The sequence below is a fragment of the Paenibacillus sp. FSL M7-0802 genome, from assembly GCF_038004945.1.
GTDB lineage: Bacteria > Bacillota > Bacilli > Paenibacillales > Paenibacillaceae > Paenibacillus > Paenibacillus polymyxa_B.
In genome coordinates this window covers 403,701-461,371 of sequence record NZ_JBBOSD010000001.1, presented here as the reverse complement: position 1 = coordinate 461,371, position 57,671 = coordinate 403,701, and the positions used below count along the sequence as shown (strand labels likewise).

The following is a 57,671-nucleotide window of genomic DNA, read 5'->3' as shown; positions in this document are numbered from 1 at the left end:
AAAGGTGACGTACAAGGTTCCGTCGAAGCGTTGAAAGGTTCCTTGAACAAGATTGAAGTCGAAGGTGTGCGCGTTAAAATTCTTCACAGTGGTGCAGGAGCAATCACCGAATCCGATATTATTTTGGCAGCAGCTTCCAATGCTATTGTCATTGGTTTTAATGTTCGTCCGGATAACCAGGCGAAATCTACAGCGGAAGCTGAAAAAGTGGATATTCGTCTACACCGTGTCATTTACAATGTCATTGAAGAAATAGAGCAAGCCATGAAGGGCATGCTGGATCCTGAATATAAAGAAAATGTGATTGGGCATGCTGAAGTACGTAACGTATTCAAAGTTACTAAAGTCGGTACGATCGCTGGTTGTATGGTGACATCCGGTAAAATTACCCGTTCAGCAGAAGCACGCCTGATTCGTGATGGCATCGTCATTTTTGAAGGTAAAATCGACTCACTGAAACGCTTTAAGGACGACGCAAAAGAAGTTGCCCAAGGTTACGAATGCGGTATTACCCTTGATGGCTATAATGATGTTAAGGAACTCGACATTATTGAAGCGTTCGTCATGGAAACAGTGGAGCGCTAACGGCAGAGAGGTGAGCATCCATGGCTAAAATACGTACAGGTCGGGTTGGCGAGCAGATCAAGAAGGAGCTAAGCCAACTCATACAAACTGAATTAAAAGACCCCCGCATCGGTTTTATCACGGTAACGGGTGTCGATCTTACAAATGATTTGTCCCAAGCGAAAATATACTTGAGCGTGCTCGGGGATGAAGAACAAAAAAATTCTTCCCTGAAGGCATTGGACAAAGCGAACGGTTATCTTCGTTCTGAACTCGGCAAACGGATACGGCTGCGCCATATTCCTGAGTTGATTTTCAAAATTGACGAATCTATTGCTTACGGTAGTCGAATTGAAAAACTGCTGAGTGATATCGACAAGGATGAAAAATAAAACTTTTAGTTTGTCTGAAGGAACCATGAACTGAATGTAAAGGAGAAGGCAATGCATACCTATGAACAGGCGCTTCAACAAGCGAAGGAATTTATTCTGGAGCATGATGATTTCCTGATCGTATCGCATGTACAGCCGGACGGAGACGCAGTCAGCTCCACCGTAACGGTGGGCTGGCTTCTCTCATGTCTGGGGAAGAAATTTACCATGCTAAATGAGGGACCTATTCCCAAGCGTATGGATTTTTTATGGCATGCCGATGAGATTATGGATATGAGCCAGCAACCGCCAGAACGGAAATACAACCGGATCATTTGTGTAGATTGTGCGGATTACCGTCGTGTTGGTTTGACAGAGCAGTTTTTTACGGAAGATGCCATTATCCTGAATATTGATCATCATCCAACGAATGATGCGTATGGTACAGTTAATGTGATTAAGTCGGATGCTGCGGCAACAGCAGAAATTCTTTTTGACCTACTGAAAAAGTTTGCAGTAACCTGGGATGTCGAAATAGCTACGGCTTTATATACAGGGTTGCTAACGGATACAGGAGGTTTCCGTTACTCCAACACTTCACCGAAAGTGATGTCTACTGTGTCACAGCTACTTGCTTACGGTGTAGATGGTCCATCTTTATCCGAGAAATTGCTCGAGGAAATGACTTTTCCACAAATGAAGGTGCTGACAAAAGCATTGCAAACGCTCACGATGTCGGAGGATGGAAAAGTTGCTTGGGTCGTAGTATCACCTGACGACATGACGGAATGTGGCGCTGTAAATGAGGACTTGGAAGGCATTGTGAATTATCCAAGAAATATTCGTGGAGTTGAGGTAGGCATTTTCTTTAAGGTTATTAATGATCAAGCGGTCAAGGCCAGCTTGAGGTCGGCAGGGAATGTTGATGTAGCTGCGCTGGCTCAATCATTTGGAGGCGGTGGACATGTACGTGCAGCTGGCTGCCGGCTAGAGGGTAAGCTGGGAGATATCATTGAGACAGTTGTAGGGCGGGTGAAGTCTGAGCTATGAACCCGATAAAGAAGGAACAGGCAACTTGGGAAGGCGTTCTACCTGTCTATAAACCTGCTGGATTTACCTCTCATGATGTGGTGGCCAAGGCTCGCCGTTTATTAGGTATGAAGCGAATCGGACACACTGGAACGCTTGATCCGCAAGTAACTGGTGTTTTGCCTTTGTGTCTGGGACGTGCCACCCGTGTGGTGGAATACATGCAAGAGCGGCCCAAAGAATATCGGGCTACACTGCGATTAGGAATTGCCACGGATACCGAAGACCTAACTGGGAAAATCACGGAAGAGAGTGAACGTCCAGTAGAGGTGACGGAAGTGGAAGTCAAAGCGGTTTTGAAACGTTTTGTTGGTACGATTTCCCAAGTGCCTCCAATGTTCTCCGCGCTAAAAGTGGATGGCAAACGTCTATATGAACTGGCTCGAGAAGGCAAAACCGTGGAACGCAAAAGTCGTGAAGTGAGCATTTACGAGTTGGAAATGACGGGATTCGCGGAGACGGGGGCGTATGTGGATATTTCTTTTCGTGCCTTATGCTCCAAAGGTACTTATATCCGTACACTATGTGTTGATATTGGCCGTGAATTAGGATATCCTTCAACGATGGTTAAGCTGGAGCGAACCATGTCTGCGGGAATTCCTGCGGAACGTTGTCTGACTTTCGAAGAGATAGAGCGTTTCGTAGCGGATGGTAGTCTTGGAGAGCGACTTATTACAACGGATCAGGCGATTGACTATATGCCTGAGCATATAGTGGCTGAAGCCAAGGTAACTGCGGCTCTGCAAGGCCAACGTCTGTCGCTGAATATGATTTCACCACCTGTGACGGACAACCAGCCCTTCCGTTTGTATAAAGAGGATAAAACGTTTTTAGGCATATATGGTCGGGATGAATCAGACGCGATCGCTCCCATTAAAGTTTTTTTACCTTGAATTGTGCTATAATTTTGACGAAGTTAGTCAAATGATGTGAAATGCAGGTGAATTAATAATGATTACCGTATCGTTATCTTATCCATTGAGTGATGAGCTTTTGCAGCAATGGGGACGTCCACAGGTCACGGCGATCGGTCAGTTTGATGGTCTTCATCTGGGACACGCAAGCGTGATACGTAAGGCCGTTGCGCTGGCTCGTGAACAGCAAGTGCCGGTATCTGTCATGACATTTCATCCTCACCCAAAGGAAGTCATGAAAAAAGGCGATTATGAAGGTTATTTAACACCGCTTGCGGACAAGCAGACTATTCTGGCTGATATGGGTGTGGACGTACTTTATATTTTGAGTTTTAACGAAGAATTTTCTAAGGTCAGCCCTGAGGCGTTTATAAGCGATGTGCTGCTTCCGTTGCAAATTCGAACAGCGGTAGTAGGCTTTGATTTTCGGTTTGGCCACCGGGGAGCCGGGCATGAGGATACCCTCCGTAAGCTGGGAGGAGAGCTAATGTCTGTACACACCGTATCACCGTTCGAACTGGATGGGGACAAGGTGAGCAGTTCTGGCATTCGCCGTGCTTTACAGAACGGGGATCTAGCACATGCCTCTCGCTGGTTGGGACGTCCTTATCGTATCCAAGGTACTGTAATGGATGGAGAGAAGCGCGGACGTACGATCGGTTTTCCGACTGCTAATCTCAAACTGGATGATACCTACGTGATTCCGATCAAGGGTGTATACGCTGTACGGGCGCTTGTAGGCGATCGTTGGATAAATGGTGTAATGAATGTAGGGGTTAAGCCTACTTTTCATGAAGGTGTGCTGAATCCGTCGTTTGAGGTACACCTATTTGATTTTAATCAGCAAATTTATGGGAATTCTGTGCTTGTGGAGCTTCACCATTACATCCGCCCTGAACGCAAATTCTCTTCGGTGGATGAGCTGATCAGCCAAATTGGCAATGACGCACAAACGGCTAAAAAGCTGTTAGGCTAATTTATTTACATAAGACAGGCGCTGTGTTATACTGACTTATGTTGTGTAAACAACGATGAACCTTAGCTTGGTTGTCCGCTTTCACCGGCGGCTACGAGGCTAATGGCGATTATAATGAAGGAGGTGAACAGGATGGCATTGACTCAAGAGCGTAAACAGCAATTGATCGAGGAGTACAAAACTCATGAATCCGATACAGGATCACCAGAGGTACAAATCGCTATCCTTACTGAAAACATCGTCAACTTGCAAAGTCACTTTCGTTCGCACAAGAAAGACCATCACTCCCGCCGCGGGTTGTTGAAAATGGTCGGTCAGCGTCGTAAACTTTTGGCTTACCTGAAGAAGACTGATGTTAAACGTTACAGTGCGTTGATCGAGCGTCTCGGACTGCGTCGTTAATTTTCAGACATGTAATGAGAAAAGAAGCCTGGTTGTTCACCGCTTGTCCCTGCTAAGGCGACGGCGGACAGCAGCCGGGTTCTTTTTTGAAATGAGGAATCTTTTTTTGAATTACATATCCTGATTTGTCTGCTAGCTTCTTATGAATAAGCCCTGCGCAGGAAATACTGGATATGTATAGAACTTTTACAATGAAATGAAATGGAGGGATACCATGGAGCAACGCGTAGAAATGCAGCTCGGCGGAAGAAAGCTGGTGCTGGAAACAGGACGTCTTGCGAAACAAGCCAATGCGGCAGTTAAAGTGAGCTACGGAGAAACAGTTGTGCTTTGTACCGTGACCGCTTCCCGTGAACCGAAAGATTTGGACTTTTTTCCCCTGACCGTAAACTATGAGGAAAGATTGTATGCTGTAGGGAAAATTCCTGGCGGATTTATTAAACGTGAAGGACGTCCGAGTCAAAAAGCAATTTTGTCCAGCCGTTTGACAGACCGTCCAATTCGCCCATTGTTCCCGGAAGGTTTCCGGAATGATGTACAGGTGTTGAACCTGGTTATGAGTGTCGATCAGGATTGCGAACCTGAAATTGCAGCAATGATCGGAACCTCGGCAGCACTTAGCATTTCGGATGTACCTTTTAATGGGCCAATCGGTGGAGTCGCTGTAGGACGTGTAGACGGGCAATTTGTGATTAACCCGGATATTGCACAGCAGAATGCAAGCGATCTGTACCTGGTTGTAGCCGGAACGAAAGATGCCATCATGATGGTAGAAGCCGAGGGCAATGAGATTCCAGAGGAAGTTATGCTGGAAGCTATTATGTTCGGTCATGATGAGATTAAGAACATTGTGGCAGTCATTGAACAATTGGTGCAAGTAGCAGGTAAAGAAAAAATGCAGGTTAAACTGCATGCTGTTGATGAAAAAGTGAACAGTGAAGTACGTGCTTATGCAGCTGAACGTTTAATGGAAGCTGTTAAAATTGCAGAAAAACACGCCCGTCAAGAGGCGATTGATGCAGTCAACGAAGAGACAGTTGCCCATTTTGAATCACAATACATAGAGACACCTGAGCTTTTGAGCGACGTGAGCGAAGTTCTCTATGATATCGTCAAGGAAGAAGTACGTCGTCTGATCACGCATGATAAAGTGCGTCCTGATGGTCGTAAGCTTGACGAAATTCGTCCGATTGAAAGCGACACTAGCATTTTGCCGCGTACTCATGGTTCGGGCTTATTTACACGCGGTCAAACGCAAGCACTTAGCATTTGTACACTTGGTGCATTGGGTGATGTACAAATTTTGGACGGTATTGATCTGGAAGAAACAAAACGCTTCATGCATCATTACAATTTCCCGCCATTCAGCGTAGGTGAGGCTCGTCCTTTGCGTGCGCCAGGCCGTCGTGAAATCGGACATGGTGCTCTTGGTGAACGTGCACTTTCCAAAGTAATTCCTTCCGAAACTGAATTTCCATACACCATCCGTTTGGTTTCCGAGGTACTGGAATCAAATGGTTCGACTTCACAAGCTAGTATTTGTGCAAGTACACTGGCTATGATGGATGCAGGTGTACCGATTAAAGCTCCGGTTGCAGGTGTAGCGATGGGATTAATCAAGGATGGAGACCATGTTTCCGTATTGACTGATATCCAAGGGATGGAAGACCACCTGGGCGATATGGACTTTAAAGTTGCTGGTACCGCGGAAGGCGTAACTGCCATTCAAATGGATATTAAAATTAACGGTATTGACCGCCAGATTTTACAGGATGCGCTCAAGCAAGCTAAAGAAGGACGCTTATTCATTCTTAGCAAAATGATGGAAGCGATCCAGAAGCCACGTGAGCAGTTGTCTCAGTATGCTCCAAAAATTATGACGATGCACATTAACCCGGACAAAATCCGTGATGTTATTGGAGCTGGTGGTAAAATCATCAACAAAATCATCGAAGAAACCGGCGTGAAAATCGATATTGAACAAGATGGTCGTGTGTTCATCGCTTCCACAAATCAAGAGATGAATGAAAAAGCACGTTCCATTATTGAGGGTATCGTAAAGGAAGTCGTGGTCGGTGAGATTTACATCGGTACAGTAAAACGGATTGAGAAATTCGGTGCATTTGTTGAAATTTTACCGGGCAAAGATGGTCTGGTTCATATTTCTCAACTGTCTACTGAACGTGTAGCCAAGGTTGAAGATGTAATTGCTATTGGGGATACAATTACGGTGAAAGTAACCGAAATTGATCAACAAGGTCGTGTCAATCTGTCCCGTAAGGCTGTTCTGACTGCAGAAGCACCTGCAAAATCCTAGGTACCTGCATGTTGCAGACTAGAAAGGCAGGAGTAGCTTTTCGTATTAACAGTACAAGGGATTTGAATAGCATTGTTTAAGCTTTTGGAAAGAGGCAGAGCTACGTTTCTGGCTCTTTTTTCATACATATGCACAAGCTGCGCCAAAGTAGGCTTCTAGAGGCTACTGCGTCATAGTTCTTGTCCTCCCCGCATACAATGTGGACAAACGGGCGGGAGGATGAAGGAATCATGAGTAGGGCAAAAAGAGCAGTGTGGGTGGTAGCCAGTTTAGCCATCACACTGGTAATCGGACAGTTTAGCGGGGTTCGTGACTTCGCTAATCAATTACGCAATGGAGACGCTACAGGAGTTGGGGAGCCTAAAGCTGAAACAACGATGGCGATGGCGGCTTTACCCGATAATGCGCTTATGCAGCGACTAAGAACAGAAGCAGCCCGTCAGCGGCGGGAACCAGTTGATGCCAAGATCGACAGGGTATGGAAGGCTATTCCAGGCTATAACGGACTGGAGGTGGATTTGGATGCTACCTATCGCAAAGCGATTGCATCTCCGGATCGACCCATTCAATATGTATATCGGCAATTGGCACCTAAAATACATTTAAATCAGCTTGGTAATGTTCCAATTTACAAGGGGAATCCCGAAAAGCCAATGGTATCCTTCATGATCAATGTAGCATGGGGGAATGAATTTATCCTGCCAATACTGAACACGCTGGATCAGGAAAAGGTCAAGGCTACATTTTTTCTTGATGGAAGTTGGCTGAAAAAAAATCCTGAACTCGCCAAGGAGATTCAAAAAAGAGGACATGAGCTTTCGAATCATGCTTACTCTCATCCGAATATGAGCCGTCTGAGTCGGGCCAGAGCCACACAAGAAATTGAAAAGACACAAGAGCTTCTTCAAGAAACTTTGGGCGTCAAAAATAACTGGTTTGCCCCTCCATCGGGCGATTTTAATCAGCAAACGGTGGATATAGCAGCAGAACGTGGGCTCAAAACAGTGTTGTGGACATTGGACACTGTAGATTGGAAACATCCGTCACCGGAATCGGTGATTAACAAAATCAGTAGTAAGGTTGAATCAGGCACACTGATATTAATGCACCCAACAGATTCCTCAGCGGCTGCTCTCAAAGGCATGATCCATGCCATTCGTAGTAAGGGACTTGTGCTCGGAACTGTCAGTCAGACACTTTCCCCTGATCGACAGCTACCTGCTCTGGTTGAGTGAACGTCTTTTTTCTGTTAGGATTGAACATTATGGCTAAGTATGCAATTCAGTTTAGGAGGGCCAATCGTGGAAAGAATTCAACTCAAAAACGGCCTAAGAGTGGTCATTGAAAAAATTCCAACCGTGCGTTCTGTTTCTTTCGGTATCTGGGTTAAAACCGGCTCCCGAAATGAAACGCCGGACAATAGCGGTATTTCTCATTTTATCGAACACATGCTTTTCAAAGGAACAGAGCGTTTTAACGCTAAGGAAATCGCTGAGCAATTCGATGCCATCGGAGGAAATGTTAATGCTTTCACTTCGAAGGAATATACATGCTATTATGCCAAGGTGTTGGATGAGCATCTACCGATCGCAGTTGATGTGCTGTCTGATATGTTTTTTAATTCCAAACTAGATCAGGAAGAATTGGCAAAAGAGAAGAATGTGATTTTGGAGGAAATCTCCATGTACGAGGATACACCGGATGATATGGTGCATGATCTTGTATCTCGCGCGGCCTATGGTGAACATCCACTGGCTTATCCGATTCTCGGAACCGAAGATCACCTGCTTGCTATGGATAGCTCACATCTCAGCCATTATATGAGGGAGCATTATACAATCGACAATACAGTTATCAGTGTGGCTGGTAATGTTGATGATCGCTTGGTAGAATTGTTGGAGCGACATTTTGGACATTTTGATAATCATGGAACCGTTTCGCCGCTGACAGTACCTGCGTTTAACGGTGAGCTGTTGTATCATGAGAAAGCAACGGAGCAAAATCATATTTGTTTATCCCTGCCTGGATTTGCAACGGGTGACGAACTCCAGTATGCTATGGTTTTGCTGAATAACGCGATCGGCGGCGGCATGAGTTCACGTTTGTTTCAAGAAATTCGGGAAAAGCGTGGACTGGCTTATTCGGTCTATTCCTATCATAGCTCCCATGCGGACAGTGGTATGTTCACGATCTATGCAGGTACGGCTCCTAAGCAAACAAAGGACGTGCTGGATTTGACGCTGGAGCTTTTACGAGATGTGGCTGTCAACGGTTTGGACGCTAATGAGCTTCGTAAAGGTAAGGAGCAATTAAAAGGAAGTTTGATTTTAAGCCTTGAAAGTACAGGTAGCCGGATGAATCGGCTTGGAAAAAATGAATTGATGCTTGGTCAGCATTATACGCTGGATCAAATGATCGAGCATATCGAGCAAGTGACGGCAAATGATGTGAATAAAGTGCTGGATCGGATGTTCTCGGAGCCGTTTGCCCTGTCGATGGTGGGAGCGAGTGATTCAGCGGTAAAGGATATGAGGAGGGACTATTTTGTTAACTTACGTGGAAATTAACAGACTCGCGGGCAATGAAGATATTGAGCTGCCCCGCAAAATGTCAGAGCTTGCATCAGGGTTTGACTTGTATGCAGCAGTACAGGAAAATCTGGTACTGGAACCCGGCAAACGTTGCCTCGTTCCAACTGGATTTGCAATAGCTATGCCAGCGGGATTGGAGGCACAGATCCGTCCGCGAAGTGGACTGGCTCTTAAGCATGGTATTACTTGTCTCAATACACCGGGAACGATTGATGCGGATTATCGTGGGGAGATTAAGGTACTTCTTATTAATTTGGGCGAGGAATCGTTCACGATTACGCGCAATGAGCGAATTGCACAAATGGTATTTCAGGTTGTACCTGAGGTAGAGCTGAAACAAGTAGACCATTTATCTGAAACAGTGCGTGGTGCTGGAGGCTTTGGCCATACAGGACGCTGAGGTTATGGTTGGTTTGCGATATACGAATGTCTATTTTGTAAAATCTTCAAATTTCTTGCTTAAGAGTAAGCATGCAAATAAAGGTCGCCTCATAAAGGGGCGGCTTTTTTTTGTGTTTTTTCACCCCTCTCCGGGCACTCGCATAGACTAAAAGCATATCGTGTCTCGGAAAGGAGTGATCCGGATGCTAACAGGAATACGCGTCGTTGTTTTGGGTGGCGATGCGAGGCAGCTTGAGGTAATCCGCAAATGTGTGGACATGGATGCTACCGTCAGTGTGGTCGGTTTTGACAAGCTTGAAGTACCACTCAAAGGAGTGACACTAGAACCAATGTCTGTCAAGCTGCTGGAATCGTCAGACGCACTGATTTTGCCGGTGGTGGGATGCGATGAGGAAGGCAACGTAAATGCACTTTTTGGAGCACAGAAGCTCCAGTTTCTGAATGAGCATGCTGCTGCTCTTCCACCGCATTGTGTTGTATATACAGGGATGGCGCGGACGTACTTAAAAGAAATTTGTACCAGACATGAGTTAAAGCTGGTAGAGCTGCTGGAGAGAGATGATGTGGCCATATACAACTCTATACCTACGGCCGAAGGCGCACTGATGATGGCCATTCAGCATACCGATTTTACGATTCACGGTGCAGATTGTATGGTTCTAGGCATGGGACGGACTGGATTTACCATGGCAAGGGCACTACAGGGGTTGGGAGCCAGAGTGAAGGTTGGAGTACGGCGGGCAGAGGATGCAGCGAGAGCCGTGGAAATGGGTTGGAAGCCTTTTATGACAAGGGATTTAGCGCAAGAGACAAAGGGAGTTGACTTGATTTTTAATACGATACCCTCTATGATTATCACAGCGCAAATCCTGTCTAAATTGCCATTGAGCACCGTGATTATAGATCTTGCTTCCGCCCCGGGCGGATGTGATTTCCGTTATGCGGAAAAGCGTGGAATCAAGGCTATGCTTGCCCCTGGTCTTCCCGGTATTGTTGCTCCCAAAACTGCTGGTGCCATTATAGCGAATACGCTGGTGCAGTTGTTAATGGAAGATAATCCTGATCGGGGGGATGCACAATGAGTTGGCAAGGGAAAACAGTAGGTTATGCAATTACAGGCTCACATTGCACATTTGAAGAGGTAATGCCTGTTATACAGCGCTTTGTTGATGAGGGTGCGAAGGTCATTCCTATTATATCCAATACAGTACTAACAACGGATACTCGCTTTGGTACTTCGCAAAGTTGGCAAAAACAGTTGAAAGATATAACAGGGAATGATATCATTTCTACAATTGTGGAGGCTGAGCCACTGGGTCCCTCCCAAATACTCGATGTGCTGGTGATTGCACCTTTGACGGGGAATTCAATGAGTAAGTTAGCGAATGCGATGACAGACAGTCCGGTTTTGATGGCTGCCAAGGCGCAATTGCGCAACGGTCGTCCACTTCTTTTAGCCATATCTACTAATGATGGACTGGGTCTAAATGCTGCCAATATCGCCAAATTACTCGTAGCCAAAAATATCTTTTTTGTGCCGTTCGGACAGGACAATCCAGTTAAAAAGCCGAACTCGCTTGTAGCTAACATGGAGTTGATTCCCGAGGCTGCTTATGAAGCATTGCAAGGTAAACAGCTTCAGCCGATGATTGTGGAACGCAAGACCCCATGAAGTACTATAGTTAACTGCTGAGCATCCCTCGCCTAGAAGATGATTCGATATTGTATCGAGTCTAATTTCTTGTTGGCGGTGGATGCTTTCAGAATAAAAAATGGTTTTTTAGTCGAGAAGGGGAGATACACCAGATGAGCAATAGAAAGTTTAATGTAGCTGTCGTTGGAGCAACAGGCGCTGTAGGAGAACAGATCGTAAATCTGCTGGAAAAACGGGATTTTCCTGTGGACAAAATCAAATTTCTTTCTTCGCCTCGTTCTGCCGGCACGTTAATTAGCTTTAAAGGTCAGCAAATTCCAGTAGAGATTGCTACCCCCGACAGCTTTGAAGGAATCGACATTGCTTTGTTTAGTGCAGGTGGAGACGTAAGTAAGGAATTGGCGCCGCATGCTGTTCGTCATGGGGCGGTTTGCATTGACAACACCAATGCATTCCGAATGGATCCGACAGCTCCTCTTGTAGTGCCTGAGGTGAATAGCGACAAAATTGCCGAGCATCAAGGAATTATTGCGAACCCGAACTGCTCCACCATTCAGATGGTAGCTGCTTTGAAACCATTATATGATCAGTATGGCATTTCTCGTATCATAGTATCCACATACCAGGCCGTTTCCGGGGCTGGAAGCCGAGCTATTGATGAATTGAATCGTCAAAGCGCAGCGATTCTTAACGGTGATGAAGTTCAGCCTGATCTGTTGCCAGTAGGCTCGTTGCCAGTAAAGCATCAGATTGCTTTCAATGCTATCCCGCAAATCGATAAATTCCAGGACAATGGTTATACACTGGAAGAAATGAAAATGGTACGTGAAACGAAAAAAATACTGGGTGACGAATCTGTGGACGTAACAGCAACGTGTGTACGTATTCCTGTTGTATACGGTCACTCGGAATCTGTATATGTAGAACTTAAAAAAGATTATGATTTAGAAGAAATCCGCAATCTGCTGGCTTCGGCACCGGGAGTAACGCTAGTGGACGATCCTGCTGCTCAGCTTTATCCACTGGCATCCGAAGCTGCTGGAAAACCTGACGTATTTGTGGGGCGTGTACGCCGTGATTTGGGCAATAGCCGTGGATTGAATTTGTGGGTTGTATCCGATAATCTGCTCAAAGGAGCGGCATGGAACGCGGTGCAAATCGCGGAAATTATTGCTGCAAACGCGGAGTAACGTTCCGATATGGGGGAAGAATAATGGGTATTTTGGTGCAAAAATTTGGGGGAACCTCGCTGTCCACACCTGAAGCACGTCAACTTGTGCTGGCACATGTGAAGCGGGAGCTGGAGCAAAATCTTCAATTGGTTGTTGTTGTGTCGGCCATGGGGAGAAAAGGAGAGCCTTATGCCACCGACACGCTGCTGGATTGGGCGGCGTCTAACGGCGACAGTCTTCCGAAGCGCGAGCGGGATTTACTGCTGTGCTGTGGTGAAATTATTTCTGCTGCTACATTATGCAGCCTGATGGAGAAGGAAGGTATTCCTGCTACGGTGCTAACTGGGGCACAGGCGGGCTTTATTACGGATGATCAATACGGCAATGCTCGTATTTTGGATATAAAGCCAGACCGTGTTGTTGAAGAGTTGAACCAAGGCAGAGTTGTCATTGTGACAGGTTTTCAGGGACAAACAGCAGACGGTGATATGACCACCTTGGGTCGGGGCGGCAGCGATACGTCAGCTACTGCTCTGGGTGCTGCTCTACATGCGGATATGGTCGATATTTATACGGATGTGAATGGTATATTAACCGCCGATCCGCGCATTGTGGAAAATGCAAAGCCACTTACACATGTTAGCTATACGGAGATTTGCAATATGGCTCATCAGGGAGCAAAGGTTATCCATCCTCGTGCTGTTGAAATCGCCATGCAGGCTAATATCCCGGTCCGTGTTCGCTCTACCTTCTCTGAAGGAGAAGGTACGTTAGTTACCCACCCGGAAGGCTTTAAAGACGTGCAGGCAGACATCGTAGACCGTTTCGTGACCGGTATTGCGTATGTCGGCAATGTCACTCAGATTAATGTTGAATTAAAGCCGGGTTTGGAGCACTTGCAATTACAAGTATTCAAATCTATGGCTGAACATGGAATCAGCGTTGACTTTATTAACGTAACTCCATCGGGGGCAGTTTATACTGTGTTCGATCATGATGGAAGCAAAGCGGTTGAAGTATTGAACGGTTTGGGTCTAGAACCTAAGATACTGGCCGGGTGTGCTAAAGTTTCTGTCATAGGCGGTGGTATCAACGGGGTACCGGGCATTATGGCGACGATTGTGGAGGCATTGGCAGAATCAGACGTACAGATCCTTCAATCCGCAGATTCCAACACGACGATCTGGGTACTTGTTAAAAAAGAAGATATGGTGCAGGCTGTACGCGCATTGCATAATAAATTTGAACTCCATCAATAGGTGCATTGTCCGTGCTCGGACTTGCAAAAAGGAGGCAGCATGGTGAACTTCGGCAGATTGATTACCGCAATGGTGACACCTTTTGATCAGCAAGGAGAGATTGACTGGACTGCATTGTCCTCGTTGATTGATTACTTAATAGAAGAACAGCACTCAGAGTCACTTGTTGTATCTGGAACAACAGGGGAGTCTCCTACCCTGAGCGATGATGAAAAAATCAAGTTGTTTGCATTTGTTGTAGAAAAAGCAGCTGGACGATGTAAAATTATTGCCGGGACTGGAAGCAACAATACGCGTCACTCTATTCATCTAACCCGTGCCGCGGAGCAGGCAGGAGCAGATGGTGTTCTACTGGTAGTACCATATTATAATAAACCGAATCAGGAAGGGATGTATCAGCATTTCGAAAGTATTGCAAACTCCACATCCCTTCCAGCTATACTGTATAATGTTCCAAGCCGTACTGGAGCGAGTCTAACAGCTGAAACAACGCTGCGTCTTGCACAAATTCCGAACATTGTGGGAACCAAAGAATGTGCATCACTTGCGCAGGTCACACAGATTGCAGCGTCAGCGCCAGAAGGTTTTCTGGTTTATTCCGGGGATGATGCTTCTGGGTTGCCTGCTATGGCTGTAGGTGCTTATGGTATTATCAGCGTAGCGAGTCATGTGGTAGGTGCTGAAATGAAGCAGATGATCGATTCACTTGTAGGAGGACACTCGCAGGAGGCAGCCAAGTTGCATCAGCAGTTGTTCCCGATTTTCAAGGGTTTGTTTGGCTGTCCTCATCCTCTGCCTAATCCGGTGGCAGTAAAATATGCATTGGAATTACGGGGGATTAAGGTAGGTTCGGTTCGGTTGCCACTCATTCCTCCAACTGAGGATGAAGCGGAATTTATTAAGAAATTATTTACCCGCTAAAGAGAAATAGGAATGTAAGCTGTTAATTAATACTAAGGAGTATCCTTGTTAAGGGCAGTCGGTAGGTACAAAACCGATAGAGTTTATTGTCTGACAAGGTTCTCCAGCGTGAAGGGCGTTCTTATAGGACGTCCTTTTTGCTGTGCTTTCAACCATGTATGTAGATAAAATGACAGATACTAATGGTTTCAGACGGCAATGGGAAACCTAGCGTAACGAACAGGATGACTTGTTTTTTCTTATTTTAATCATGTATAATGGGGTCAAGTGACTGGGTGCGGTATTTTTTTGAAAATTAAATAAACAAATCAAGGTACGACGTCCAACTACCATAGGAGGTTTAGATTCATTTGTCTAAAAAAACAAACAACGATAAATTGATGATTTTCGCTTTGGGCGGCGTCGGTGAAATCGGGAAAAATATGTATGTCGTTCAATACGGCAATGACATTGTCGTGGTGGATTCCGGTCTGAAATTCCCGGAAGAGGACATGCTGGGCATTGATATCGTTATTCCTGATATTTCCTACCTTACAGAGAACCGCGACAAAGTAAGAGGCATTGTGCTGACTCATGGTCACGAGGACCATATCGGCGGTTTGCCTTACGTGTTGAAACATTTGAATGTACCAGTATATGGTACCAAATTGACGCTGGGATTGGTGGAAAACAAGCTGAAGGAAGCGAATCTGCTTGGTGAAACCAAACGTATTTTGATCAATGCTGATTCCGAAATCAAGCTGGGTTCCACACTAAAAGCAACTTTCTTCAGAACCAACCATAGTATTCCGGATTCTGTAGGTGTATGTATTGATACTCCTGAAGGCGCTGTTGTTCATACAGGTGACTTCAAATTTGACCATACTCCGGTGAACGGACAATATGCAGATTTGCAGCGTATGGCTGAAATTGGCACACGTGGTGTACTGGCTCTTTTGTCAGACAGTACAAATGCCGAGAAACCGGGCTTTACACCTTCGGAAAAGAGCGTTGGTATTGTCCTGGAAGACATTTTCCGCAAGTCGAGACAGCGTGTGGTCGTAGCCACTTTTGCTTCTAACGTACATCGTATTCAGCAGGTAATTAATGCTGCTGAAGCTACGGGACGTAAAGTAACAGTTATTGGTCGAAGCATGGTTAATGTCGTAGGTATTGCTTCGGACTTGGGCTATTTGGAAATTCCAGATGGAATGCTGATTGAGCCTGAAGAAGTTGGCAAAATGTCAGCGGATCGTGTAGTTATTCTCTGCACAGGCAGTCAGGGTGAACCGATGTCCGCTTTGACAAGAATGGCTCGTTCCACACATCGAAAGGTTGACATTCTTCCAGGGGATTCAGTCATCATCGCAGCTACTCCGGTACCGGGTAATGAAAAATACGTTGGACGCACAATTGATGAACTGTTCCGTCTGGGTGCCAATGTATATTACAGCGCAGCTAATCCAGGTATCCACGTTTCTGGACACGGAAGCCAGGAAGAACTCAAGCTGATGCTGAATCTGATGAAACCAAAGTTCTTCTTGCCAATTCATGGTGAGTTTAGAATGCAACGTCGTCACGCTCTTCTTGCTGAAGGCGTAGGTATAGAGCCTGAAAATATCTTCATCACGGATATCGGTGAAGTCATTGAAATTCAGAATGGCGGAGCACGCAGAGCTGGTAAAGTTACAGCAGGCAACGTACTGATCGATGGACTAGGCGTAGGGGATGTAGGAAATATCGTATTGCGCGACCGCAAATTGCTGTCACAGGACGGTATTTTGGTGGTGGTTGTCACGCTGAGCAAGCAAGACGGAACGATTAAATCAGGCCCAGATATCATTTCCCGCGGTTTCGTATATGTCCGTGAATCGGAAGGTCTACTGGATGAAGCAAATCGTATTGTCTCAAGTACACTGCATAAGCTCATGAGTGAAAATGTAAATGAATGGGCTTCCCTCAAGACAAATGTCAAGGATGCACTAGGTCGCTTCTTGTATGAGCAAACTCGTCGCAGACCGATGATCCTGCCAATTATAATGGAAGTGTGATTCAATTGAAATTTGTTCAAAAACCTGAATTAAAAACTTAAGTCACAGGCACACAGTCGCCTCTCTTCCCGCAGGAAATATTGGACGGTTTCCGCGGGAGGAGAGGCTTTTTTGATTTTGCGGGACAAGGAAAAGCATGGGGTCGGGTATAAAATATTCCATTTCCATCCCATACTATAGGGTGAATACGGGTCATATAGATGCGTAAAGCGAAAGGAAGATCACCCATATGGAACAATACAGCAATCTAACATCTGGCAACGAGGAAACGGAAGCTCCAGATCAACCAGAAATTGGGCAAAGACCCGCTTTACCTGCTATGGAGGCTTTGCAGCAGCTGGGTCAAACTTCCATGCCTGGAGGCGAGTCCAATATTTTTTGCATGACGATTATCGGTCAGATTGAAGGGCATCTCATTTTACCGCCTCAAAACAAAACGACAAAATATGAGCACATTATTCCCCAGTTGGTAGCGGCAGAACAAAATCCTCGTATCGAAGGATTAATGATTTTGCTGAATACAGTTGGTGGTGATGTAGAGGCAGGACTGGCTATTGCTGAAATGATCGCATCGATGAGTAAACCAACGGTGACTATTGTCATAGGTGGGGGGCATAGCATCGGTGTGCCGATTGCTGTGTCTTCCACTTATTCCTACATTGCGGAGAGTGCGACGATGACCATTCATCCCATTCGGATGAACGGTCTGGTCATTGGAGTACCACAAACTTTTGAATACATGGAAAAAATGCAGGAACGTGTTGTACGCTTCGTCGTTTCTCATTCTCGTATTACAGAAGAGCAGTTTAAGGAACTGATGTTTAAAACCGGTGAGTTAAACCGCGATATTGGTACAGCGGTTGGGGGAGCGGATGCAGTGAAGTATGGATTGATGGACGCGGTTGGAGGCATCGGAGAGGCTTTAAAACAGCTGAACACCATTATTGAAACGCGGCGTCAGCAAAACGGGATCGCTGGGATTCAACAGCAGGCTCCGTATGCTCCTTTTTCTCCCAGTCCCACAGGAACTCCTACAGAGACACTGTCAGGGGAGCAAAGCAGGGAGCTACCTCAATGACACTATATACTGTGATGCCAATGGAAATGGTATGGCAAGGGATGTGGAAAGAGGCTGAGGAGCTTGCAGAGGTTCGGGTAGACGGTCTACTTATGCAGGTACAGCCGCTTGAAAGTCGTCGGGGGATCATTGTACGGTTGTTGGACTGTCCGCTGGAAGCCTACCTGAATCCGCGTTATGGACCAGGTCAAGTTATCGAGTGGTCGTAGAAGGTGTCGAATAGTATAGAAATAGGTCATTTACTGCTGAAAAAGAACATATGTGCGGATACCGGGTGACGTGGTATAATATTCTTCTGGGGGGTGACCTTGTATGTCCAGAAGAAGAAAAAGAAAAAAGAAAGCCGCATTTGGCGGAGTTCTAAAATTTGAAATTTACGGCATTGTGCTGATTACATTAGCGGTCATTGCGTTGTCGGGTGAAGCGGCAGTTGGTCGGTCGCTATCCAAGATGTTTGGGCTCGTACTGGGGAAATTCTATTTTGTTATCCCTCTCATTGGCATTTATTATGGTCTGATGGTGATGATTCACCGCAAGTGGCCGAACCAGTGGAACTCGCGTAAAACGGGTTTGCTCCTGTTGGTATTTGCCTTTACACTTATGAGTTCTATTTCATCTATGGAGCAGCGTTTGGGGCCGATCAACGCGCTTCAGCCGGGCGGAGTGATGACCCAGATACATATAGATATGCGTGAGCAGTTGCTGTCGCCTGACCAGCAGGGCCATACCTCAATGCTGAACAAGGATATCAGCGGGGGGTACGTAGGCGCATTGCAGCTTACTGTTCTGTTGTGGCTGTTTGGTCTCACAGGAGCTAAACTGATCATGATTGTTATGTTCGTCATTTGTTTCATGCTGATGACCCAACTGTCCTATGTGGATTTGGTACGGATTGTAAAGACCAAGCTGCTGACAGTCGGGGGAAGCGTGCGTAAAAAATGGACTGGTAAAGCTACTCCGCTTTCGGCATCTAGCAAAGGTAGTGGAAATAGAAAAATCAAGTCTGAGCCGATTCCTGCCTATGAGGAAGACATGGATGATGACTTTGACGAAATGCAGCCTCCTGCACGCAAACAACCGATTTTCTTTCAGTTGTTTGGTCTCAAAAATTCAGATAAAGCGGACAAGGAGAAGCATTCCGTCGATACGGATGAGGATGATCATGATCTTCCATATGAAGCTGAGGACGCGCAGGCCCAGTGGAGAAACGATAACCAGAGTGAAGAGCTGTCTGACGTAGTCGAACACGCTGAGGAGGAAGCTGCAACTCCGGTAAAAAGGTCGCCGATTATTAGGGATTTCTTCGAACAAGTAAAGCATGAGGAAAGAAGACCGGAAGCTGAATTTGGAGAGTCCCTGACAGGGGCAGAGCAGACAACTTCCATTATTGATGAATCCCTGGATGATGACTTTGTGGATGCCCATGCGAATACGGATATGGATGATTCGACAACGATCCAGGGGACATTAGAAGGTGCTCAGGGACAAGCTCAGACGATTGCAACTGGGGTTGCAGGCGAAGAGGCTGAAGGTACCCATACAGCTATTCCGGCTCCGCCGCCGCCTAAACCTTACAAGCTCCCATCGTTTCGTTTGCTTGCTAAACCACAAAACGTAGGCAAAGGTATGGGACAAAAGGATTACATGCAAACGGCACGCAAGCTGGAAGCAACGCTGGAAAGCTTTGGTGTGCGGGCGAAGGTGCTGGAGGTTGTCCGTGGCCCTGCCGTAACGCGTTATGAAATTCAGCCGGACATTGGAGTAAAGGTCAGCCGCATTGTGAGTCTGACGGATGATATTGCGCTTGCGCTTGCTGCCAAAGATATCCGTATGGAGGCTCCGATTCCTGGCAAATCTGCTATCGGAATTGAGGTTCCGAATAATGAAGTTTCCATTGTCACGATGCGTGAGGTAATGGAGACAACCGTTTTCCAGGAGTCAACTTCCAATTTATCCATTGCATTCGGACGTGATATTGCAGGACAGACGATTGTTGGTAATTTGGCCAAGATGCCCCATCTGCTTGTAGCTGGGGCAACAGGTTCGGGTAAATCAGTGTGTATCAATGGGATCATCACGAGTATTTTGTACAAAGCAAAGCCGGATGAGGTCAAATTTTTGATGGTCGATCCTAAAATGGTGGAGTTGAACGTGTACAACGGAATCCCGCATTTGTTGGCTCCGGTCGTGACTGATCCAAAGCGTGCCTCACTTGCATTGAAGAAAATTGTAGTTGAAATGGAAAAAAGATATGAGTTATTTTCCAAATCAGGAACCCGTAATATTGAGGGCTATAATAATCTGATGAAAGATAACCCGGATGCATTTCTGCCTTACATCGTCGTTATTGTGGACGAGTTGGCAGATTTAATGATGGTAGCTGCGGGAGATGTGGAGGATGCGATTGCACGACTTGCCCAAATGGCACGTGCAGCAGGCATCCACCTTATCATTGCAACCCAGAGACCTTCGGTTGACGTAATTACCGGGGTGATTAAAGCCAATATTCCTTCACGTATTGCCTTCGGCGTTTCCTCGCAGGTAGACTCCCGTACCATATTGGACATGGGCGGAGCCGAGAAGCTACTCGGACGTGGTGATATGCTGTTCATGCCAATGGGGGCTTCTAAACCTGTCCGCGTTCAGGGAGCGTTCATGAGCGATCAAGAAGTCGAAAATATTGTTAACTATGTACGTGAACAGGGTGAAGCGCAGTATGATGAAACGCTTGTGCCGGAGGTGGAAGAGGTATCGGCTGATGCAGATGAAATGCTGGATGAGCTGTACGATCAGGCTGTCAACATCATTTTAGAGGCTAAACAAGCTTCCGTTTCGCTTCTTCAGCGCCGTATGCGGATCGGTTATACACGTGCTGCTCGATTGATTGACTCCATGGAAGCTCGCGGAGTCATCGGCCCTTACGAGGGCAGCAAGCCCCGTGAGGTCCTTATCTCAATGGAGCAATATCAGCAAAATAAAGTTAGTTCCTAAGCATTATCTCTATCCAGCACTACATTAAAACGCTGTTTGTTCGCATGGTGGTTGTTCTAATATGACAACTCCAAGTGAACAAACAGCGTTTTTTGTGATGTTTTTTTGAGGTGTGGCGACTACCTGCTGAAAGAAGATTAAAAGGGTGAATAGCTTTAAGCGGAGCTTGTCATAATAAACGTAGCCATCCTGTTAATCCCACAAAAGAAAGGTAGAGCGCAGCATATGAAAAAGACAATGGTCTGGATTTGCACGGGTATCCTCGCAGCCTCGGCTATTACGTACACAGGACTTTTTAAAAATGACTCTGCACAGCAGCAAGCAGAGCCGCTGAGCACACAGCAGAAAGTACAAGCAGCGCAACCTTCCCAGCCGACATTCAGCTCGGGAGCGGTTGATTTTGGATCTTACGGTCAGGATGTATATGAGTTGCAATCACGTTTGAAGTTGCTGGGCTTTTTTGGCGGGAAAGTGGACAGCCATTTTGGCAGCAGTACACTAAAAGCTGTCAAGGGTTTTCAAAAGGAATTTGGCATCCGTCCCGATGGAGTGGTCGGAGCAAAGACGAAATTAAAGCTGGTGAATGCTACTCCTAACTGGAAGCCAACGGAAACTCCTATGCATCGTAACAATCAAGGTTCCGCTCAGGGACAGACAGCGGACAATAACGATAAAGCGGATCAAAATGATGAAACGATGGGATCGGCCAACACCATGGGACTATCTGAAAATGATCTCAAAATTATGGCCAACGCGGTCTACGGTGAATCCCGCGGCGAGCCATTTGAAGGACAAGTTGCCGTCGCGGCTGTTATTTTGAACAGGGTTAAGTCACCGAGCTTTCCCAACTCACCATCTGGAGTGATCTTTCAGCCAGGAGCTTTCACAGCTGTAGCAGACGGCCAAATCTGGCTCACACCGAATGAGACTGCACAAAAGGCGGTACGCCAAGCACTGAACGGCTGGGACCCAAGTGGAGGATGTCTTTATTATTTTAACCCAAAAACAGCCACCTCCAAATGGATTTGGTCCCGTCCGCAGGTGAAAACCATTGGGGAGCATATTTTCTGCATGTAAAACGCCGAAGCAGCCGGGAGCTTGTCTCCGGTTGCTTCTTGGCTTTTGCATGGTTAGAATAAAGATTGGTACACTTTACCTCTTTACAGGAGGATGATTTACAGCAGCTAATGCTAATCAAAGGCTAGACGCAAATTGACGTCACAAAGGAGTTTTGGACTTGAACAAAACAGGTTTCGAGCGTGGCACACGCAGACAACTGAGGATTCATGTACTGCCGACCAAGCGCTTTAAGACGTTTGCCATATCGTTGTATGTAGGTACTCCGCTACGTGAGGAAACCGTTACCCGAGTGGGGCTGGTACCTTTCGTTCTGCGACGGGGTACAGAATCGTATCCGCAGACTACACAATTCAGAGAACAGTTAGAACAATTGTATGGCGCGGGTTTCGGATTCGATGTATACAAACGTGGAGATTATCAGATCGTGCAATTTCGCATGGATACGATTAATGACAGCTTTGTAAACAGTCCGGATAGTTTGCTGGATCGTTCGTTTGCTTTTCTCGGAGAAGTGCTGACGAAGCCTGCATTGGAAAATGGTGCATTTCAAACGGGATACGTCCAGCAGGAACGAGAAAATGTGCGTAAAAAGCTGGAATCTATAGTTAACGATAAAATACGTTATGCTGGTGAGCGCTGTATGGAGGAAATGTGCAAAGATGAGCCTTATCGTCTGCACCCTCTTGGTCAACGATCCGATCTGGACAGCATAGATGCACAGAGCTTGTATCAGGCTTATGGAGAATGGCTGAATCATGCCAGCATGGATTTATACGTTGTGGGAGATACGACGCTGGAAGAAGTTGAGAAGTTTGTTGATCGCTATTTTCAATTGAATCGTTCAGCGGAAGCAGGGTATGTTCCAGAACAGCCCAAGTCAGTAGAGCGTGAGGTTCAAACCGTTGTAGAGCGTCTTGATGTGAACCAGGGCAAGCTCAACATGGGGTTGCACACCCCTATTACGTATGGAGACGATCGCTATGCTTCCGCTCTGATGTATAATGGCATTTTGGGCGGGTATCCGCATTCAAAGCTGTTCGTTAATGTAAGGGAAAAGGAAAGTTTGGCGTATTACGCTTCATCGCGGTATGACGGGCATAAAGGGATTGGTACGATTCAATCTGGTATCGAAATTCCTAATTATGAAAAAGCGGTTACTATTATCCGCAAGCAACTGGAAGATACGCAAAATGGAGCGATTACCGAGCTGGAAATGACCCAAACGCAGGCGATGATTCGCAACTTGCTGAAGGAGATGCAGGATTCCGCTTTTGAAATGATCGCCTATGATTTTAACAGACAGCTTTCCGGTAAAGAGCGGACGGTAGATGAGCTGCTGAGTCAGGTGGAGGCAGTCAAGGTGCAGGATGTTCAGGATGCCGCCCGGACGTTCCGACTGGACACTATTTATTTCTTGAGAGACCAGAAGGGGGAATAGCGGTGGAGCATATACCTTATGAGCATTTGCAGGAAACGCTGTACTATGAAGTAATGGATAACGGTTTACACGTTTATGTGTTGCCCAAACCGGGTTTTCAGAAGACGTACGCCACATTTGCGACTAAATACGGCTCGGTTGATAATCATTTCCGCGTAGAAGGTCAACAGCCCGTAAAGGTGCCGGATGGCATAGCCCATTTTTTGGAGCATAAAATGTTTGAAGAGCCTGAAGGCGATATTTTTGCTACCTTTTCTTCTAATGGGGCATCGGCGAACGCATTTACGAGCTTTGATCAAACAGTATATCTGTTTTCGGCAACCGAGCGTATTCAAGAAAATTTGACCACCCTGGTCAATTTTGTGCAGCATCCTTACTTTACAGATGAAAATGTAGAGAAGGAAAAAGGCATTATCGGCCAGGAAATCAATATGTATGAAGATAATCCCGATTGGCGGAGTTACTTTGGTCTGATCGAGGCGTTGTACAAGGTCCATCCGGTGCATATTGATATCGCAGGTACTGTTCAATCCATCAGTACGATTACAAAGGAAACGCTGTACAGTTGCTATGAAGCTTTCTACCATCCAAGCAATATGATTCTTTTTGTAGTGGGCGGAGTGGATCCAGCTGAAGTAATAGAACTGGTACGTAACAATCAGGCTAAAAAGGACTATAAGCCGCAGGGAGAGATCGAGCGGATTTTCGACGATGAACCCACTACAGTTGCAGAACCACGTCGTGAGGTAAAGCTGGCCGTTTCTCTGCCAAAGCTACTGTTTGGATTTAAGGAGGCTGAAGTAGGCCTAACGGGTGAAGAATTGCTCCGTCATGATCTGGAAACCAAGCTGATGCTAGATCTCCTGTTTGGCTCCAGTACACAACTGTATCAAAAGCTCTACGATGAGGATCTGATTTCGGACAGTTTTGGTCATGAGTACAATAGCACGCAGCAATATGCATTCTCTGCAATCGGTGGGGATACCAAAGACCCGGATCGGCTGTTGGCGAGAATACGTGAAGAGGTGGAGTCCATCCAGAAGCAGGGCTTTGCAGCAGAACATTTTGAACGGGCACGCAAAAAGAAAATCGGTGGTTATCTGCGTACACTCAATTCACCAGAAAATATTGCGCATGAATTTACAAGACATCGCTTCCGGGGCAGCGATTTTTTCCAACTGCTTCCGATTTATGAAAGTATCACGCTTGAGGATGTAAATCGCCGTCTGAAAGACCATATCCAGTGGGATCAACTCGCAATATCACTAGTGGTGAGTCCGTAATGTCCAGGGAGAGGGAAACGATGACCACCGAGGGCGGAGAACTAAAAGCGATTGGCGATACAACCGTGCTGATTACAGGAGCAAGTGGCGGAATTGGTGCGGCTATTGCTGAGCGTTTTGCAGCTGTAGGGATGAATGTGGTCATTCACTACATGAAGTCCCATGAAAAAGCAAATGAAGTTGCCCGTCGTTGCATGGCTTATTCAGGCAAGGTAATGACCGTGTCAGCGGATCTGCGGAGCAAGGAGCAGATCGAACGCATGCGTGAAAAGCTGGATAATCACGGGATGAAGCCGGATATTCTTGTGAACAATGCCGGACTATCTCATTATGGGCTGTTAACAGATGTTTCGGAAGAGGAATGGGACGAAGTGATGGCTGTCAATGTTAAGGGAACCTTTTTGTGCACGCAGGTTTTTATGCCACATATGATTTCCCAACGCTATGGCCGCATTGTGAATGTTTCATCCGTGTGGGGGATATGTGGTGCTTCGTGCGAGGTGTTGTATTCCACCACCAAGGGAGGCATTAACGCTTTCACTAAAGCGCTGGCTCAAGAGGTAGCACCTTCCGGGGTGACAGTGAATGCTGTAGCTCCAGGTGCAGTGGATACGTCGATGCTGGATCATTTGGATGAAGGGGAAATTACCAGTTTGGAAGAAGAAATTCCTGCTGGACGATTGGCTCGACCTGATGAAATATCGTCCCTAGTTTATTTTCTTGCGCTTCCTGAGTCAGGTTATATTAATGGCCAGGTCATAAGTCCTAACGGAGGATGGGTGACTTAAGGGAAATAGCGCTTGGAGGAATCCACCAGTATAGTAAGCGTCTGAGAAGAGCATATTACAACTGTTGATTTTAAATCTGAATCATCTAAGGAGGATTTAAGTATGTCAACAGTTGTTCAGAATTTTGATGTTTGGAAAAAGTTCCTCGGTCAGCGTGTAGAGCAAGCGGAGAAGCTGGGAATCAGCCAAGATACCATTTCTGAGCTTGCTTATGAAATTGGTGATTTTCTGGATGAGAAGGTCGATCCAGCCAACCATTCCAACCGCGCACTGAAAGAACTGTGGGGAGTTGCCGATGAGGACGAGCGTCACACCATCGCCCGGCTAATGGTTAAATTGGCCAAGAGCAACGCATAAGTAGGAACCAACATGAAAAGCTCCCTTTTGGGGGCTTTTCTGTAATGGTTACAGAGCTGTTCTTGTAATTCCATTGTAATTTATATATCATAAACGTGATTGAGGCTTACAACACAATGCAGCCTATCAAATTTCAATAATTGGTTTTGTCGAAAGATGTTATTTTATGATACAATAATGCTTTGATTTGGAGTTGTTGACGGTTTGAATGTGAATGAGGTGCTAACGTGACGGAAGAAACGAAACAGTGGTACATGGAGTACAAGATACATAAAAATCGACCCGGACTGCTGGGAGACATTGCTTCCATGCTTGGTATTCTGGGGGTTAATATACTGACGATCAACGGTGTTGAAGGCGAAAGACGGGGGATGTTGCTTGAAACGGACGATGACGAGAAGATACGCATTCTCGGAGACACGTTAAAAAAAGCGAGCAACATTACAGTCACGGCCTTACGTGCTCCGAGACTGGTTGATATATTGGCAGTAAGACACGGCCGTTACATCGATCGGGATTCGGATGATCGTAAAACATTTCGCTTTACACGCGATGAGCTTGGGTTGCTGGTCGATTTTTTGGGTGAAGTATTAAAGAGGGACGGCAATCAGGTGATCGGTCTTCGCGGGATGCCGCGTGTGGGCAAAACGGAATCCATTATTGCCAGTAGTGTATGCGCAATGAAGCGTTGGACTTTTGTGTCTTCAACGTTACTACGACAGACGGTGCGCAGTCAGCTCTCTGAAGAAGAAATGAACCCAAACAATGTGTTTATTATTGATGGTATTGTGAGTACAATTCGGTCAAATGAAAGACATTATCATCTGCTTCAGGAAATCATGAGTATGCCAAGTACTAAAGTGATTGAGCATCCTGATGTATTTGTACGTGAATCAGGATACAGCTTTGACGATTTCAATATCATTATTGAGCTTCGCAATAATCCGGCTGAGGAAATTATTTATGATACCTTTACAGCCAGTTATACAGAAGATCTTTAAATAAGCGTAATTACACAAGGAGATGATGACATGTCAGAACTGGGTCAGCAATTAAAGGAGGCCCGGCTGCAAAAAGGATTGAGCCTTGACGATGTTCAGGAAATGACGAAGATACGCAAACGTTATCTGGAAGCCATTGAGACGGGCGATTACAAAGTGCTGCCGGGAAGCTTTTATGTCAGAGCTTTTATTAAAACATACGCTGAAACGGTCGGGTTGAACCCCGATGAGATTCTGGAAGGGCATCAAAGCAATGTGCCTGAACCTGAGCCGGAAGCAGTCATGGAGCCTGTTACACAGAAACGCTCCAGCCGTCCCGCCACGATTGGTAATCTTAAATGGTTGCCTACAGCGTTAATGTGGCTTTTTCTAGTTCTCATTGTTGGGGTTATTTATGCTTATTGGGTGAGCAACAACCATTCAACTCCAAAAACAGCAGAAAACACAACGCCGATTACAACACCAAGTACAACACCAAGTACAACACCAAGTACAACACCAAGTACAACACCAAGTACGTCTACTCCTGATACCACTACGACACAGCCGAACAATGGTCAAACGACGGCTCCAAATGGTGCTGGTGGGCAGACTCCTGATGCGGGGCAAACCGGCCAAACTCAGCCAGGTGGTACGGGGAGTACGGGTGCTACTACTCCAGATACTGGACAGCAGCCGGATACGACTACGCCACAACAAGGTGTAACTGTGGCACAGGACGGCAAGCAAGGCAAGACGACGATTTTTAAAGTTTCCAGTTCAACGGGAGCCGCGGTCAAGGTTGATATTAAAGCGACGGGCGAAAGCTGGCTTGAAGTGTACAAGGGAGAAAATTCCCGTGGAGAAAAGCTGAGTTATGGTATGACTAAAAGTGGAGATGCCATGTCATTCGATATTGGTCCAGAAGGTTTATATATCAAATCAGGACGGTCTTCTGCCACAGATATTTCCGTAGCAGGTCAACCGATAACAGATAATAAATCGACTACTCGTGTACTGATCCAGCAAGGAGAAGCTTCTTCGACCGGAACGAGTGCAGGGGTGACGGGTTCACCTGCAGATTCTACGACAGGTAGCAGTACGGATTCAGCACAAAGTAGTACAGATTCTACAACTACTGATGGTGAATAAACGCCTTGGTGCGAGGAAATACTAATGACTGTAATTCCTGGAAAGGCAGTCATTTCATTTTCCGCAAAGTGAGGTGTATACGTTATGACCGTCAGCTGGATTGTGACTGGGCTCGGTATAATTGTCAGTTTACTGGGCTATTATCTGACACCGAATGCATGGGGCTATGGCATACTGGGCTTTGGTCTTGCTCACATTGTGCTTGGACTTTTGGATATGTTCCGAACTCCAACACGAAGCCATAATTAGATATTTTGACCGTAAATGAAATAAAGGCGTTTTTGTCAGGAAAACTGGCAAGAACGCCTTTTTAGTCAACGGATTATTGGATTTTTGTAAATGACTAGCCTATAATTAGATATTGAACTTTGTTGTGGAAAGGAAAGTGAAACGATGGCTTCAGAAAATTCATTTGATATCGTCTCCAAAATGGATATGCAGGAGTTAACAAATGCGGTTCATCAGACGGAGCGTGAAATTGAAACTCGATTTGATTTCAAGGGTAGCAAAAGTAGCCTTAAGCTTGAGAAAGAAGCTCTTACGATTGCATCGGAAGACGAATACAAGCTGAATGCGGTGATTGATATTTTGCAATCTAAAATGGCCAAACGAGGTCTGTCCCTTAAAAATGTGGAGTATGGCAAATTGGAACCCGCCTCTTTAGGTTCAGTGCGTCAGCGTCTTTCGCTTAAGCAGGGAATTGATCAGGATAATGCCAAGAAAATTAACATTCTTATTCGGGACTCCAAGCTAAAAGTTAAAAGTCAGATTCAAGGTGATCAAATCCGAGTGACCGGAAAAAACAGGGATGATTTACAGGCGATCATTCAATTGCTACGTAAAGCTGATTTGCCATTGGAGCTTCAATTTACAAACATGAAATAAAGCCGTTTTCCCTCATACATTTTGTAGGAAAAAACGTTGCTTGATGTGCGGCAGGTTATTTTGACATGCGTTTTGTGCCATATTATACTTGTAACGAAAATGCAGACAATTCAGGTGTATAGCGCTCGTCGATAGCGATTTACATAGGATTGAATTTAATCCGAAAACTGCCATTTGTAATCAAGTACGATAATCAGGGGAGAGTGTGTTGTGAATTTACCCAACAGAATTACAATAACGCGGATTTGCCTTATTCCGGTGATGATGCTGGCTTTGCTGGTGGACTTTGATTTTTATCCGCCGCCGATTGAGATCGGAGCTTTCAAGCTGCCGTATAATCAGCTGATTGCGGCTATCATTTTCCTTGTAGCAGCCAGCACGGATGGTCTTGACGGATATTTGGCACGTAAAAATAATATGGTCACCAATTTGGGCAAGCTGTTGGACCCCCTTGCTGATAAGCTTTTGGTAACCGCCATTTTGGTTTCCTTGGTAGAAATGGGAAAAATCGATTCGTGGATTGTCGTTGTGATTGTTAGCCGTGAGTTTGCGGTTACGGGTCTGCGTCAGATTGCCTTACTGGATGGTTCTGTGGTTGCTGCAAGTAATTGGGGCAAATTGAAGACGATCATCCAGATCGTTGCTATTGTAGCGTTGCTCATTAATAATTTCCCGTTTGTTTTTCTTGGTATCCCGTTTGATTTAATAGCGATATGGGCAGCGGTGTTGATCACCATTTATTCGGGTATTGATTATTTTGTGAAAAATATCCACTTGCTGAGCTCCTCCAAAGTTTAACAGGATAAATTTTATGGAAACAGCAATAGGGACTAAACTTATTGCTGTTTCTTTACATAATTCCCATAATATTCGCAGTACAGGAGGAAGAATTGATGAAAGCTGAAATAATTGCAGTAGGTACAGAGTTATTGCTCGGACAAATAGTGAATACAAATGCTCAATATTTGTCACAAGAGTTGGCTACAATCGGAATCGATGTATATTTTCAGACTGTAGTTGGCGATAACATAGATCGGCTTCAGGAAGCGATAAGAATTGCTCAGAAGCGTGCGGATATTATTTTGTTTTCCGGTGGTCTGGGACCGACTCAGGATGATTTGACGAAAGATGCGATAGCGTCTGTATTGGGGCGAAAATTGCACATAGATCGTCTTGCAATGGACAAGCTAGATCAGTTTTTCCGTAACCGTGGGGTAGAAATGACCGAGAATAACCGCCGGCAGGCGCTTTCTATTGAAGGCGCTACTCCGCTTGAAAATGAGACAGGGCTAGCTGTGGGCGACGCAATTGCACAGGACGGTAAATTTTATGTAGTTTTGCCTGGACCGCCTAAGGAACTCAAACCCATGTTTGCAAACCAAGCGAAACCTTGGTTGCTTCAGCAGGCATTGAGCGGTGAGGAAATGCCAATTTATTCAAAAATGCTAAAATTTGCAGGGATCGGTGAGTCAGCTCTTGAAACCCATTTGTTAGATCTGATCCAATCCCAGACAGACCCCACGATTGCTCCTTATGCCAAGGAAGGGGAAGTCACGATCCGTATATCCACCAAGGCGGCCAGCGAAAGTGAAGCACTAATTAAGCTGACGGCTACGGAAGTAGAAATTCAGCAGCGTCTTTCGGAATATATGTATGCAAGTGAAGATGTTACGCTGGAGAAGGTTATCGTAGATCTAATGGCCAAACGCGGGCTCACTGTGAGTGCGGCAGAAAGCTGTACAGGTGGAATGCTGATGGAACACATCACTTCTATACCTGGCAGTGCTGTTATGTTTCAAGGTGGCATCGTGTGCTATTCCAATGAAATGAAGATGAAATTACTCAACGTGCCTTATGATTATTTGGAAGGGGATCAAGCGCCAGGTGCAGTGAGTAAGGAAGTAGCCCTTGTGCTTGCAGAGCAGGCGAGAATGATCATGGACAGCGATTTTGGACTTTCAGTTACTGGTGTTGCCGGGCCTGGGTATTCCGAACGGAAGCCAGTCGGTTTGGTGTATATTGGCATTGCTGAACGCGACAAGGAAACGGAAGTACATGAACTGAGACTGAGTGGTAACCGTGAAACAATCCGACTGCGATCAGTCAAAGCAATCCTGTACAGATTGTGGCGCAGGCTGGTAGAGAACGAGAAACCCTCTTAAACATCTATGTACAGTGTGGGTCGTAGAGTTGTTTTAGATAGATATTTATGATATAATCATCTTATCGGAAGAACCGTTGCAAAGCCTTTTGCCAGCGGTTCTTTTTTTGTTTTAAGAGACAGGTGTAATTGTAGAAGAGAGCTGTGTGAACAAAAAAACGAATGTATGTTCGAAAAAATGCTTGGCAAGCGTGTCAAAACAAGGTATTATTAAAGTACAAACAATGAAGGATGTGAGTTTATTGTCAGATCGTCGTGCTGCGCTGGATATGGCGCTCCGTCAAATAGAAAAGCAATTTGGTAAAGGTTCCATTATGAAGTTGGGTGAGTCTACCCACATGCAAGTGGAAACGATCCCCAGTGGTTCGATTGCTTTGGATATTGCGTTAGGAACGGGCGGCTTTCCAAGAGGCCGGGTTATTGAAATATACGGACCGGAATCATCCGGTAAAACGACAGTAGCTCTTCACGCTATCGCAGAGGTGCAAAAAACAGGCGGACAAGCCGCCTTTATCGACGCCGAGCATGCGCTTGATCCGTCGTATGCAAGCAAGCTGGGTGTCAATATTGATGAGTTGTTACTATCGCAACCAGATACAGGAGAGCAGGCGCTTGAGATTGCCGAAGCTCTTGTACGTAGTGGAGCAGTAGACATTGTAGTTGTTGACTCCGTAGCGGCACTTGTGCCCAAGGCAGAGATTGAAGGCGAAATGGGAGATTCCCACGTTGGTCTTCAAGCACGTTTGATGTCTCAGGCATTGCGTAAGCTTTCTGGAGCCATTAATAAGTCGAAAACCATTGCTATTTTTATTAACCAGCTACGTGAAAAAGTAGGTGTTATGTTCGGTAACCCTGAAACAACACCAGGTGGACGTGCCTTGAAGTTTTACTCTACGGTACGTTTGGATGTTCGTCGTATTGAAAGTTTGAAAATGGGTAACGACATTGTGGGTAACCGCACACGTATTAAAGTCGTGAAGAACAAAGTTGCCCCTCCTTTCCGTCAGGCTGAGGTAGATATTATGTACGGTGAGGGCATTTCCAAAGAAGGTAGCCTGATCGATATCGGTACGGAGCATGACATTGTCGACAAGAGCGGAGCCTGGTATTCCTACGAAGGTGAGCGCCTTGGTCAGGGACGTGAGAATGCTAAGCAATTTTTGAAGGAAAATCCGAATATTGCTAGTACGATCGAACAAAAAATTCGGGTGGCCAGCAATCTGATTACGACGGTTGCTCCGCCTACAGAAGAAGAGTTGGCACAGCAAGCGAAGGAAGAACAGGAATTGTTGGAGCTTGAATAAAGCTCGGTGAATCCTGGTTTGTGAACTGGGGCCAGGGTTATGGCACCGTCCGTTTGAATAGCATGATTCTGATGCCCTGCACAGTTGTGCAGGGCATTTTTGCATCAACTAGAGTCTGCTTTGTCAGTGGAATCTAACTTTTGCGTAGCAGGTGTTCAAAGGCTGCTTTCGTGAATTTCAAAGTGAGGGAAATATATTGCAGTTGGACGATGAAGATGAATACACTTCGGAAGCAAATAAGCAACAAGGGATTTCTCTTTTTCCGGATCATGAGGAATTGATGATTACTAGGGTAGAGCAGGGACAGGGACGCAAACGTGGAAGGTATATCATACATTTTGGTCCTTATTCACTGTCTGTATTAGAAGATGTAATGATCAAGTACAATATGTTCAAAGGAACGTCATTTGATAAAAAAGAACTGGAAGATATCGTTCTGGCAGATGAAAAGCAACAGGCTTATGTACTTGCGCTTCGCTATTTGGGGCGAAAGCCTCGCACACGTCAGGAAATTGCCCAGCGTTTAGCGCAAAAAGAACTGGATCAGTCTGTTATTGACGAAGTAATGGTCCGACTCCATAGGGAACAACTCGTAGATGATGATTTATACGCCCGTCAATGGGCAAGGCAGCGCATAACAAGCCAACGTAAGGGGAAGATGTGGGTTAGGCAAGAACTTCGTCAGAAGGGCATCTCTAAAGCCTCTATTGGCGAAGCGTTAGGTGAGATCACCGATAATGAGGAGTGGGAGAGCGCTTTGACGGTCGGACGTAAGAAATGGAATCAGGTACGTGGTGATATAATGGAGAAAAAAAGGAAAACATACCCTTTTCTCATGAGACGCGGATATTCGGGGGATATGACACGCCGGGTAGTCAATCATCTCACTGCGACCGAGCATGACGCTGCTTCAGATGACGAGGAATTGTTGCAGTGGGAGGAATAGTTGCCAAACGGCTGCTGAACCTTTGGCTAGTATGAACGGATAGGATGAGCTAGTTATTACATGGAAAGCTGCATGGTAGTCTACTAATGTTTGCATTCCCTTGACAATGCCATTTGTCAAATAATAAAATATATATGAAACGATACTTGTGGAACGCCCTTTTTCCTTCCAAAAAAGTGGAATCCACGGTGAGTTCTCATCGCCAAATAACAAGTGATGCCGCTATGCCAGGCGGAATTGTACATGTGAAAGCATGTGCATATGAAATGAAACGACCTTGTGTCGTTGTCTTAGTTTGACGATCAAAGTAAATGTGACAATTGCAAAAAGTCCCAAGGAATGCCTTGGAGGAACCAACGGGGAGGTGAACAGTATGATGACTGCGATCTGGTTCGTTCTCGTTGCTGTAGCCGCGTTATTCTTTGGGTTCGGGATTGGTTATTTTATTCGCAAATCTATTGCAGAAGCTAAGATCTCCAGTGCGGAAGAAGCTGCCGCGCAAATCGTGGAGAACGCGAAAAAAGAGGCAGAAGCGCTGAAGAAGGAAACGGTATTGGAAGCAAAAGATGAAATCCACCGCATCCGTGCCGAAGCTGAAAAAGAAACTCGTGAACGTCGCAATGAAATTCAACGACAGGAACGAAGATTGCTGCAAAAAGAAGAATCGCTGGATAAAAAATTGGAATCGCTGGAACGCAAAGAAGAACAAGTGGCCAACAAAGAGAAACGAATCGATGAAACCCAGCAGCAAATTGATTTGATTTACAAGAGTCAGGTAACTGAGTTGGAACGTATTTCCAATCTGACGATGGAGGATGCAAGAAGTATTATTCTGACCAACGTAGAGCAGGAAGTTCGTCATGAAACAGCTCAGATGATTAAAGAAATTGAACAGCAGGCCAAAGAAGAAGCGGACAAAAAGTCTCGTGAAATCATCACACTGGCCATCCAACGCTGTGCGGCAGATCATGTAGCAGAAACGACGGTTTCTGTTGTCACATTGCCGAACGAAGAAATGAAAGGCCGGATCATCGGGCGCGAAGGCCGTAATATCCGTGCACTTGAAACCCTTACAGGAATTGACCTCATTATTGATGATACGCCGGAAGCTGTTATTTTGTCTGGATTTGATCCGATTCGTAGAGAGATTGCGCGTACTGCGCTTGAAAAGCTCGTAGCGGACGGACGGATACATCCGGCTCGTATTGAAGAGATGGTGGAAAAATCCCGTAAAGAGGTGGACGAACGAATCCGTGAGTATGGTGAACAGGCCACCTTTGAGGTGGGCGTGCATAGCTTGCATCCAGATTTGATCAAGATCTTGGGACGTCTCAAGTTCCGTACAAGTTACGGACAGAACGTATTGAAGCACTCGATGGAAGTTGCATACTTGACAGGTCTGATGGCCGGGGAACTGGGCGAAGACGTTGTACTGGCAAGACGGGCAGGATTGCTGCATGACATCGGGAAGGCGCTGGATCATGAAGTGGAAGGATCGCACGTTGAAATTGGCGTGGAGCTGGCGAAGAAGTACAAGGAACACCCGGTCGTCATCAACAGCATTGCCTCACATCACGGCGACTGCGAAGCGACTTCAGTGATCGCCATGCTGGTTGGGGCGGCAGATGCCCTGTCAGCAGCAAGACCGGGAGCGCGGCGTGAAACGCTAGAGACGTACATCCGTCGTCTTGAGAAGCTGGAACGCATCTCCGAATCTTTTGAAGGCGTTGAAAAATCATACGCGATTCAAGCCGGACGCGAAGTTCGTGTCATGGTACAGCCAGAGAAAATTGATGATGCGGAAGCATTCCGACTGGCCCGCGATATTACGAAAACGATTGAGAATGAACTGGACTATCCGGGACATATCAAGGTTACCGTCATACGCGAGACCCGTGCGGTAGAATACGCAAAATAAAAGCATTTCAATGAAAAGTGGCCGCTGCTTGTAGGGCCACTTTTCATTATGTAAGGCAGACTAGGGAGGGCTTTCTATCAACGTATTATTTATTGGAGACATCGTCGGCAGTGTAGGCAGAAAGGCACTGAGGGAGAATCTCCCTTCGCTAAAATCAAAATACAACCCGCATGTTATTATTGTGAACGGAGAAAATGCGGCTTCGGGAAGAGGAATTACCCCAGCCATCGCCAGAGAGTTTTTTGATTGGGGCGTTCATGGGATTACGATGGGAAATCATACTTGGGACAATAAGGAAATATTTGATTTTATAGATGATGAGCCGCGGATCATCCGCCCGGCTAACTTTCCACCAGGAACACCAGGCCGGGGTTATACCGTTGTAAAAGGTGGAGGTAAGGAGCTGGCTATTGTTAATCTGCAAGGTAGAACTTTTTTGCCAGCTATTGACGATCCATTCCGTGCAGCAGATGAAATTGTCGATGAGCTGCGCAAAAAACATAAACATATCCTAGTTGATTTCCACGCCGAAGCAACCTCGGAAAAAATCGCTATGGGTTGGCATTTGGATGGACGTGCTTCAATCGTGGTAGGTACGCACACACATGTACAGAGCAATGACGATACGATTTTGCCACAAGGAACTGCGTATCAGACAGATGCGGGAATGGTAGGTCCTTATGAGGGAGTGCTTGGGATGCAGAAAGAGGCTGTGTTACAGAAATTCCAGACCCAGCTTCCAGTACGTTTTCAAGTGGACATGGGCAAATGGCATTTTCATGCCATCAGCGTAGAGCTGAATGATAACGATGGAAAAGCCCGCAAAATTCAGAAAATCAGACTCAAAGAAGATGAATGGCGGATGGATTAACCTTTTTGTGAGCTACTTAAGGAAAGAATAAGGAAAACTGTCACCAAAAAGCAGGAATTTTTTGCTGACCCTCGAATAACATCTAATAGTGGAATCAAACCATCATCATTCCCAGGGGAGGTACTTACTATGGATGTATTAAAAGTATCAGCAAAATCCAATCCCAATTCAGTTGCAGGCGCACTCGCAGGAGTACTGCGTGAACGCGGAAATGCAGAATTACAGGCGATTGGAGCGGGTGCACTAAACCAAGCCATTAAAGCGGTAGCCATTGCCCGGGGATTTGTCGCACCAAGCGGAGTGGATTTGATTTGTATTCCTGCTTTTACAGACATTGTTATTGATGGAGAAGATCGGACTGCGATCAAATTGATTGTAGAGCCAAGATAATAAATGTAAGTTGCCTGAGCCTGTTTACGATTTGTAAACGGGCTTTTTTGCTTTGTGAGTCTGTTACTATGATTTTTAAAATAAATTTGTGATGCTTCAATCTCTAAATGGAGGTAAGATGCATGAATGATAAGCTAAAAGTGAATTGGCCAGTTGTTGACTTTCATTGTGATGTGTTATGTAAAATGCAGCTCGATGCGCAGATCGATTTCAGTCATCCATCGCTTGATGTCACAAAAGAACGTTTGCTAGAAGGTAACGTGCGGTTGCAAACATTTGCTATATATATTTCTCAGGTATTGGGCACGCCAAGATTTGAGCATGTGATTCGTCAAATTGAGCTGTTCAGGCAGCATGTTACCTCTATCTCAGGTGGGTTGAGACCATTGCTGTGGAAGGAAGACTTGGTAATGTGTAAAAATACGTCCGCAGTGCATCAGGAGGAGCAAGTAAAGCAGGCAGGAAAAGAGAAGCGCATGGAAAAGATAACGTATGTGGATTGTAATGGGACGGATCATACATGGGCACCTTGGGCTTTGCTCTCACTGGAGGGGGTAGATGCGCTGGAAGGGAACCCGTTTTATGCAGAATTGTGCTATGCCATGGGAATACGATTGATTGGACTGACATGGAATTATGCGAACTGGGCAGCTGACGGCATTATGGAACATAGAGGTGGCGGGCTGAGTAGCAAGGGGCGCGATTTGGTCAATCGCTGTAATGACCTGGGACTGCTGCTAGATGTATCGCACTTGTCCGTACAGGGCTTCTGGGAGGTGCTAGAGGAGGCCACTCTACCGCCCATTGCTTCGCATTCGAATGCCTTTGCGAAGTGTGCTCACCCCCGTAATCTACGGGATGAACAGATTCGTGCACTGATCGCTCGTAACGGACGGATTGGTTTGACCTTCGTCACAATGTTTCTCAAAGAGCAGGGCATGGTAACTGCTGAGGATCTGCTACCACACATTGAGCATATTTGTTCATTAGGCGGCGAAAGGCATTTGATGTTTGGCTCTGATTTTGACGGTATCGAGCACCATGTGCAAGGGCTGGAGCACTCGGGGAAATATCCGATTTTTGCAGAACTGCTGCTGAAGCATTACCCTGAGGAGCTGGTCAAGGGATGGCTGGGAGGACATGCGCTGGAATACTTGCAAACGAATCTGCCTTCCAAAATTTCTTCTTAAATAGCTATTTATAGAGGGAATTTTTAGCTGCGAACACTCTTGACAAAGCGAGAAGGATTACGAAATAATTGGAGCATCTTAGAATTGCATGGTGCTAAAATAACATTTGCAGAAATACGGCAGACGTTGGAGCGAGACTGACGGGTCACCATGCTGCACCGCCATATCAGAGGGGGCTCCATTACATAATGTTGATAAAAAAGGTTACCTGGCTTGAGCTCTTTTATGACTTGTTGTTCGTAGCTGCTGTCTCCAAGGCCACTCATGTTTTGCTACATGTTGAGCATGGTAGTATCTCATGGGAACATATGGAAAAGTTTATTATGATTTTTATCCCAATATGGTGGGCTTGGGTGGGGCAAACGGTCTACAACAATCGTTTTGGGCAAGACAGTATAACACATCGAATTTTTATGATCCTGCAATTGTTTTTCGTGTTGATCATGACCGCCAGCCTGAATATAGATTTTGATGCGTATTATGTATCTTTTTTTGTTGGCTATATTGGGTTAAGAGGTTTGACTGTCGTTCAATATTTACTTTCGGCACCCAAAGAAACGGCTCATAAACAGGAAACAGCTCGTTTTTTCGGAATTTATTTTTGGATTGGAATAGTCATCTCTAGTTTCTCCCTCTTCTTTGATTCTTGGGTTCGATATTTGATTTTATATACAGGTATAGCTATTGATATCCTCGTTCCTTTGATTGGCCGTAAAAAGTTGGTGATCACACCTATCCATACGGAGCATCTTTTAGAACGCTTTGCACAGTTCACCTTAATTTTGCTTGGCGAATCTGTGATAAGTATGCTTTCTGTTTTACAATCCCATCATTTTACGGTTTCTTCTATTGTATTTGCTGCTTTGGCTTTTGTATTAGTCATCGCAATCTGGTGGCAATATTTTGAGAATATGGAGAAGCGCGTAGATAAATCAAAACAATCAGCAGGACAGACTATTATTTATGGTCATTTGTTTATTTATCTTTCCCTTAGCATGCTAGCTGCTTCGATTCAGCTCTTGTTTTTGGGACAAGTAGACTATATCTTTGTGCTTTGCTTTACCTTTGCTTCTGTTTTTATTTACTTTTTGTCGGTTTTGCTGGTATTTCATCAGTACAGATTAAGTCATCTGAAACCTCGTCTCAGAGTCATTTTTTTCTTAACTGGAATACTCTGTGTCCTGTTTATTCTTAATATATTTGTTGTCGTTCCCCCTCATCTCATCGTAGCTGAAATCATGCTTTTCTTTCTCTTGTTCGCTAAAACGACGGTTTGATCCGATTTCTATGGACGATATTTAACGCCGATTAGGGCGAAAAAGGGAACTTTATACGCTCTCCTTTTCTTTCTTGGCAAAATAGGAGTATAATAGCATAGATGTGTAAAGTATTGTATAGAGAAAAAGGAGTGACCACACGATGAGTAAAATCGTACCTGTCGGCGTTTCAGCCCGTCATATTCACCTGACTCAAGAGCATATTGAAATTTTGTTCGGAGCAGGCTATCAATTAACTGAATTTAAACCTTTGTCCCAAACAGGACAATTTGCCGCAAATGAAACGGTAGCTGTAATTGGTTCTAAGGGTCAATTTGATAAGGTTCGCATTTTGGGACCTGCTCGTCCCGCATCCCAATTGGAAATCTCTCGCACTGATTCCTTTGCTATTGGTGTAAAAGCACCTGTACGCGAATCTGGTAGCATTGATGGTACACCAGGAATCACGGTAAAAGGACCCGCTGGTGAAGTGGAACTGCAAGAAGGCGTGATTGTAGCAGCCCGCCATATTCATTTCCATACATCTGATGCAGCTAAATGGGACATTAAGGACAAGCAGTTGCTGAAAGTACGTGTCGGCGGCGAACGTGGCCTTGTATTTGAAAATGTTCTTGCACGTGTGTCCGATTCTTTTGCTTTGGATATGCACATTGATACAGATGAAGCGAACGGAGCCGGTGTGAAAAACGGTGACAACGCTGAAATCGTAGACTAATATACACGTATTTAAATGCCGGAAGGCTTAAAGAGTCCGATTCTTGCAAAAGAATCGGGCTTTTTACATACTATATAATTCACAAATACTTCACTAATGTACAAAAAGAACATGAGTTCACATTGCACTCAATGGTATCTGCGGCTGATCTATGGCGATGGCCTATAAATCATGCTATAATTTAGTGTAATGCCTTTTTTAAAGGTTTTTTAGAACTAAAATAAATTTACCAAGCCTAAAGATACAGTAAAATCACAAATTAGCTCGTGAAATAGATGGTGTAAGGAGTGACTAAGGAATGGAAAAGAAAACAAAAGATTACTCCAAATATTTTGATTTCTCGGATGCGAAGATTATTTCTGAAGATGAGCATAGCAAAAAGATCCGTATTCGCGGACGTGAAATCAACATTATGGCGGAGCCGAACCATAGAAAAGAAAAGCAACGCGGTAAAGAGGATGTACAGGTATTATATGATAACGCAGTCCCGGATGAGCTAAAGCATATCGGTGAGGGAAAGCATTATATCGTATACACATTCGGTTGCCAAATGAACGAGCATGATTCCGAAACCATAAAAGGCTTGCTGGAGCAAATGGGCTACCAGGCAACTGAGGATCGGAAGGAAGCAGACATCATTTTACTGAACACTTGTGCTATCCGTGAAAATGCGGAGGATAAAGTGTTTGGCGAGCTGGGTCACCTCAAGCATCTCAAAACAGAAAAGCCAGGACTGCTGCTCGGCGTGTGTGGCTGCATGTCCCAAGAAGAGAATGTCGTTAACCGGATTATGCAAAAACACGGTTTTGTCGATATGATTTTTGGTACCCATAATATTCATCGTTTGCCTCAGCTCGTCAAGGAAGCACTCTTTAGCAAAGAAATGCTGGTCGAAGTGTGGTCTAAGGAAGGCGATATTATCGAAAACCTGCCGAAGAAGCGCGAGGGTATGCGGGCTTGGGTGAACATTATGTACGGTTGTGATAAATTTTGCACCTATTGCATTGTTCCCTTTACACGTGGTAAGGAAAGAAGCCGCCGTCCAGAGGATGTTATCGCTGAGGTACGGGATTTGGCACGTCAAGGCTTTAAAGAAATCACCTTACTGGGGCAAAATGTTAACGCTTATGGCAAGGATTTGAAAGATTTGAATTACAGATTCGGGGATCTGATGGATGATATGCGCAAAATTAATATCCCGCGTGTACGTTTTACGACATCACATCCACGTGATTTTGATGACCATTTGGTTGAAGTGCTTGGTAAGGGAGGCAATTTGGTGGAGCATATCCATCTGCCTGTTCAATCCGGTAATACGGATATATTGAAGAAAATGAACCGAAAATATACCCGTGAGCGTGTTCTGGAACTGGCTGCGAAGATTAAAACAGCTGTTCCGCATGTTTCTCTGACAACAGATATCATCGTAGGTTTCCCGGGCGAAACAGACGAGCAGTTTGAAGATACTCTATCCCTGGTGCGCGAGGTCGGCTATGACTTTGCCTACACATTTATTTATTCACCACGTGAAGGTACGCCAGCTGCTTCGATGGAAGATAATGTGCCTATGTCGGTTAAAAAAGAGCGTCTCCGGCGTCTGAACATTGCTGTGAACCAAAACAGCCTTCGCTTTAATAGTCGATTGCGTGGCGAAGTGGTTGAAGTGCTGGTGGAAGGCGAGAGCAAAAATGACAGCAAAGTGCTTGCCGGTCGGACCCGTTCCAATAAGCTTGTACATTTTGAGGGTTCTAAGGACCTGATTGGTTCCTTTGTTCAAGTGAAAATTACGGAACCTATGACCTTTTACATCAAAGGTGATCTGGTTGAAACGGCTGTAGCAGTTAACGGATAAAAGAATATTCTAGCGGGTTGCATGCGGTCTGAGTAAAGGGCTGTGTGCAAGCCGTCTAAGTGAGAAAAGGAGCGATGGACAATGACAGAGGAGCGGTTGCAACAAACAGAACTTCAATCGGCGGCGCGCCAGCATGATCATTTGGTCAATCGCGAAATGATATTGGCAAAAGCCAAAGAATTGGCAGGTATTTTGGGTAGCAGTGAGGAAGTACAGGTATTCCGAAAAGCAGAAGAAAAGATTCAGGATCATGGGCGCATCCAGCAACTGATTGCAACGATGAAAAAGAAGCAAAAGGAAATTGTAGCATTTGAATCCTTGAAGAATCAAAAAATGATTGCCAAAATAGAGGCCGAACTTCAGGAGCTACAGGAAGAGCTTGACGGTATTCCAATTGTAACGGAGTTTCAGCAGAGTCAGGTGGAAATTAATGAGCTACTGCAAATGGTGATTATGGCGATCCGTGATACCGTTGCTGAGAAGGTAAACGTAGAAGAGGGAAAAAGCACTTCCTCGTCGAATTGCAGTGATTAGAATGAAATCTATGGTGTGGAGGCGTAGCTTCCACGCCTTTTTTTCGAAAGCATTTTGCCAACGTATATGGTTATAGGACTTCAAGAGAAATGGGACAACATAGAAGGGATGGAAGCAAGGGAATGGATAAGTTGGGTAAGATGCTAGAGGGAGAGAATAATACTTTTTGGGAGTATTTAGGGTGTGAACTGATTGCAGCTGATGCAAACGAGGTACAGATCGCTTTGGAGGCCAAACAAGAGCATACCAATGTGATGGGTATTGTCCATGGGGGTGTACTTACTTCATTGATGGATCAGGCGATGGGGATGGTCAGTATGGCTTCACGAAATATGGATCCATGTGTAACGACGAACCTGAATGTTCATTTCTTGTCACCCATGAGGCAAGGACGACTGGAGGTTAGGGCGCGAATTCTTCATCAAGGAGGTCGCACGATAACCACTGAGGCGGAAGTAAGAGATAGTGAAGGCACACTCGGTTCTACATCTACAGCAACCTTCCGAGTATTACGTACACAAGCAAGTGATTCAGGCAAGGCCTGACACTTGACAAAAAAATTTAGTATGTCATAATGAATTTATCAAAACGATATAATATGGTGATGCCAATGGATAGCAATCGTATAAACGAAGAGGCGCAAAAGGCGTCGTACAACATTAAGAAATACCGTACCCCGGATGGAGCTCCGGCGGATATCGTTATGTTTACCTTAACGAAGCGGGAGCGTAAGACGGTAACAAAGACATTGCCGATTCGTGAGCTGAAAGTGATGCTCATCAAGCGCCGCAGTTGGCCTTTTGCAGGACGCTGGGCGTTGCCTGGAGGGTTTTGTCAGGAAGATGAATCCATGTATGGAGCTGCCAAGCGGGAGCTGTTAGAGGAAACGGGTGTGGACGGCGGGCATCTGGAGTATTTGGGTGTATATAGTGGACCGGGACGTGATCCGCGCGGGTGGATCATATCGCATGCGTTTTTTGCGCTGGTAGAAGAATGGATGTTGGAACAGCGTCAGGCGGCCGATGATGCTTCCGAGGTTGGGCTATTCACGATCCGCGAAGCGTTGGAGGAATTGGAGCTGGCATTCGATCACCGGGATATCATTGTAGATGCTTATCGCAAAATTCAGTTGCAGATGCTTCAGACGACGATAGCCAAGCAGTTTTTACCGCTACATTTTACACTGGGTGAATTATATCAGGTGATTCAGAGTGTCGTACCGGATTTCGAAGAGCCAAACTTTATTCGCAAAATAACATCGACTCGTAGCAGGCAGGGAATACTGGAAGAGGTGCGTGATGAGAATGGCAAACCGCTCAGTTCCAACCAGTATTCACAAAGACCGGCACAGTTGTACCGTTTTAGTGACAGAGTACCGCGTTTATCTATCTACACGTAACGCCTAATGTAATAGGTTACGCATAGAACGTACAATATCACTTTGAGGATAAGGAGCTGACCGTACGATGCAGGCACTAATTGTTATTGATTACACGAAAGATTTTGTGGACGGTAGTTTGCCTGTAGGACAACCTGCGATTGAGTTGGATGAACGGATCGCAGCAATTACGCAGGCATATGTGGATCAAGGGGACTTTGTTGTCATGGCTGTGGATTTGCATGAGGAGAACGACCTTTATCATCCGGAGAGCAAGCTGTTTCCTCCACATAATATACGTGGAACCAACGGACGACATTTGTATGGCAAGCTTCGTAGCCTTTATGAGCAACAAAGTGATCTTATCTACTGGTTGGATAAAACACGGTACAGTGCTTTTGCGGGCACAGATCTGGAGCTCAGGCTGCGTGAACGTGGTGTTCTGGAAGTTCATCTAATTGGTGTGTGTACAGATATATGTGTGCTGCATACGGCTGTAGATGCTTATAACAAAGGTTTTGCTATTACTGTATACAAGGACGCTGTGGCGAGCTTTAATCAAGCTGGACATGATTGGGCTTTGGGTCATTTTGAGGGAAGTCTTGGAGCCGCGGTACGGTCGGCTGAGGATACGGTTTTACGTCAGAAGAAGTAAAATAACTTAACGATTGTGCACCAATGTCCGATAACAAAATGGAGCCGGATATTGCTGAATCTGGGCAGATGAGGCGGTACGCTGCCACAAACCTGGGGACAGTCAGAGAGGATGATTACGATGCAGTCAACGAGCCTCGCATTACATACAGATAAATATCAGATTAATATGATGTACGCCCATTGGGTGAACGGAAGTCATCAGCGTAAAGCTGTGTTCGAGGCGTATTTCCGTAAACTCCCTTTTGGTAATGGATACGCCGTGTTCGCTGGTCTGGAACGCATTGTGAATTATATTGCAAATTTGCGGTTTACAGAAGAGGACATTCGCTACCTTTCTGAGCAGGAAGAGAAGTATGATCCCATGTTCATGGAGGCGCTGCGCCAGTTTAAGTTTGGTGGAACAGTCCATTCAATGAAAGAAGGGGCACTTGTTTTTCCAAATGAGCCTCTGGTGCGTGTTGAAGGAACGATTATGGAAACGCAGCTTGTCGAGACGGCATTGCTGAATTTTATGAACTATCAGACACTCATTGCGACAAAGGCATCGCGCATCAAGCAGGTGGCAAGTGACGATACACTGCTCGAATTTGGAACACGGCGTGCGCAGGAAGCAGATGCGGCGATTTGGGGAGCACGAGCAGCTTATGTGGCAGGTTTTGACGCGACTTCTAATATGCTGGCAGGCGAGCACTTTGGAATCCCGACGAAGGGAACACATGCCCATTCATGGGTGCAGACCTTTATGACGGAGCAGGAGGCGTTTGACGTGTATGCGAAGGTTTTACCAGACCAGGTTACACTGTTGGTAGACACCTTTGACACGCTGGAAAGTGGTGTTCCTCATGCGATTCGGACAGCAAAAATGCTGGAGAGTCAGGGCAAGCGTATGAATGCAATCCGTCTGGATAGCGGTGACTTGGCTTATCTATCCATTCAGGCGCGGGAAATGCTCGATGCTGAAGGCTTAGATTACGTACAAATCGTAGCTTCCAATGATTTGGACGAAAATACGATTTTTAACCTGAAAGCCCAAGGGGCACGTATTGATGTATGGGGTGTAGGAACACAGCTTATTACGGCTTCAGATCAACCTTCGCTTGGCGGGGTGTACAAGCTGGTTGAGCGTGAAGTGGATGGCGAAATGTTGCCGACGATTAAGATCTCGGGTAACCCAGAAAAAGTATCCACACCAGGCAAGAAGGATGTATATCGCATTGTGGATAAGAAAAAAGGGAGAGCTGTGGCCGATTATATTTCTTTCCCGGATGAAGAGCGTCCGCGTAATGGTAAGCGCCTGAAGCTGTTTAACCCTTTGCATCCGTATATGAAGAAGTATGTAGAAAATTATGAAGCCGTACCAATGCTTGAGCCTATTTTTATAAATGGACAGAAGGTATATGAGCTTCCTGAGCTGGATGAAATTCGTGCCTACCATACTTCACAGTTGAAACTGTTTTGGCCAGAATATTTGCGGAAGCTGAACCCTGAAATTTATCGTGTAAATCTGAGCGAGAAGGTATGGGAGCTGAAGCAAAAGCTGATCGATAGCTATATGCAGCCCGAAGTTGAAGAAAAAGAATAGTTGGAAGAGGCACCTCATGAATGTATGGGGTGCCTTTTTGTGTCGCGGCATGTAGGAAATAGGAGCTTATTTATAAATTTCTCTCATCACATGTCGTAGCTCAGGGACAATAATGCGTTCCATTGCCAAACGAACGGCTCCACGTGAGCCAGGCATAGAAAATACAGCTGTCTGGCCCACAGTGCCAGCTACAGCCCGGCTTAAGATAGCTGCTGAACCAATGTCCTCAGCAAAGCTTAAATAACGGAAGATTTCTCCAAAGCCAGGTAGTTCCTTATCCAGTAGAGAGGAGACGGCTTCATATGTAGTATCACGTGGAGAAATACCGGTACCGCCTGTCAAAAGTACAGCCTCGATTTCATCCTGTGCCGCTGCTTCGGATACTAACTGCTGAATACCTTCGTAGTCATCTTTGACGATGACATATCGAACAACCTTATATCCATTGGTTTCTAGTAGATCCATGAGCAGTCGTCCCCCAGTATCTGTTTCCACGGTGCGGGTGTCCGAGACAGTCACGACCATGCAATTAACCTGTTGCGGGGATTCCTGTCGATGCTCCTCTACAGAAGACATATTCATTGAAATGCTCACTCCTTGATCGGTGGTTAGACATACACTTTTTACAATAGAGCAATGACTGAGTGTATGCAAGTCAGAAACAGGGGCTAAAAATCCATGTGATTAATATCCTTGCACTTGCACACTGGAATATAGTACACTTCCTTACATAAGTCGGGATTACTTTGTTTTTATTTTATTGAAAGCGCGCACATCAAATGATTAATCTCAAGGGTCAGCGGGTAATAGTACAGCAGGGTCAACAACTGGGAGGTAATGTAATATGAATCATTCATACCAACAATGCGTGGATGCTTGCCTGGAATGTATGAACGCTTGCAATGTATGTTACGTAGCGAGTTTGAAGGAATATGATTTAGCTATGCTGCGTGAATGTATTCGAGTGAGTAGGGAATGTGCAGAAATATGCGGATTTGCTGCTCAAATGCTGCAGCGTGGAACGGATTTTGCCGAGCAAATCTGTGAGCTGTGCGCCAAGGCCTGTGAGGTATGTGCTGCTGAATGCAGCAAGCATTCCCATGATCACTGCAAGCATTGTGCAGAAGCCTGCCGTCGTTGCGTTCAGGCGTGCCGCCAGTTGGTGGCAGTGTAATTACATATATGGAACTAGTGCCTGAAGAGGAAATAATAGGTTGCTTTCTACTGAATAGGTTTGTATAATGATTGGAATTAACGTCATGGAACGGGAGAGTAGCAGCGGAGCCGTATCATTACAGCGAGCCGGAAGAGGTGTAAGCCGGTATGAGGTCCGATGTGAAGCGCACCCGGGAGACGGTTGACCCAACGAGCAGAACTTCTAGTAGATCAGCCCGGCAGACACCGTTATTAGTCATTGGAGTGAAATCGCGATTTGTGTAAGTTAGCTGTAACTACACAACCGATTTACGAAGAGTGGTACCGCGGGGATATTAAAGTTCTCGTCTCTTGAATTATTTCAAGAGGCGGGGGCTTTTTTTGTTAGATTCTATAAAAAGAGGAGAGAGATCATGTTGATGAGGATTGCTGCTCAAGCGATATTGGCCCATACGGGCTTGGAGGAGAAAGAAATTTTATCTTTATTTGAGGTGCCTCCGCAGCCTGAATGGGGAGATGTGGCGTTTCCCTGTTTTGTGCTGGCCAAAAAGTTTCGAAAGTCTCCACAGCACATTGCACTGGAATTGGCGGAGCTAGTGAATCATGAAGAAGGTTTAACTGCTTCAGCATCGGGTGCCTATGTAAATATAACATTGGATCGATCTGTTCATATTCCACTTATGCTTGCTGAATTGAGCAAGGCCGATTTCCTCAGGCCCAATATCGGGCACGGACAGCGGGTAGTTATTGATATGTCCTCGCCCAATATTGCCAAACCGTTTGGTATCGGTCATCTTCGCTCTACTGTTATCGGTGCTGCCTTGTATCGTATTCTTGGTGAAACCGGATATGTTCCAGTTAGTGTGAATCATCTTGGGGATTGGGGAACACAGTTTGGCAAGCAAATTGCGGCCTATAAAAGATGGGGAAATGAGGAGCAGCTACAACATGATCCGATTGGTGAATCGCTGAAGCTATATGTTCGTTTTCATCAGGAGGCCGAGCATGATCCGACTTTGGAGGATGAAGGCCGCGAGTGGTTCCGACGTTTGGAGCATGGGGATGCTGAGGCTCAACAACTATGGGAGTTTTTTGTTGAAGTTAGTCTGGGTGAATTTGATCGTATGTACCAGCGTCTAAACATTACATTTGACCATGTGCTGGGAGAAAGTTTTTACAATGATAAGATGCAGGCAGTTGTTGCTCAATTAAGAGCAAAAGGATTGCTGGAGGAAAGTGATGGTGCGCTCGTGGTTCGTCTGGAAGACGAGGAACTGCCTCCGTGTCTTATTCTAAAAAAGGATGGGACCACCATTTATCCGACACGTGATCTGGCAACAGCGATTTATCGTCATGAAGTGATGAAGGCTGATCGGTTGCTGTACGTCGTTGGTGGAGAACAGAAGTTGCATTTTCAGCAGGTGTTTGCGGTGCTGAAGCATGCAGGGGAGGCTTGGGCGGAGCAATGTGAGCATGTGCCGTTTGGATTAATGCGGTTTGCGGGTAAGAAAATGTCCACAAGACGCGGAAAAGTTGTCAAACTGGAGGAGGTGCTGGATGAAGCTATAGCGCGTGCTCAAGCCATCATTACTCAGAAGAACCCCGATTTGCAGGAACAACAGGCAGTAGCTGAGGACGTTGGTATCGGGGCGATTATTTTTGGTGATTTAAAAAACAACCGGCTGAATGAAGTGGATTTTTCGTTGGAGGAGGCGCTGACCTTTGAAGGCGAGACCGGGCCTTATGTGCAGTATACTCATGCGCGCATACGCAGCCTTCTGGAGAAAGCTCACGCTCGCGTCGATGTTGATAATACCAATTCTAGCGACAACGCCCTTGTCCAAGATAGCCATTCTCGTGATTTGAATGACGTATCGGATGGAATGTTGGGTGACACAGGTTGGGCGCTGCTTAAGCAGTTGGATCGCTATCACGGACAACTGATACGTGCGGTTCGCCAACTGGAGCCTTCGGTAATTGCGAGATTTGCATTGGATACGGCCCAGGCGTTTAACCGTTTTTACGCCAAGGAAAGGATTGTCGATGGTGGACAGTGGCGTATTCAGTTGGCGGAACAAACTGCCGATATTCTGGCATGCGCGCTGCAACTTCTTGGTCTGAAAGCACCGAATCGGATGTAAGCAAAGCGAACAAAGGGGAGCGAGTTTTTGCTGGCGGGATGACTGCTACCCAGACCTGGATCTTCCAAAGGAATACTGTAAAAAAATAAATCGGTTACAGGCACTTTTGGGTATGTATAAAGATTGTGAGCAGAAAAGAGTTAGACGGGTACACTAAACGCAGGTATTCCACTGTTTTGCAACCAATTTGTGCATATTTGAAACATTTGATGCTTTTATTGCGTCGGTAAGTGTAGAAGCAAAGTAAACATGGAGGTGTATCTCATGAAAAAGAACAAAAGCGTGACAGCTGCCCTGCTTGTCATCTGCTCATTGGCAGTAGCTACGTCGGCCTCTGCTTTTCGTGATATAAAGGGAGCTGAACAGGAGAAGATCGTAAACTCACTTCAGGACAAAGGAATTATTCAAGGAATAACCAAGGATAAATTTGCACCGGATCAAACGCTCACGTATGCACAAGGAGTACACTTGGTTGTTCGTGCAATGGATCTTCAGGTAATGCCTGATTTCACAACGGGTTCCTTTGCAAACATTCCGGCTTCTGCATGGTATGCCCAGTCCTATCGGATTGCAGCCCAACACCAAATCCCTTTGTCACCAGATATTGATCCAAGCACCCGTATGACAAGAGAACAATTTGCGAATATTCTGTATAAAGCAGTGAGTGCAACGGGTGAATATCCAACTATCCGTATGTTAATTAATGTAGCGGATGGCAAAAAACTAGACCAGGAATCAAATGCAGCCGTTCAATTCCTGCTATTGACCAAAATTGCAAAATTGGACGAACAGAGCAACTTTAACCCGGATCGTAAAGTAACGCGGATGGAGGCAGCAGAAATGGTCTATAACGCATCCGAATTTGTACAAAGTCATAAAACGGTTGAAGCTACTCCTGAAAATCCGGCTGAGCCTGTAGATCCGGTTCAACAAAATAACATTAGTATGAGTATAGAAAAGGCAAATGACGAGCAGAACAAAGTGACAATCACCCGTCTGCAGGCACCTAATCCAGGTTACGGCATTGAAGTGGATCACATCGACTACGTAGATGATACGAATGCAGTAATTTACTACAAGCTGACTAGTCCAAAGCCAGGGGAAATGAATATTCAGGTCATTACGGATACCCACACAAGCACATTGGTAGACAGCAAGTATAAGGTTACGCTTAAAGCAGTAGATGGAACAGTGCTTCCGCCCACAGGAACAGGCACGTCTGTAGCTAAATAAAATTACGAGCCCTATGTTATAGATATAAATAAAACCAGCGAGCCTCCAATTTGTAGGGGAGACTTGCTGGTTTTTTTCATACCAAATGTTAATCGTTAGCCCTAAGCAATAGGGCTATTCAAGCTTTAAATGCTGACTTTGCTTGCAAGTAGGTCATCTTGCGCAGCATGTGCAGAGGATGAAGCCGAATCTGTTGCAACTGTTCCCGACTGGAGCTGATACATTTGGAAGTAACGACCGCCTTGAGCCATAAGTTCGTCATGGCTGCCCCGTTCAACAATTTCACCCCGATGAAGCACCAAAATTTGGTCCGCACTGCGAATGGTGGACAAACGGTGAGCAATGATAAAGGTCGTACGTCCCTTCTTGAGTACCTCAAGAGCGGATTGGATGAGCGCTTCCGTTTCGGTGTCAATATTGGCAGTAGCTTCATCCAGAATTAAAATTGCGGGATCAAAGGCTAGTGCACGAGCGAAGGAAATAAGCTGGCGTTGCCCGGCTGATAAAGTGCTACCTTTTTCAATAACAGGCTCATCGAATCCTTGCGGCAAATGGGCCAGCAATTTGTCGGCTCCAACGTCATGCAGCGCTTTATTCACCTGTTCTCTCGTGATTCGGCTGTCTTCGAGACTGACATTAGAGGCTACCGTACCTGTAAACAAATATGGATCTTGAAGAACAATACCCATATGATGGCGAATCCATTGCTTAGGGATGTCTTTGACAGATGTTCCGTCAATGGTGATCGTTCCTTTTTGCGGATCATAGAACCGGAATAGCAGGTTAATAATCGAACTTTTGCCTGATCCGGTATGTCCGACAAGGGCAACTGTTTGCCCGGGCTGTGCAGTAAAGGAAATATGTTTAAGTACATCATCCTTTTTGTAGGCAAAGGAAACGTCGTTAAACTCTACCTGGCCTTTGTAGCGCGGCATCGTGCCGTCCGTCACCGGCTCTCCAGTTTCGTCCATCAACTCAAATACGCGTCCTGAGGATACGATGGAAGTATCCAGTACGGCGAGTTGGTTGACCATACCCGTCATAGGTTGGAACAGTCGACCCAGCACATCGACGAAGGCATACAATACGCCTAGTGAAACAGCACTACCTGTAGTTCCGAGCGCCTCAGATCCGAAATACCACAACACGACGGCAAAGGCGAGATTTCTTAACACGTTGACTAAATTGTGCGAAGTGAAGGCGTTCAAATTCAGCATTTTATTCTGATGCTTCATATAGTCATCATTCAGTTCTTCAAACTCTTGCTGCGTTTGTTTCTGGTGCCGGAACACGCGAATAATGGACATCCCTTGAATCGATTCATTGATAATCGCATTAATTTCACTGAGTCTGGACCGAATGATTGTATTATAGCGGGTGGCGACCTTGCGATACAATATAATCCACAAGATCAATAACGGTACAATAAACAGAGAGATAAGACCCAGTCTGAAGTCTAGCAAAAAGAGTGCAACATATACTCCTGCCATCGTTACAATCCCTGAAGTGAAATTTGAGAGCACAGCCACAAACAAATCTTTGACTGCCTCAGTGTCATTCGTAACACGGGATACGACTTTGCCTGCGGGCAAGTTATCAAAAAAGTAAACTGGCAACCGCTGGATGTGCGCGTAGAGATCAAGCCGAAGCTTTTGAATGACCTTGTTCGCCGAGGATTGCAGCCAGTATGTTTTGCCGAATTCAGCAAAAATGGAAATAATCAGGAAGAAGCAATACCAGCCAATCAGCTGAAAGATACCGGGCATTTCCGGTTTGTAAAAGCTATACAGTTCATCAGCTGTCAGAGCCTTAGCTTCATAGCGAAAGGTGTCGGAGCCGCGTGTCACAGTCAGCGTTCCGTTCGTAAAGGAGCGGTTACCGTCAGCCACTTTAACCGAGCCATCGATAAATACGAAAGATTTCCCAACTTGTAAAATCCTCGCTTCGCGACCTTTGGTCTCCCCGGACTCAAAGCGATCTTCACGCTTAAAGTGGGTTCCAGCATAGCTTACAGTTCCGTCCACACTAGTTGTTTCATAAAATGGTTTTTCAATAGCGAGCATATGGTCGTCAATCATCGTTTTGGCGATGAAGGGACCAGCGAGCTCGGCGGCTACTCCGATAGCCAAAGCGATGAGAGCGGCAATAAAGCCTGCTTTGCTCGTCAGCGCGTACTGGAATAGCCTTTTGCCGATATTAGGTTTCATTAGGATACCTCCCCTGAGGTCAGATCAGATTCCACTTGTTGCCGTTCATACTGTTGTCGGTACCATCCGTCAGCCTGAAGCAGCTCGCTGTGGGTCCCTTCCTCAATAATGCGTCCTTGCTCCAGCACGACGATCCGGTCTGCATGTTCTACAGCAGAGAGGCGGTGGGTGGAGATCAAGGTTGTTTTACCCGAGCGCTTACGTCGGATATTGTCAATAATCCTTGCTTCCGTCCGGGCATCTACTGCAGATAGTGCATCGTCGAGCAATAGAATATCCGGATCACCGATAAAGGCGCGTGCCAGCGAAACACGCTGCTTCTGGCCGCCGGACAGGGCGATACCTTTTTCTCCGACCAGTGTATCCAGCCCATCAGACAAGGTACCTAAATCCTGGTCGAAGGCAGCTGTACGGATAGCTTCCATAATGTCGTCATCATCTGCACGAGGTTTCCCGAACTGAATGTTCTCGCGCACCGATTTGGAAAACAAAATTTGCTCTTGCGGCACGTAGCCGATCCAGCTGTGTAGTTGTTCTACTGCAATGTCCTCCAGACGTATGCCGGAGATTAAAATATCACCGCTACCCGTCGGATATTCATGCAGAAGCTGTTTGAGGAGAGTGGATTTCCCGCTGCCGGTTCTACCGACGACGCCTAGCGTTTCTCCGCGTTTGAGCTCCAGACTCACATGTGACAGATTGTCAATAGTAGAAGTAGGGTAACGGAAGGTAACGTCTTTCATCCTGATGGATTCGAGGCGGTCCACTGGAACAGGTTGAGCTGCATCCTGAACGTCTGGCTGGACATCGAGAGTTTCATTGACCCGGTCCAGGGAAGCGCTACCGCGCTGCATAATGTTAATCAGCTCTCCAATGGCAAACATCGGCCAAATCATCATTCCTAGATACATATTAAAGGAGACCAATTCGCCTAGCGTGATATCGTTATGAAATACCAGATAAATACCATAACCGAGTCCAATGACATAGCTAAGTCCTACACATAAACGAATCGTTGGTTCAAAGAGAGCATCCATCCGAGCGACAGCCAGATTTTTACGAAATACATCGTCGGTAATATCAGCGAAACGCTTTTCGTCCATTCGCTCTTGCACATAGGCGCGAATGACTCGGATGCCTGCTACGGATTCCAACACCTGATCGTTCATATCACCAAATGCATCTTGTGCCAGTGTGTAACGCTCGTGAACGGCTTTACCGTAAATGCTCATAGCCAGTGCAATAAAAGGTAGGGGCAGGATAGCTGCCAGTGTCAACTTCCAACTGATTAGGGTACCCATGGCAACTAATACAACGCTCAGATAGACCGTAGAGTCTGTCAGTGTCAGCATGCCGAAGCCCGCTGTACTTGCTACGGAGCGAAGGTCGTTCGTAGCACGAGCCATCAGATCACCAGTACGATTACGTTCAAAAAATGGAGGGGTCATCCGCAGTAGATGATTCATAAAGCGTGTGCGCAGTAAGCGCTCCACCAGATTGGCACCACCAAACAGCTTGTGCATCCATATGTACGTAATGTAGTAGATGACGGCTAGAATGCCTATGATGTACAAAATATAACGCCAAAGTGAGGACCAGGAAATCGAACCGCGCACAATCTCATCAATGGCACTACCTAGTAGCCGAGGTGGAGCAAGCTCCAGCACACCAACGGCTATCAGCAAAAACAATCCAATGGAGTATCGGCTTCGTTCTCTTTTAAAAAACCAGCTTAAATTTTTAAGTACCGAAAACAAGAGGAATCCCATCCTTTCATGACAAGTTCTTTCGAGAGTTGTGTACCATTTTGAAGAAACAACAGCGGCTTGCTACCACAAATATGATCCGGCAACAGGCGCAAAAAAGGCATACCGTCCGCAGACGATATGCCTTAAATCTCAATATCATATGGCGCGCAGGTATTTTCAGCACACTCACCACTGAAAAACTGCTCAAACGCAGGCAGCCACTCGTATTAAACCATACAACGTGAATGGCCCAATTATGAAGGATGCGACAGGGGAGATGCTCCGGTATGAAGTTGTTGTGTTTGTAGATGTGGGTAAAATGCAATAGGAAATTTTAGCACCGGTAACACTCCTTTCTTCCTCAAAATGGGTTCATTCTAACATGAGTAATCGTTCGAATTGGTAATAAATTTCAAAATGGATCTCGTATGGTTGAATCTTAACACCCTTTTTTGCGAATTGTCAAACCTTTTTCAAAAAAATGTATATGACTTGTCCAAGAAGCTCGCTGGGTTGGGACGGTTGGTGGTCATTCTAAAAGATGCTATGATATAGTTGGCAGACGTCATTGTACAAGGAGATGAGCATAACGTATGAGCATACAGGTAACTGAACCTGCGGCACAGTGGTACATTAAGGAGCTTAGTTTGAATCGTGGAGATTCGATCCGTTTTTTTGTTCGCTATAGCTCTGGCGGCGGGTTGCATCCAGGCTTTTCTCTGGGAATTGCCGTAGAGCCTCCGCAGCACCCCGTATTACAGCATGAAGCGGCTGGCATTACGTTTTATATGGAGGACCAGGATTACTGGTATCTGAAGGGCCATCATCTGGAAGTTAAGTATTTGGAGGAACATGATGACATTATTTACACCTATGTTGAGGATGGACAAGCTTAGCGCTCTACTGTCAATCATAGCGTGCAAATAGTTGTTCTTGGACAAGAAAAGCGGTGGAGTATCGTGTTACAGGAGATGAACCTGTACATGATGCTCCGCCGCTTTTTTGTGGTTAAGGCGGGTATGTCGTATGTTAAGGGTTGTTAAGTATCGGGCCATCGAGTGCAAAATCAAAATCATCAATGTCGTACACATGTACAGGTACGGAAGCTTCGATAATGCGGTGGATCCAGTCCAATTGATCCGTCAGAATAGGTAATGATTCACGTTGAGCTGTCAACACTAGTTCAGTCTCAATTGGATCAAAATATTCTCCGTAATGCGCAGTATCAACAGCATTAATGATAATGAGTGATGTATTGGCATCGAATAGAATAGGCAAGCTCTTGGCCCAAGGCATCTGAAGGGCACGCCGAATTTTTTTCTGATTCAACGGTTCCTCAAAATAACTGATCAACTCGCTTACCTTCCGCTTCACATGTTGATCGTCCATAGGATTATCCATGAGCGGCTCTGTGCTATCCTGGAATTCGTATAGCTCTAGCAGTGATGTGTATGGCACTATATATTCCACAGGGGCGGGAGATGTAAGTAGTTGGCCGTATATAGCCACCATTACAGCTTCCGTTACAAATTGTCGAGACATCGGTCAAGCCTCCTGCATTTACCAAATTATGCGATATGAGTATACCACAAAGCGGGACTGAATTCAGCCCGACATGCAGATTGCTATCATTTATTCCTATATTTGTTGTGCGAATTTAGCTGCGGCCGATTAACAAGGAAAGCAATCCGGCAGCAATCAGAGGTCCAACAGGAACTCCTTTAAAGAAGGCAACGCCAATGACGGTCCCGATCAGTAGACCTGTCACAATAATGGGCTGTCCAGACATCAAAGTTACTCCGCGGCCGCCAAGATAGGCTACCAAAATTCCGATACCAATCGCGAGCAGTGATTTCCAGTGCAGGAAAGACTCCATCACCTGATTGATACTGATTTTACCGCTGGCTAGCGGGGTCATGACCCCAATCGTCAAAATAATAATTCCGATCGTCAGGCCATACCTTTCAAGCCAGGGGAAAGCAGAATGAAAGCTGGTTACCCGCAGCAGCAGTAATACAACCATGGCAATAGTCACGGTAGAGTTGCCACTAACAATTCCAAGACCAGCCAATACCAGTAAGATAAGTGAGCTGTAATCCATACAGATGTTCTCCTTCGTTTATTTAGCTTTGGATATGTTCGGCGATTTGTCGCCCGTGCCAGCGGCCTGTTTCAATAAACACCTCATTGGCATTGCTGCCTGAAGCGATGACCCCAGCGACATATATACCTGGGATGTTCGTTTCCATCGTGGCAGGATTAAATTCTGGTTTGTCCAGATCCTCAGCCATGTGGACGCCAACAGACTCCAGTAGTTTTCGTTCCGGGTGAAATCCAGTCAGTGCCAGTACAAAATCATTTTCGAGCCGGAATGCTTCAGTGTCCAGCGGAGTGACTACGACATGGTCTGGATGAATTTCGGTAATGCGTGCGCCTAAGTGCAGCGTGATCTTCCCTTTTTGTACCATACTGTCAAACAGTGGACGAACCCACGGCTTGATGTATTGGGACAACTCGCTTCGACGATATACCATATCAATCGTAGCTCCGACCCGCACCAATTCCATTGCAGCATCTACCGCAGAGTTACTGCCACCGATGACTGCGACCCGGGTTCCTGTATAGGGATGGGCTTCGCTGAAATAGTGCGTGACTTTATCCAATTGTTCCCCAGGAATGCCCAAATAGTTCGGATGATCAAAATATCCTGTAGCCACAACGACATAGCGTGACGAATACGTTTTGGTTATTTCCCCTTTGCTCAGGGTATGTACGGTAAATGTACCGTCATCCTGGCGATGAATGGACTGGGCCTCCTCATAATGCTGAATGTTCAAGTTATAATGAGTGGCTACCTTACGATAGTACGCCAGTGCTTCATGACGAAAAGGTTTATCATTAGGGGTGCTGAATGGAACATCACCGATTTCCAGTAGTTCGGCGGTGCTAAAAAACTGCATGTTGGTCGGATACAGAAAAATGGAGTGAACGATGTTGCTTTTTTCAATAATGACAGTTTGCAAACCTCTGCGGCTGCATTCGATTGCAGCGGATAGTCCGCAGGGTCCGCCACCGATAATGATTACGTCGTACATTTGGATGAACCTCCAGTTGTATTGGTTTATTACGCCTGTTTTGTAGGGTTAACATTATTTTGACGATTAAAAACGGATCTCAGGATTGAAGCAAATAGCTCAGTATGTGAGAAGTTTTCAAATAATAATCCTACCGCAATGCGAACACAATATCCAGCCGTTTTCAGAAAGTGATGATGGAAGGTGAAGATTGACAGCTACTTTTAGTAAACATATAATTAGATATATATCTATTTTATGTGATTGAATTCGCTTGCATAGCAAGTATGTACTAGTGAAAAGAGGTGCAATAACGATGCAACTGGATAAAATGGTCAATTATCATAAAGCACTCGCTGATCCAACGCGTATGCGAATATTACTTCTTTTGTCCCGTGGGGAGATGCATGGTCAAGCTTTGGCGAAAAAGCTGAATTTGTCCCAGCCGACTGTTACACATCATGCTTCCAAACTCCGTGAGGCTGGGCTGATTAAGGAACGACGTGATAAAAACATGGTGTATTTTACACTGAATCCAGAGCTGATCCGGCAGCATGCCGAGGCGACGGTGCGATTTATTTTCGAAAAAGGAGAGGGGGAGGAAGAGATGTCAGAGTTGAATGAAACGCTGGAGGCGTCGGTCT

The 57,671-nt window shown here is 45.7% G+C and carries 56 protein-coding genes and 1 other annotated feature (2 of these 57 cut by a window edge); of the genes, 50 read left to right on the top strand and 6 right to left on the bottom strand.

Annotated elements, in window-relative coordinates:
• The 44 genes from infB to MHB54_RS02200 all read left to right on the top strand — a co-directional run.
• Window positions 1–585, top strand: the 3' portion of a protein-coding gene (gene infB / locus MHB54_RS02415; protein WP_028542714.1) for a translation initiation factor IF-2. The gene continues 1,971 nt to the left of window position 1, outside the view; 585 of the gene's 2,556 nt are visible here — the last part of the coding sequence; the start codon falls outside the window, past its left edge; the stop codon is at window positions 583–585.
• A 20-nt stretch (window positions 586–605) separates the two neighbouring features.
• Entirely contained in the window at window positions 606–956 is a 351-nt protein-coding gene (gene rbfA / locus MHB54_RS02410; protein ID WP_010346342.1) for a 30S ribosome-binding factor RbfA, read from the top strand.
• A 51-nt stretch (window positions 957–1,007) separates the two neighbouring features.
• A complete protein-coding gene (locus MHB54_RS02405) occupies window positions 1,008–1,985 on the top strand; it encodes a DHH family phosphoesterase (RefSeq protein ID WP_264453879.1) in 978 nt (325 codons plus the stop codon).
• Window positions 1,982–2,917 carry a tRNA pseudouridine(55) synthase TruB gene (gene truB / locus MHB54_RS02400; protein ID WP_053325268.1) on the top strand — a complete coding sequence of 312 codons (936 nt, stop codon included), beginning with the start codon at window positions 1,982–1,984 and terminating at the stop codon, window positions 2,915–2,917. Before MHB54_RS02405 ends, truB begins: the two co-directional genes overlap by 4 nt.
• 58 nt (window positions 2,918–2,975) lie before the next feature.
• A complete protein-coding gene (locus tag MHB54_RS02395) occupies window positions 2,976–3,914 on the top strand; it encodes a bifunctional riboflavin kinase/FAD synthetase (RefSeq protein ID WP_028542712.1) in 939 nt (312 codons plus the stop codon).
• Window positions 3,915–4,046: 132 nt separating this feature from the next.
• Window positions 4,047–4,316, top strand: a complete 270-nt coding sequence (gene rpsO / locus MHB54_RS02390; protein WP_007430074.1) for a 30S ribosomal protein S15 — start codon at window positions 4,047–4,049, stop codon at window positions 4,314–4,316.
• 214 nt (window positions 4,317–4,530) lie between these two features.
• Window positions 4,531–6,633, top strand: coding sequence for a polyribonucleotide nucleotidyltransferase (pnp, locus tag MHB54_RS02385; protein WP_023988221.1), 2,103 nt, complete (start codon window positions 4,531–4,533; stop codon window positions 6,631–6,633).
• A gap of 230 nt (window positions 6,634–6,863) precedes the next feature.
• Window positions 6,864–7,868, top strand: coding sequence for a polysaccharide deacetylase family protein (locus MHB54_RS02380; protein ID WP_179085422.1), 1,005 nt, complete (start codon window positions 6,864–6,866; stop codon window positions 7,866–7,868).
• A 66-nt stretch (window positions 7,869–7,934) separates the two neighbouring features.
• The gene (locus tag MHB54_RS02375; protein ID WP_023988223.1) at window positions 7,935–9,200 is read left to right on the top strand and encodes a M16 family metallopeptidase; all 1,266 of its coding nucleotides are present in this window, start codon (window positions 7,935–7,937) and stop codon (window positions 9,198–9,200) included.
• Complete coding sequence (gene dut, locus MHB54_RS02370; RefSeq protein ID WP_023988224.1) at window positions 9,178–9,624, top strand: dUTP diphosphatase; 447 nt, start codon at window positions 9,178–9,180, stop codon at window positions 9,622–9,624. Before MHB54_RS02375 ends, dut begins: the two co-directional genes overlap by 23 nt.
• 184 nt (window positions 9,625–9,808) lie before the next feature.
• Window positions 9,809–10,708, top strand: a complete 900-nt coding sequence (gene dpsA, locus MHB54_RS02365) for a dipicolinate synthase subunit DpsA (protein ID WP_028542709.1) — start codon at window positions 9,809–9,811, stop codon at window positions 10,706–10,708.
• The gene (locus MHB54_RS02360) at window positions 10,705–11,298 is read left to right on the top strand and encodes a dipicolinate synthase subunit B (RefSeq protein WP_023988226.1); all 594 of its coding nucleotides are present in this window, start codon (window positions 10,705–10,707) and stop codon (window positions 11,296–11,298) included. Before dpsA ends, MHB54_RS02360 begins: the two co-directional genes overlap by 4 nt.
• A gap of 134 nt (window positions 11,299–11,432) precedes the next feature.
• Window positions 11,433–12,470: an aspartate-semialdehyde dehydrogenase gene (locus tag MHB54_RS02355; RefSeq protein WP_013309939.1), complete on the top strand. Its 1,038-nt coding sequence runs from the start codon at window positions 11,433–11,435 to the stop codon at window positions 12,468–12,470.
• A 23-nt stretch (window positions 12,471–12,493) separates the two neighbouring features.
• Window positions 12,494–13,711 (top strand): aspartate kinase, encoded by a 1,218-nt coding sequence (gene dapG, locus MHB54_RS02350; RefSeq protein WP_013309940.1) that lies wholly within the window; start codon window positions 12,494–12,496, stop codon window positions 13,709–13,711.
• 39 nt (window positions 13,712–13,750) lie between these two features.
• Window positions 13,751–14,632 (top strand): 4-hydroxy-tetrahydrodipicolinate synthase, encoded by an 882-nt coding sequence (dapA, locus tag MHB54_RS02345; protein ID WP_028542708.1) that lies wholly within the window; start codon window positions 13,751–13,753, stop codon window positions 14,630–14,632.
• Window positions 14,633–14,982: 350 nt separating this feature from the next.
• Entirely contained in the window at window positions 14,983–16,662 is a 1,680-nt protein-coding gene (locus tag MHB54_RS02340; protein ID WP_013309942.1) for a ribonuclease J, read from the top strand.
• A 229-nt stretch (window positions 16,663–16,891) separates the two neighbouring features.
• Window positions 16,892–17,740, top strand: coding sequence for a ClpP family protease (locus MHB54_RS02335; RefSeq protein WP_023988228.1), 849 nt, complete (start codon window positions 16,892–16,894; stop codon window positions 17,738–17,740).
• Window positions 17,737–17,949 (top strand): YlzJ-like family protein, encoded by a 213-nt coding sequence (locus MHB54_RS02330; protein ID WP_023988229.1) that lies wholly within the window; start codon window positions 17,737–17,739, stop codon window positions 17,947–17,949. The genes MHB54_RS02335 and MHB54_RS02330 overlap by 4 nt, the downstream gene beginning before the upstream one ends.
• 103 nt (window positions 17,950–18,052) lie before the next feature.
• Window positions 18,053–20,731 (top strand): FtsK/SpoIIIE family DNA translocase, encoded by a 2,679-nt coding sequence (locus tag MHB54_RS02325; RefSeq protein ID WP_023988230.1) that lies wholly within the window; start codon window positions 18,053–18,055, stop codon window positions 20,729–20,731.
• A gap of 225 nt (window positions 20,732–20,956) precedes the next feature.
• Complete coding sequence (gene sleB, locus MHB54_RS02320; protein ID WP_023988231.1) at window positions 20,957–21,808, top strand: spore cortex-lytic enzyme; 852 nt, start codon at window positions 20,957–20,959, stop codon at window positions 21,806–21,808.
• A 160-nt stretch (window positions 21,809–21,968) separates the two neighbouring features.
• Window positions 21,969–23,249 (top strand): EF-P 5-aminopentanol modification-associated protein YfmF, encoded by a 1,281-nt coding sequence (yfmF, locus tag MHB54_RS02315; protein WP_264453877.1) that lies wholly within the window; start codon window positions 21,969–21,971, stop codon window positions 23,247–23,249.
• Between the two features lie 2 nt (window positions 23,250–23,251).
• On the top strand, window positions 23,252–24,532 hold the full coding sequence (yfmH, locus tag MHB54_RS02310) for an EF-P 5-aminopentanol modification-associated protein YfmH (protein ID WP_023988233.1): 1,281 nt from the start codon (window positions 23,252–23,254) through the stop codon (window positions 24,530–24,532).
• A gap of 20 nt (window positions 24,533–24,552) precedes the next feature.
• Complete coding sequence (ymfI, locus tag MHB54_RS02305; protein WP_023988234.1) at window positions 24,553–25,320, top strand: elongation factor P 5-aminopentanone reductase; 768 nt, start codon at window positions 24,553–24,555, stop codon at window positions 25,318–25,320.
• A gap of 102 nt (window positions 25,321–25,422) precedes the next feature.
• Window positions 25,423–25,677, top strand: coding sequence for a DUF3243 domain-containing protein (locus MHB54_RS02300; RefSeq protein WP_013309950.1), 255 nt, complete (start codon window positions 25,423–25,425; stop codon window positions 25,675–25,677).
• 227 nt (window positions 25,678–25,904) lie between these two features.
• A complete protein-coding gene (locus tag MHB54_RS02295) occupies window positions 25,905–26,678 on the top strand; it encodes a DUF3388 domain-containing protein (RefSeq protein WP_013370747.1) in 774 nt (257 codons plus the stop codon).
• 30 nt (window positions 26,679–26,708) lie between these two features.
• Window positions 26,709–27,809: a helix-turn-helix domain-containing protein gene (locus MHB54_RS02290; RefSeq protein ID WP_071558855.1), complete on the top strand. Its 1,101-nt coding sequence runs from the start codon at window positions 26,709–26,711 to the stop codon at window positions 27,807–27,809.
• A gap of 84 nt (window positions 27,810–27,893) precedes the next feature.
• Entirely contained in the window at window positions 27,894–28,058 is a 165-nt protein-coding gene (locus tag MHB54_RS02285; RefSeq protein WP_023988236.1) for a hypothetical protein, read from the top strand.
• 144 nt (window positions 28,059–28,202) lie between these two features.
• A complete protein-coding gene (locus MHB54_RS02280) occupies window positions 28,203–28,694 on the top strand; it encodes a YajQ family cyclic di-GMP-binding protein (RefSeq protein WP_023988237.1) in 492 nt (163 codons plus the stop codon).
• Window positions 28,695–28,904: 210 nt separating this feature from the next.
• Window positions 28,905–29,492, top strand: a complete 588-nt coding sequence (gene pgsA / locus MHB54_RS02275; RefSeq protein ID WP_013309954.1) for a CDP-diacylglycerol--glycerol-3-phosphate 3-phosphatidyltransferase — start codon at window positions 28,905–28,907, stop codon at window positions 29,490–29,492.
• Window positions 29,493–29,587: 95 nt separating this feature from the next.
• Window positions 29,588–30,856 (top strand): competence/damage-inducible protein A, encoded by a 1,269-nt coding sequence (locus MHB54_RS02270; protein ID WP_023988238.1) that lies wholly within the window; start codon window positions 29,588–29,590, stop codon window positions 30,854–30,856.
• 241 nt (window positions 30,857–31,097) lie between these two features.
• On the top strand, window positions 31,098–32,159 hold the full coding sequence (gene recA / locus MHB54_RS02265; protein WP_023988239.1) for a recombinase RecA: 1,062 nt from the start codon (window positions 31,098–31,100) through the stop codon (window positions 32,157–32,159).
• Window positions 32,160–32,355: 196 nt separating this feature from the next.
• The gene (locus tag MHB54_RS02260) at window positions 32,356–33,105 is read left to right on the top strand and encodes a regulatory protein RecX (RefSeq protein WP_034095016.1); all 750 of its coding nucleotides are present in this window, start codon (window positions 32,356–32,358) and stop codon (window positions 33,103–33,105) included.
• 373 nt (window positions 33,106–33,478) lie between these two features.
• Window positions 33,479–35,023 (top strand): ribonuclease Y, encoded by a 1,545-nt coding sequence (gene rny / locus MHB54_RS02255; protein ID WP_013309958.1) that lies wholly within the window; start codon window positions 33,479–33,481, stop codon window positions 35,021–35,023.
• Window positions 35,024–35,099: 76 nt separating this feature from the next.
• Complete coding sequence (locus tag MHB54_RS02250) at window positions 35,100–35,894, top strand: TIGR00282 family metallophosphoesterase (protein ID WP_013309959.1); 795 nt, start codon at window positions 35,100–35,102, stop codon at window positions 35,892–35,894.
• Window positions 35,895–36,023: 129 nt separating this feature from the next.
• Window positions 36,024–36,284 (top strand): stage V sporulation protein S, encoded by a 261-nt coding sequence (locus MHB54_RS02245; protein ID WP_007430104.1) that lies wholly within the window; start codon window positions 36,024–36,026, stop codon window positions 36,282–36,284.
• Window positions 36,285–36,406: 122 nt separating this feature from the next.
• Entirely contained in the window at window positions 36,407–37,474 is a 1,068-nt protein-coding gene (locus MHB54_RS02240) for a dipeptidase (RefSeq protein WP_023988241.1), read from the top strand.
• 188 nt (window positions 37,475–37,662) lie between these two features.
• Window positions 37,663–38,751: a low temperature requirement protein A gene (locus MHB54_RS02235; protein ID WP_023988242.1), complete on the top strand. Its 1,089-nt coding sequence runs from the start codon at window positions 37,663–37,665 to the stop codon at window positions 38,749–38,751.
• Between the two features lie 142 nt (window positions 38,752–38,893).
• Window positions 38,894–39,466, top strand: coding sequence for a phosphate propanoyltransferase (pduL, locus tag MHB54_RS02230; protein ID WP_023988243.1), 573 nt, complete (start codon window positions 38,894–38,896; stop codon window positions 39,464–39,466).
• A gap of 298 nt (window positions 39,467–39,764) precedes the next feature.
• Entirely contained in the window at window positions 39,765–41,318 is a 1,554-nt protein-coding gene (gene miaB, locus MHB54_RS02225) for a tRNA (N6-isopentenyl adenosine(37)-C2)-methylthiotransferase MiaB (RefSeq protein ID WP_264453876.1), read from the top strand.
• Between the two features lie 81 nt (window positions 41,319–41,399).
• The gene (locus MHB54_RS02220; protein WP_023988245.1) at window positions 41,400–41,852 is read left to right on the top strand and encodes a RicAFT regulatory complex protein RicA family protein; all 453 of its coding nucleotides are present in this window, start codon (window positions 41,400–41,402) and stop codon (window positions 41,850–41,852) included.
• A 122-nt stretch (window positions 41,853–41,974) separates the two neighbouring features.
• Window positions 41,975–42,397: a PaaI family thioesterase gene (locus MHB54_RS02215; RefSeq protein ID WP_023988246.1), complete on the top strand. Its 423-nt coding sequence runs from the start codon at window positions 41,975–41,977 to the stop codon at window positions 42,395–42,397.
• A 65-nt stretch (window positions 42,398–42,462) separates the two neighbouring features.
• Window positions 42,463–43,251: an NUDIX domain-containing protein gene (locus MHB54_RS02210; protein WP_023988247.1), complete on the top strand. Its 789-nt coding sequence runs from the start codon at window positions 42,463–42,465 to the stop codon at window positions 43,249–43,251.
• 67 nt (window positions 43,252–43,318) lie between these two features.
• The gene (locus tag MHB54_RS02205) at window positions 43,319–43,885 is read left to right on the top strand and encodes a cysteine hydrolase family protein (RefSeq protein WP_023988248.1); all 567 of its coding nucleotides are present in this window, start codon (window positions 43,319–43,321) and stop codon (window positions 43,883–43,885) included.
• 120 nt (window positions 43,886–44,005) lie between these two features.
• The gene (locus MHB54_RS02200) at window positions 44,006–45,469 is read left to right on the top strand and encodes a nicotinate phosphoribosyltransferase (RefSeq protein WP_023988249.1); all 1,464 of its coding nucleotides are present in this window, start codon (window positions 44,006–44,008) and stop codon (window positions 45,467–45,469) included.
• Window positions 45,470–45,535: 66 nt separating this feature from the next.
• On the opposite strand, the gene MHB54_RS02195 is transcribed toward MHB54_RS02200, so the two are convergent.
• Entirely contained in the window at window positions 45,536–46,051 is a 516-nt protein-coding gene (locus tag MHB54_RS02195) for a MogA/MoaB family molybdenum cofactor biosynthesis protein (RefSeq protein WP_023988250.1), read from the bottom strand.
• A 262-nt stretch (window positions 46,052–46,313) separates the two neighbouring features.
• Between MHB54_RS02195 and MHB54_RS02190 the strand changes: the two genes are divergently transcribed.
• The 3 genes from MHB54_RS02190 to MHB54_RS02180 all read left to right on the top strand — a co-directional run bounded on the left by MHB54_RS02190 (window position 46,314) and on the right by MHB54_RS02180 (window position 49,998).
• Entirely contained in the window at window positions 46,314–46,643 is a 330-nt protein-coding gene (locus MHB54_RS02190) for a four-helix bundle copper-binding protein (protein ID WP_023988251.1), read from the top strand.
• 77 nt (window positions 46,644–46,720) lie between these two features.
• Window positions 46,721–46,979: a binding site (T-box leader), on the top strand.
• A gap of 58 nt (window positions 46,980–47,037) precedes the next feature.
• On the top strand, window positions 47,038–48,765 hold the full coding sequence (argS, locus tag MHB54_RS02185) for an arginine--tRNA ligase (protein ID WP_023988252.1): 1,728 nt from the start codon (window positions 47,038–47,040) through the stop codon (window positions 48,763–48,765).
• 264 nt (window positions 48,766–49,029) lie between these two features.
• Window positions 49,030–49,998: an S-layer homology domain-containing protein gene (locus MHB54_RS02180; protein WP_023988253.1), complete on the top strand. Its 969-nt coding sequence runs from the start codon at window positions 49,030–49,032 to the stop codon at window positions 49,996–49,998.
• Between the two features lie 125 nt (window positions 49,999–50,123).
• On the opposite strand, the gene MHB54_RS02175 is transcribed toward MHB54_RS02180, so the two are convergent.
• Window positions 50,124–52,205, bottom strand: a complete 2,082-nt coding sequence (locus MHB54_RS02175) for an ABC transporter ATP-binding protein (RefSeq protein WP_023988254.1) — start codon at window positions 52,203–52,205, stop codon at window positions 50,124–50,126.
• Window positions 52,205–53,962 (bottom strand): ABC transporter ATP-binding protein, encoded by a 1,758-nt coding sequence (locus MHB54_RS02170; RefSeq protein WP_023988255.1) that lies wholly within the window; start codon window positions 53,960–53,962, stop codon window positions 52,205–52,207. Before MHB54_RS02170 ends, MHB54_RS02175 begins: the two co-directional genes overlap by 1 nt.
• 50 nt (window positions 53,963–54,012) lie before the next feature.
• Between MHB54_RS02170 and MHB54_RS02165 the strand changes: the two genes are divergently transcribed.
• Together MHB54_RS02165 and MHB54_RS02160 are read left to right on the top strand one after the other, a co-directional pair.
• Window positions 54,013–54,198: a hypothetical protein gene (locus MHB54_RS02165; RefSeq protein WP_226887697.1), complete on the top strand. Its 186-nt coding sequence runs from the start codon at window positions 54,013–54,015 to the stop codon at window positions 54,196–54,198.
• A gap of 348 nt (window positions 54,199–54,546) precedes the next feature.
• The gene (locus MHB54_RS02160) at window positions 54,547–54,849 is read left to right on the top strand and encodes a HesB/YadR/YfhF family protein (protein ID WP_013309976.1); all 303 of its coding nucleotides are present in this window, start codon (window positions 54,547–54,549) and stop codon (window positions 54,847–54,849) included.
• A 133-nt stretch (window positions 54,850–54,982) separates the two neighbouring features.
• Here the strand turns inward: MHB54_RS02160 and MHB54_RS02155 are convergent, their stop codons facing one another.
• From MHB54_RS02155 to MHB54_RS02145, 3 genes are all read right to left on the bottom strand, one after another.
• Window positions 54,983–55,495, bottom strand: a complete 513-nt coding sequence (locus MHB54_RS02155) for a hypothetical protein (RefSeq protein ID WP_023988256.1) — start codon at window positions 55,493–55,495, stop codon at window positions 54,983–54,985.
• Between the two features lie 115 nt (window positions 55,496–55,610).
• Complete coding sequence (locus tag MHB54_RS02150) at window positions 55,611–56,054, bottom strand: DUF441 domain-containing protein (RefSeq protein ID WP_013309978.1); 444 nt, start codon at window positions 56,052–56,054, stop codon at window positions 55,611–55,613.
• Between the two features lie 22 nt (window positions 56,055–56,076).
• A complete protein-coding gene (locus MHB54_RS02145; RefSeq protein ID WP_023988257.1) occupies window positions 56,077–57,048 on the bottom strand; it encodes a YpdA family putative bacillithiol disulfide reductase in 972 nt (323 codons plus the stop codon).
• A 295-nt stretch (window positions 57,049–57,343) separates the two neighbouring features.
• Between MHB54_RS02145 and MHB54_RS02140 the strand changes: the two genes are divergently transcribed.
• Window positions 57,344–57,671, top strand: the 5' portion of a protein-coding gene (locus tag MHB54_RS02140; protein ID WP_023988258.1) for a DUF2087 domain-containing protein. It continues 269 nt past the right edge of the window; only the first 328 of its 597 coding nucleotides appear in the window; the start codon lies at window positions 57,344–57,346; its stop codon lies beyond the right edge, outside the window.

Bases quoted from the DNA above. Each gene is read 5' to 3' on its own strand.
- dapG (WP_013309940.1), top strand. From the start codon at position 12,494: ATGGGTATTTTGGTGCAAAAATTTGGGGGAACCTCGCTGTCCACACCT.
- MHB54_RS02205 (WP_023988248.1), top strand. From the start codon at position 43,319: ATGCAGGCACTAATTGTTATTGATTACACGAAAGATTTTGTGGACGGT.
- MHB54_RS02245 (WP_007430104.1), top strand. From the start codon at position 36,024: ATGGATGTATTAAAAGTATCAGCAAAATCCAATCCCAATTCAGTTGCA.
- MHB54_RS02235 (WP_023988242.1), top strand. From the start codon at position 37,663: ATGTTGATAAAAAAGGTTACCTGGCTTGAGCTCTTTTATGACTTGTTG.
- MHB54_RS02285 (WP_023988236.1), top strand. From the start codon at position 27,894: ATGACCGTCAGCTGGATTGTGACTGGGCTCGGTATAATTGTCAGTTTA.
- pnp (WP_023988221.1), top strand. From the start codon at position 4,531: ATGGAGCAACGCGTAGAAATGCAGCTCGGCGGAAGAAAGCTGGTGCTG.
- MHB54_RS02180 (WP_023988253.1), top strand. From the start codon at position 49,030: ATGAAAAAGAACAAAAGCGTGACAGCTGCCCTGCTTGTCATCTGCTCA.
- rpsO (WP_007430074.1), top strand. From the start codon at position 4,047: ATGGCATTGACTCAAGAGCGTAAACAGCAATTGATCGAGGAGTACAAA.
- truB (WP_053325268.1), top strand. From the start codon at position 1,982: ATGAACCCGATAAAGAAGGAACAGGCAACTTGGGAAGGCGTTCTACCT.
- MHB54_RS02210 (WP_023988247.1), top strand. From the start codon at position 42,463: ATGGATAGCAATCGTATAAACGAAGAGGCGCAAAAGGCGTCGTACAAC.
- MHB54_RS02330 (WP_023988229.1), top strand. From the start codon at position 17,737: ATGACACTATATACTGTGATGCCAATGGAAATGGTATGGCAAGGGATG.
- MHB54_RS02280 (WP_023988237.1), top strand. From the start codon at position 28,203: ATGGCTTCAGAAAATTCATTTGATATCGTCTCCAAAATGGATATGCAG.
- MHB54_RS02220 (WP_023988245.1), top strand. From the start codon at position 41,400: ATGACAGAGGAGCGGTTGCAACAAACAGAACTTCAATCGGCGGCGCGC.
- MHB54_RS02355 (WP_013309939.1), top strand. From the start codon at position 11,433: ATGAGCAATAGAAAGTTTAATGTAGCTGTCGTTGGAGCAACAGGCGCT.
- MHB54_RS02380 (WP_179085422.1), top strand. From the start codon at position 6,864: ATGAGTAGGGCAAAAAGAGCAGTGTGGGTGGTAGCCAGTTTAGCCATC.
- MHB54_RS02335 (WP_023988228.1), top strand. From the start codon at position 16,892: ATGGAACAATACAGCAATCTAACATCTGGCAACGAGGAAACGGAAGCT.
- dpsA (WP_028542709.1), top strand. From the start codon at position 9,809: ATGCTAACAGGAATACGCGTCGTTGTTTTGGGTGGCGATGCGAGGCAG.
- MHB54_RS02405 (WP_264453879.1), top strand. From the start codon at position 1,008: ATGCATACCTATGAACAGGCGCTTCAACAAGCGAAGGAATTTATTCTG.
- MHB54_RS02290 (WP_071558855.1), top strand. From the start codon at position 26,709: ATGTCAGAACTGGGTCAGCAATTAAAGGAGGCCCGGCTGCAAAAAGGA.
- MHB54_RS02215 (WP_023988246.1), top strand. From the start codon at position 41,975: ATGGATAAGTTGGGTAAGATGCTAGAGGGAGAGAATAATACTTTTTGG.
- MHB54_RS02160 (WP_013309976.1), top strand. From the start codon at position 54,547: ATGAGCATACAGGTAACTGAACCTGCGGCACAGTGGTACATTAAGGAG.
- pduL (WP_023988243.1), top strand. From the start codon at position 38,894: ATGAGTAAAATCGTACCTGTCGGCGTTTCAGCCCGTCATATTCACCTG.
- MHB54_RS02360 (WP_023988226.1), top strand. From the start codon at position 10,705: ATGAGTTGGCAAGGGAAAACAGTAGGTTATGCAATTACAGGCTCACAT.
- MHB54_RS02150 (WP_013309978.1), bottom strand. From the start codon at position 56,054: ATGGATTACAGCTCACTTATCTTACTGGTATTGGCTGGTCTTGGAATT.
- MHB54_RS02190 (WP_023988251.1), top strand. From the start codon at position 46,314: ATGAATCATTCATACCAACAATGCGTGGATGCTTGCCTGGAATGTATG.
- miaB (WP_264453876.1), top strand. From the start codon at position 39,765: ATGGAAAAGAAAACAAAAGATTACTCCAAATATTTTGATTTCTCGGAT.
- rny (WP_013309958.1), top strand. From the start codon at position 33,479: ATGATGACTGCGATCTGGTTCGTTCTCGTTGCTGTAGCCGCGTTATTC.
- dapA (WP_028542708.1), top strand. From the start codon at position 13,751: ATGGTGAACTTCGGCAGATTGATTACCGCAATGGTGACACCTTTTGAT.
- argS (WP_023988252.1), top strand. From the start codon at position 47,038: ATGTTGATGAGGATTGCTGCTCAAGCGATATTGGCCCATACGGGCTTG.
- MHB54_RS02270 (WP_023988238.1), top strand. From the start codon at position 29,588: ATGAAAGCTGAAATAATTGCAGTAGGTACAGAGTTATTGCTCGGACAA.
- rbfA (WP_010346342.1), top strand. From the start codon at position 606: ATGGCTAAAATACGTACAGGTCGGGTTGGCGAGCAGATCAAGAAGGAG.
- MHB54_RS02195 (WP_023988250.1), bottom strand. From the start codon at position 46,051: ATGAATATGTCTTCTGTAGAGGAGCATCGACAGGAATCCCCGCAACAG.
- MHB54_RS02395 (WP_028542712.1), top strand. From the start codon at position 2,976: ATGATTACCGTATCGTTATCTTATCCATTGAGTGATGAGCTTTTGCAG.
- MHB54_RS02240 (WP_023988241.1), top strand. From the start codon at position 36,407: ATGAATGATAAGCTAAAAGTGAATTGGCCAGTTGTTGACTTTCATTGT.
- MHB54_RS02325 (WP_023988230.1), top strand. From the start codon at position 18,053: ATGTCCAGAAGAAGAAAAAGAAAAAAGAAAGCCGCATTTGGCGGAGTT.
- MHB54_RS02155 (WP_023988256.1), bottom strand. From the start codon at position 55,495: ATGTCTCGACAATTTGTAACGGAAGCTGTAATGGTGGCTATATACGGC.
- MHB54_RS02200 (WP_023988249.1), top strand. From the start codon at position 44,006: ATGCAGTCAACGAGCCTCGCATTACATACAGATAAATATCAGATTAAT.
- sleB (WP_023988231.1), top strand. From the start codon at position 20,957: ATGAAAAAGACAATGGTCTGGATTTGCACGGGTATCCTCGCAGCCTCG.
- MHB54_RS02175 (WP_023988254.1), bottom strand. From the start codon at position 52,205: ATGAAACCTAATATCGGCAAAAGGCTATTCCAGTACGCGCTGACGAGC.
- ymfI (WP_023988234.1), top strand. From the start codon at position 24,553: ATGACCACCGAGGGCGGAGAACTAAAAGCGATTGGCGATACAACCGTG.
- MHB54_RS02300 (WP_013309950.1), top strand. From the start codon at position 25,423: ATGTCAACAGTTGTTCAGAATTTTGATGTTTGGAAAAAGTTCCTCGGT.
- MHB54_RS02145 (WP_023988257.1), bottom strand. From the start codon at position 57,048: ATGTACGACGTAATCATTATCGGTGGCGGACCCTGCGGACTATCCGCT.